Genomic DNA, 57,671 nt, shown 5'->3' on the forward strand with positions numbered 1-57,671 from the left:
TAAATTACTGTGGAAGATAGAGAATGATTTGTCCGTTTATTGCCGGGAGGTAGCTTAATGGTGGACCTTGAAGAAAAAATCAATCAAAGAATTTCTTTATTTGAAAATTCCGATAGGATGTTCCCCTTCACATGACCCCTTCACATTTATTTAATTGAGTAGATCTTTTGGAACTGGAGCCCAAGGTGCACATTTCGGATCCCTGACTTGCTCGCATCTTCGATGAGCTTCAGAGCCTTCTTCAGGCTCCACTTGAGGTTGCTCTGGGGCTGTAAAATAAGGGGGGTTTTTTGGGGAAAGGAATTCCTCATTTTCTTTATTACCTCCAAGCTGAGCTCTTTCGTTACAATAAGTTTAACTTCTTTGGTAAGCTTTGAAAATACTTTTTTAAATCTATATTCAGGAGGCTTTGGAGAAATTGTTATCCAATCTAAATAAGAAAAGACAGATAAATTTTTAGAAATTTTATCTTCGTTGACACTCATATTTTTACGGGATTCAGGTAATGATTTTAGATTTGGGCTACTTTGATTAACTAAAGTTCCATTCGTTTCAATTTGAATAAAATACTTCTTTTGTTTCAACTTTTTTAAAAGGGAAGAAATATGTTGAGAAAAAGGTTCACCTCCTGTTATAACCACCCAAGAGGTTTTGTATTTTTCTTTAAGCTTTCTTATTCTTTTAATAATATCCGCTTCGGGTAATAAAGTCCCATCTTCCCATGCATATTTTGTATCGCAAAAATAACACCTTAAATTGCATCCTGAAAGTCTTAAAAATATCGAAGGCTCACCTGAACGTAGCCCTTCACCCTGAACACTCCAGAAAATTTCATTTACTTTAAGCATTACTTATAATTATCTATTCATGAGATTGGCTCTCCCTATTCATAATATTCTGCAGAGGAAGTATCGGATTCCCATACGATAACTTTTTTCACAGGATAGAGCTTTTTCATCTCATGGTAAAAATATCTGGAAAGATTCTCAGCAGACGGATTGAAATCGAAAACTTCGTTCAAAAAAGAATGGTCAGGAAGGAGCTCGGAGAGAGAGTTCTTTATCTGGATAAAATCATAGCCGATACCAGTTTCGTTTAATCTATCCACTTCGATTTGAACCTCAACTTCAAATGTATGACCGTGGACTTTTTCACATTTTCCCTTATAATTTTTTAAATAATGAGCTGCTGAAAACTTATCTCTAACTTTTAATATCCAGGGCATTTCCTCTCCATCATTTGAAAATATAAATTTTTACTTAATAATCATTAATATCAAACATAAAAGAACCTGAATAAGGATATTCTTGATAATTTTTAACGATTCCTTTCCTCAACGGGTTGTTAAATATATAAAATGCAACTTCTTTGATGGTCTCTTCTTTTCTTAACACATGTTCGTAATAATTTATTTCCCATAATTGATTATTAAATTTCTTCTTATACAGGAAGCCAGTTTTTTGTTTGAAAGCAGCTATAAATTTTCTCATATCTGCTTCCTCATCATTCCCTTCAGTTAACAAATGTAAATGGTCAGGCATAAAACAATAAGCCCAAATGTTAAAATGATGTTTATTTGAAATTTCCTTTAATTCAGATATTAGCCAATCAATTAAATCCTTGTTAATAAATAGATTTTTATTATTATTTGTACATATGGTTACAAAATACCTATTGTAACCTTTATAATTGAAATCTTTAAGGCGAACGCGTTTTTTGTATTTTATATCCTTTCCAATCTCTTTCATTTTATTAACATACAATATTTTTTTTAAAATATGCAAGGCTGAAGCCTTGCCCTACAACAAATGTATGAGATGAAAATGTAGATCTAATTCAAATAATAAATGTAGGGCAAAGCTTTAGCTTTGCATTATTTAATGAAATTATGCAAGGCTGAAGCCTTGCCCTACAGATGAAAATGGGATAGGGGCATGGACAATAAAGATTTTGAAATTTTTGAATTAATATTGAGCCCCACAGTTGTCAACTATAATATTACACATATTTGGATATTAATACACACAAATGTTAAGGGAATACCTTGAATTTTCCTTCTTTTTTCAGCAGAACTAAATAAAATTGGGCTACCCTTTAATCAAGATTAAAGGGGGCTCTTTAATTTTCCTTCTTTTTTCAGTCTTGTGATCAGATGGTCTTCCTGTCCAATATCTTTCCAGGCGGTTTCCCTTAATATACATGAGGAGCAGGAAAAACAGGGGATTTCGCTTCCTCTGTAACAAGAAATTGAATAAGAATAATCAGCTCCAAGATCAAGGCCCAATTTTATAAGTTCGGATTTTTTGAGCTTTAAAAATGGAGCTACTAAAGAGAATTTCTTATTTTTAGCCGAGGAAGATGTTCCGATATTTAACACGGCTTCCATCGATTTCAAAAACTCTTCTCTCGTATCAGGGTAATTTGGAGAATCAATCACATTAAACCCGCACACTATTTCAAAAACATTTATCGATTCTCCGTAAGCTGCAGCAACCGAGAGAAAAATTCCGTTTCTGAAAGGAACATATGTGGCAGGAATTCCATCTCCGATTTCAGAAAGATTTTTTATCTCCGGAATCTGTATATTCTTATTAGTAAGAGCTGAGGCTCCAATCTGAGTTAAGTCAATTTTAAAAATTTTGTGAGTTAAATTAAGCCTCTCTACTATTTTTTTTGCCATTTCAATTTCAATCTGGTGGGTCTGGGAATAGTCAAAAGTAATAGGAAAAATTTCATTATATTTATTGGATGCCCAGTAAAGCGATGTTGTTGAATCAATTCCTCCTGAAAAAAGAACAATTGCTTTCATCATGTAATAAATTTTAGCACATCATTCCTTTCTTTTCATTCTTTTTTTGTTTTTATTATTGAAATCCATTACCTTGTATGATATTTTAGCTTGAGAGGTTATAATGATTTTAGAATACATTGAAAAAGCAATGGAAAGGGCTGTGTATGAAAAATTGGAAGATGGGACTTATTGTGGAGAAATCTTAGATTGCCCAGGCACAATAGCTTTCGGAAAAACTCTTTTCGAATGCCAAAAAGAATTAAAATCAGTGCTTGAGGGCTGGATAATTATCGGTCTTCGACATGGCCATGAAATACCTGTAATAGATAATATTGATTTAAATCCAAAAAGAGCAACAGTTAATGAGTAGATGGACTCCATGCAAAAGAAGGATATTCATTCAAAAATTAAAAAAATTAGGATTTAAAGATCCTGAAACTGGCGGAAGACATGAATTTATGCTTTATGGTTCATACAAACAAACAATTCCAAATAATGATGAATTTTCTGTCCATCAATTAAAAAAACTAATAAAACAAGTCCAACAAAAGATTGGAAGAGAAATTACTTTGGATGAAGGGGAAAATCTTTGAGATCTGAAAAATTTAATAATATTTAAAATAAGGAGTAATAATAATGGATTTTTCATTAACTGAAGAGCAAATGATGTTAAGGGATACAATCAGGAATTTTTCGGAAAAAGAAATCGGACCGAGAGTCCGAGAGATGGATGAAAAAGGAGAGCTTGATTCTGAAGTAGTAAAAAAACTTGGAGAGATGGGCCTTTTAGGAATACTCTTTCCTCCTGAATATAACGGTGCTGGATATTCTTACATCGATTATGTCATTATCCTTGAGGAGCTCTCAAAAGTTGATGCATCTGTAGGGTTAACTGTTGCAGCTCATAATTCCCTCTGCGCCAACCATATATACCAGTTTGGTAATGAAACTCAGAAGAAAAAATATCTTTCAAGATTAGCTGTAGGTGAAACTTTAGGCGCATGGGGATTGACAGAGCCAATGGCAGGCTCTGATGTGGCTTCGATTAGAACCTCTGCTGAGAAAAAGGGAGATTATTATATACTGAATGGAAACAAAGTTTTCTGCACAAATGGCTCTGTCTCAGACATATATGTTGTGATTGCTGTAACTGATAAAACAAAAGGGAGAAAGGGAATCTCTTCGTTCATTTTAGAGAAAGGAATGGAAGGGTTCAAAATAGGCAAAAAAGAGAATAAGCTTGGAGTAAGGGCTTCTGACACAGCTGAGCTGATTTTTGAGGATGTAAAAGTCCCAAAAGAAAATCTCCTTGGTGAAGAAGGAAGAGGATTTTACGATGTGATGAGTGTCCTGGATGGGGGAAGAATCTCAATCGCTGCCTTCTCCCTGGGAATTGCTGCAGCTTCATTAGAGGCAAGCATGAAATATGCAAAAGAAAGAATTCAATTCGGAGAGCCCATTTCGAATTTCCAGGCGATTCAGTGGATGATAGTTGATATGGCAACAGAACTCGATGCAGCAAGACTTTTAACTTATAAGTCTGCATACATCAAAGATCTGGGAAAAGAGCCGATAAAAGAATCCTCGATGGCAAAATATTTTGCAGGTGAATTAGCAGTGAAGGCTTCATCCCTTGCAGTTCAGATTTATGGTGGGTATGGTTTCACAAAAGAATTTCCAGTGGAGAAATATTACAGAGATTCCAAGCTATGCACAATCGGTGAAGGAACAACAGAGATTCAAAAACTGATCATAGCAAGACAATTGCTTTCAGAAAAATGAATTTGAAGGAAGAGATAATAAAAGGTAACCCCAGAGCTCTGGCAAAAGCCATCTCGATGGTTGAAAATAATGAGGATGGATACCTCAATCTTTTAAAAGAAATATTTCCAAACACAGGAAAGGCTTCTACAATTGGAATAACAGGAGCACCTGGCACAGGAAAAAGCACCCTCGTTGATTGTATACTGGCATATTTAAGAAAAATTAATAAAAGCGCTGCAGTAATTGCAATCGACCCCACTTCTCCTTTTACAGGAGGAGCTATCCTCGGCGATAGAATAAGAATGATGAGGCACAGCACAGATGATGGTGTATTCATAAGGAGCATGGCAACAAGAGGACATTTAGGAGGAATCGCAAAATCAACAGGAGAGGTGATAAGCATTTTTGATGCCTCAGGAAAAGACTTTATAATCGTTGAAACTGTTGGAGTCGGTCAGGATGAAGTTGAAATTGTAAAACTATCAGATCTTGTTATAGTTGTTCTCACACCTGGCGAAGGAGATGAAATTCAGACATTTAAAGCAGGGATTATGGAAATTGGAGATATATTTGTGCTGAACAAAGCTGACCATCCTGACTCAACAAGGATGGAATCACAACTTATAGCGACGCTCTCGATCGGAGGAAAAGGAGAGGTTCCAGAGGTTGTAAAGACAGTTGCAATAAAGGAAGAAGGTGTGAAAGAGCTTATGGAAAAAACGCTTTCCCTTCTTCAAAAAATAAAACAATCAAGAAAAGCTGAAGAGAAAAGAAAAAGATTCCTCAGATGGATGCTCGAGGATATAATAAAAGAGGAAAGTTTCAGGAAATTGACACAAAACCTTTCAGAAAAGGAATTTGATGAATATGTGGAAAAAATCTATAAGCGGGAATTAGATCCTTTTTCAATCGCTGAAAAAATTCTAAATAAAGGGTAAAGAATTATGATTAAAAGAATCGACCACATCTCTATAGCTGTAAAAAATTTAGGAAGTGAAATTCCGAAGTGGAGGGATGTGCTTGGCTTAAAATTGCTCAAAGTGGAGAAAGTTTTAAGTCAGAAAGTTGAGGTTGCATTCTTTGAAAATGGCCTTGAACTGACATCTCCTCTTGATGAGAATTCTCCTGTTCATAAATTTTTAGAAAAAAGAGGAGAAGGATTACATCATATCTGTTTTGAAGTCGATGACCTTGAAGGATCAGTGAAAAAAATCTGTGAGGCAGGGTTTGAAAAGATTGAAGCAAGCAGAAAAGGTGCGGATGATTCAGAAGTGGCATTCTTCCGGCCATCGAACTTCAGCGGAGTTCTGGTCGAGCTGAAACAGAAAAAAAGATGAAACTAATTTCAAATTTGTTACTTTTGTTTGGCTTTTTTATAATTATTCTTGGGTTATTTTTCAGGTATTTTGAAAAATTTAAGTTTATCGGCAAGCTTCCAGGAGATATACTGATTAAAAAAGGGAATTTCACCTTCTATTTTCCTTTAGCAACGAGTATATTGATAAGCATTCTCCTTACAATTCTCCTGAATCTATTATTCAAATTCTTCAAGAAATAAAAAAACAGGGAGACAGACTCTCTATCCGAATTTTTTTCAATAAAATGATTAAAGATGCCAAATGTAAAATCAAATATTAAAAATACCAGCTATGAATACACTTATGAACTTAGACATGAAAACTTTGAAACTTGTATGAAAATAAAAAATGAGCTCTCCCCTTTTTATGGAAGAAATAAAAATGCAAAAAATGAGACCTGACCCCAATTTTTTTGCATAAGAGACCTCTTAAAAAGCTCCAGATGCAAGGCGCAATGAAGCTTTGAGCGGAGGCGTACTTTCTGTACGTTGGAGCGATAAAGCTGAGGCTGCAACGCAGCAGATGGACTTTTTCAGAGGTCTCATTTAAATATAAATGGAGGGAGGAGCATCCAGGTTTTTACACGAACATTATCTTTTTCAGGGGGAGAGAATTTAAACTTCTTTACTGCTTCTACAACAGATTCCTCAAGCCCTAAGTTTTTCGGGTTCACATATAAAATTTTCCAGTTTATAACATCTCCATTTTCAGAAATAAGAACAATAATTCTCACCTCGCCTTTCATCCCAGATCTTTTCATAAACTCTGGATATTTAGGTAATGCATCTTTTATAATCTGAGGCTTTTTATCTAATAAATTATACCCCACTTCCTCTCCGACCTGTATCCCTTTTTCCTCAAGTTTTTTCTTTTCCTCCATCCCCTCTTCAACCTTTGGCTCTACCGCAGGTTCTTCTTTTTTTTCTGGAGGAATCTTTTCCTCTTTTTTCTGATCAAACTTAATAACCTCTGCTTTCCTCTCTTCTTTTTTTGGTTGTGTTGGAATCTTTTTGGGTGGCTCTTTTACTGGCGTCATTTCCTCTTTTTTTACCATGCTCTCTACTTTTTTCTTTGGTTCCTCTTTTTTTTCAGAGACTGGAGTTATAGCTTCTTTTTTCTCTATGATCAGGTCCTTCTCTTCTTTTTTAACGATTTCTTTTTCCTCGCCTGGCCTCTTCTCCATCTGTTTAAGCATTTCTTCTTCAGCAGGAATTTTTTGAGCCATTTCTAATTTTTTCTCTGGTAAGACTTGAGGAAGTTGAGTTACCTCCTTTTTAGAAGGAGGTCCTTTTATCAATAAAAATGTTCCTATCAGAAAAAATAATGCAACGCCACCAATTGCATAATATATGGGTTTTATTTTTTTGATAAATAAAGGAGGTTTCTTTACAGGAATCGAGATATACTGGGTTGGCATAAATTCTTCTCTTTTCTCAATTTCACTCAATATTTCATCAACACTCTGGAATCTTTTCTCTCTATCCTTTTCAAGACATTTTAAAATAACATTCGATATTTCAGGGGGGATTTTTCTATTTATCTTCTCCGGTGAAGGAGGCTTCTCATTAAGATGCATCAGAGCCACTGTTATTGGAGTTGTTCCAGGAAAAGGAAGGGTACCGGTAAATATCTCATACATAACTATTCCAAGGGAATATATATCAGTTCTTCTGTCTGCTACCTCTCCCCTGAGCTGTTCTGGAGCCATGTAATGCGGGGTCCCGATGACTCCACTTGTTGTAAGCGAAGGGTCACCAGTAATGGCTGCTGAGCGTGCAATTCCGAAATCCATGATGTAAACATTTTTATCTTTATCGATCATTATGTTTTTCGATGAGATATCCCTGTGGATCACTCCCATATCATGGGAGGCTTTTAAAGCCTCACACACTTGTTTTATTATTTCGATTCCTTCTTCTAATTTTAATGGACCTTTTCCCTTGATGATATTCTTCAGATTCTCTCCCTCAATGTATTCCATCGAAATGAACCTTTTCTCCTCATATTCCTGTAAATCAAAAATCCTTGTTACATTCTTATGCTTGATTTTTCTAGCTAGTTTAATTTCTCTTTTAAAGTAAGAAATGATCTTCTCATCTGTGCTGAACTCAGGATGAAGCACTTTTAACGCCACAATTTCATCAAGTTCAAGGTCTTTTGCCTTATAAACTTTTCCCATCCCACCAACACCTAAAAGACTTAAAATCTGGTATCTTTTTCCCAAAAAGAATTCATCAGTTATTGCTTTTTCTTTCTGGGCCTCTTCGAGTGCTTTTGTTTCAGGGATAACCTGAGTTGCCTCAAGATAACTTCCACAGCTTCTACAAAAATTTGAATCAGGAGGATTTAATGCTGAACATTGGGGACATTTTTTTATCATTGTCATTTAATTTTATTATAAATTACTTAAATCCCTAATTTCAAATTATTTTTTATAAGTACGCAAAGTTTTGTGGTAGAAGAAATTAACTTAATATTTCTCTGAGCGGGAAGGGTGGCGGAGAAAACCGTCACGAATGCGGAGTGGGCATGGTTTCTCCTGAGTGAATACTCAGGAGAAGAGCGGAGCATGAGTGCCGAGCTGTGATTTTCCTCGCTGGGGAAAATACAGCGTGTTTTCGGAGTTACCCTTCCTGATCACCCTTAAATTATAATTAGAGATAACCTCTGAGCGGAGGGGATAGTTGACCTCTTAAAGTAAAAAAATGCAAAAAAATTGGGGTCAGGTCTCATTTTTTGCATTTTTTGCTCAAATCCTAATCATCGATATTAATCATTACATTAAACCAAATTACGCAAGATTTCCTTTAATGTCATTCCTGCCCCCATTTTCATGAGGGTAAACTCCAGCAGGAATCCAGGGTTTATTATCACTTATTTCTGGATTCCCGCCTTCGCGGGAATGACGAATTAACGAAGGTTTACATAATATCCTTGCGTAATTCGGGATTAAATAATGAATAACGAAGATCTGAGCATTTTAAGATAATTGGTGTAGGTGAAGTGAAGAAGGGCATACTCCTTTGCCTTCTTACCTACAAGAGGACCAATTTCCGTGTTTAATGCTTTGAGTATCCCATCAGAGACACTATCTGGGTCAGGGTCTACGAGTATCGCTATATCATCATTTATCACCTGAGTATGAGTCCAGAGATTTGTGGCAACGACTGGCTTTCCACTTTTAAGATATGAATAAATTTTTAAGGGCGTGTTTGTGCCTGAAATTCTCGGAGATAAAAGGCAATCTGAAATTTTTATAAAAAATGGTATCTCATCAGGTTTTTTTTCACCTAAAAAAATAACTTTATCTTCAACTCCAGCTTTTCTTGCATAATTTTTAAGCTCTTTTATCTGGGAATCTTTTCCTCCGATCAGAACCAAAATCAGATCCCTATAAACTTTCTCATCCTTCTCTTCAATTTTTTTTAATGAGCCAATCAGAAGATGAAGACCCTGGTATGGCTCAAAAGTGCCAGCATAAAGTATTATTTTTTTATTTTTTAAGTTTAGCTCCCCTCTAATCTTCTCTGCTTTTTCTTCTGGCAAATCTTCAGGAGTAAAATCAAGAAAATTTTCAATCAAAAATATTTTTTCTTTTTCTACAATTTCTTTAACTCTGTTTTCCAGATCCTTGCAAATCACAATCACTGATTTCGAATTCTTTAAAACCCACCTCTCAAGGGCTACAAAAATTTTATAAATCAAAACCGAGTTTGTAAATTTAAAGTTTCTTAGCTGCTGGGGAAGGGATGAATGCATGTCATAGAGATGGGGAATTCGAAAAATTTTTGAAAAAAATACACCGATGAATGAACCCTCCTCATGGGAAAAAATTATGTCATATTTTTTCTTTAAAAGTAGAGAGAAAGTTTTCAAAAATATCAATAAATCTAACGGAATTTTTTGAAAGGATGGCCCAATTTTTATTTCTTTAATAAATGGTACTTTCGAGATGCGGATAATTTTTAAATTTTCAAAATCTACATCGTCACCTACAGGGTATGTAACAAGGTCTATGAGATGTCCTAAGTCGATTAAGGCTTTTATCCTGAAATATTCAGATAGAGGGGTCCCTCGCGGCTGAAAAAAAGGCTCTGGAGCTATCATTAAAATTTTCATTTTTCATCTTCATCGAGAATCTCTTTAATCACATATATTTTTTTCTCGACAGCCTCATGGTATGTTCTTGAAAGCATTTCAGCTAAAAGTCCCAGTGTTATAAACTGGGCTCCGAGAAACATCAAAAGTACTGCGAGTAAAAGGAGGGGCCTTCCTCCGATCGCCTCTCTCAATATTATTTTTTCATATGAAAGATATAAACCTAAAATAAACCCTACAAAAAAACTGATGAAGCCAAAGAGACCGAAAATCTGTAGAGGTCTTGTGGAATAACTTATTAAAAATTTTACTGTGATAAGATCTAAAATTACTCTTATCGTCCTTGAAATACCGTATTTTGATTTTCCATACTTTCTTTGCCTGTGATTAACCTTTACCTCTGCCACTTTTATTCCCATCCAGCTTGCCACAGCAGGTATGAATCGGTGCATCTCTCCGTAGAGTCTCACATTTTTTAAAACCTCTTTTCTGTATGCTTTTAGAGTGCACCCATAATCATGTAGTTTAATTCCAGTGATAAAGGAGATGAGCCAGTTTGCCACAGCAGATGGAATTTTCCTTGTCAGGAATCGATCTTTCCTTTTCCACCTCCAGCCATTGACAATGTCATATCCCTCCTCAAGCTTTGATATTAAAGATGGAATGTCAGAGGGAACATTTTGAAGGTCTGCATCAACAGAGATAATAATTTCGCCTTTCGAATGGTCAAAACCAGCGGAGAGTGCAGAGGTCTGTCCGAAATTTCTCCTCAGCTTTATTATTTTTACACTCTTATCGCTTTCCTTTATCTTCTTTAAGACCTGAAAGGAATTATCCACGCTTCCATCATCGACAAAAATTATTTCGTATTTTTTATCAAGGTTCTTTAAAGCCTCTGAAAGCTCTCTATGTAAAATCTCAAGGTTATTTTCCTCATTAAAAACCGGAACAACTACTGAAACATAAGTTGCTTCCAACTTACTTTCCACTTACAGTTATTTTATCTATCAGCAAAGAAGGCGAAGCATATGCTCCTCTAAATTCAAGATTATCTCCAAGACCCAATATGTTGTTCAACATTCCATTGATGTTCGATGCAATCGTTATTTCTGAAACAGGATATAAAATCTTTCCATTCTCAATCCACATTCCCAATGCTCCAACTGAAAAATCTCCTGTTACAGGATTAACTCCAGCCCCCATGGTCTCCATTAAATAAAGGCCATCTTTCACTTCTCCAATCAAATCTTTTTCAGATATATTTCCGTTTATAAGATAAAAGTTGGAAATTCCAACCCCAGGCCTTCCTGCGATTGACCTTGAGGCATTCCCAGTGGTTTTCAATCCAAGCTTTTTTGCTGAATAGGTATTAAGAAGATATGTTTTTAAAACACCATTTTCAAAAATTACATTTTTTCTTGATACAACACCTTCGCCATCAAAAGGCCTTGAATTAAATCCTCTGGACATCAATCCATCATCGACTACATTAAGAAATTCAGAGCCAACTTTCTTTCCCAGCTTATCTACAAAGATGCTCATTTTCCGATATATGCTCTCTCCAGAAACAAGGGAGGAAAGAAAAGATAAAAGATTCGAAGCTATAAACTGATCAAAAAGAACAGGAGCCTGCCTTGTTTTTACTTTTCTTGCACCTAAAAACATTATGGTTCTCTTTGCAGCTTTTTTACCCACATCCTGGGGCTTTTCAAGTTTATCGAAGAATGGATTTGATGTATACCACCATCCTCTCTGTTTTTTACCCTTAACTTCTGATTCTAAATCATCTGCAATCATCGAAACTGAAAGAGAACTTCCAGTCGATGAAAATGAGCCACTAAACCCTTGAGAATTAGAAAGAGCCATTCCTGATATAGCGGTAGAAAATGAAGACCCTCCTGAATTTGTGATTCTCTTATCAAAAGCAAAGCTTGCTTCCTCTGCTTCCTTTGCCATAGAGATTTTCTTTTCAGAAGAAATTTTTTCGACATTACTGTCGAAATTTTTCAAATCCCCTTTTGCAATTCCGAGCTCGCTCTTATCTGGAAGTGTAGAAAATTCATCTCTGTCAGAATACTTTACAAGTTCAATCCCATCCGAAACAAGCTTTTTCAAAGATTTCTCTTCAAGGTCAGAAGTGTAAACAATTGCAGTTCTTTTATCTTTAATAACCCTTAAGCCAAGGGATTTTGATACAGCCTCTTTCAAGGATTCAATTTTTCCCAGTCGGACTATAACATTGAATTCTTTAGATTCTCTTATAATTGAATCAGCTTCATCAGCACCCTTTTTTTTGGCGAGGTCTACAACATATTTAGTAATTTGTTCAAGTTTCTTTAAGTCCATTTTCTTCTCCTCTAAAATATGCAAAGCTAAAGCTTTGCCCTACACTCTTTATACTTTTGTTCTCCCTCACACTTTTGTTCCGCCCACTGTAATCTCTGAAATTTTTACAGTGGGTAAGCCAACTCCAACGGGAACTGATTGCCCATTTTTTCCACAGGTCCATACCCCATCTGAGAGCAGAAAATCATTCCCAACCATCTTCACTCTTGTTAACACATCAGGTCCATTTCCGATTAGCGTAACTCCCTTTAAGGGAGCTGTTATTTTTCCTTTTTCAATTAAATATGATTCAACAGCAGAAAAAACAAAATCTCCATTTGAAATGTTTACCTGACCTCCGCTGAAATTTCTTGTATAAATTCCATAATCAACAGATGATATTATCTCTTCCGAAGAGCTTTTTCCCGCAAGAAGATAAGTGTTTGTCATTCTTGGAATCGGAAATTGCTTATAACTCTCCCTTCTTCCATTTCCAGTGGGATTGACCTTAAAATATTTGGAAGAAATTCTGTCATGCATGTAACCTTTAAGGATTCCATTCTCTATCAGAACAGTTTTATTACTTTTATTTCCCTCATCATCACAATTTATAGACCCTCTCTGATTCATGATTGTTCCATCATCTATCACTGTGCATAGCTCACTCGCCACTTTATCTCCAATTCGATCAGAATAGTTTGATTCCTTTTTACGGTTAAAATCTGCCTCAAGGCCATGCCCTACTGCTTCATGGAGCAAAATCCCACTCCAGCCAGGTGCTAAAACCACAGGAAACTTTCCAGCTGGAGAATCCTTCGCATCTAAAAATTTAACAGCCTGCTCTGAAGCCTCTTTTGCTAATTTTTCAGGGGGATTTTCAATAAAATATTCCATCCCAATCCTTCCTCCTCCTGACCTTGAACCTCTTTGCTTCTTTCCATTTTTTTCCGCAACAGTTGAGATACCAAACCTTATTAAAGGCTGAGCATCAGTTACATACAGTCCTTCTGAATTGACAATGGTAATAAATTTTAAAGTTTGCATGAAAGAAGCTGAAACTTTATTGATGCAAGGGTCATATTTTCTTGCTCTATCATCAGCTCTTTTTAAAAGATCAATCTTTGAGGGAACTGGCTTTTTAGTGAAAAGCTCTTTAACGGGATAAAGGTTTTTAAATCTTTTAGGGGATAAATCAGCTGACTTTACCTTTGCTGAACCTGAGGCAATCTCTGCTGCTGTAAGAGCGCAATTTTTTAAGCTCTCAAAGCTTATATCATCAGAAAAAGCGTACCCAAAAGAATCTTCCTTGATTACCCTTATTCCAATTCCCCGTGAGATTCCTTTTGATGCATCTTTGAGAATCTGATCCTCCCAGAAAATATTTTCATTGATCGTGTATTCCATATAGAGTTCTGAGAAATCAGCTCCTTTTGAAAGTCCCAAATCAAGAAGTTTCCTTATTGTGTCTTTATCGATTTCGAAATGGTCTTCAAATCGAATATCTTGCATTTTTACCTCCTGACTGAATAACCTCTCTACAGGAAATTTAAGGAAAAAAATTCCAGTCGAGCTTATCCCTGCTAACTCAAGAAATCTTCGTCTCGATATTTCTCTTTCCTTCATGTATTCCTCCCGACTCCAAATATATATAAAAAAAAGAAAACAGTAAAGAGAAAGGAGATCAACTATTCCCCTTGCTTAGAAGTTTCAGAGTGATCAGAAAAGGTGGCTTCGAAAACACGCTGTATTTTCCCCAGTCCCGCACTAACTTATTTTTACCTAATACAAACGCATTGAATAAATTGTAGGGCAACCCTTTAAGGTTGCTTAATGCAAGGCTAAAGCCTTGCCCTACATGTAACAATATTTTATGCGTTTGCTATAAATTAAGGAATTCATAATATCTCTACTTCAATCACTTAATTTTTTTGGAATAAATACAGTTAGTGGGGGAGCACTCATGCTTCGCTCCCCCTCACTTATTAAAAAGGGAAAGAATATATAACTTATACATAATTCAAAAAACATTATCTTCTATTGGTTTTAATTTCACTCATAATTTAAAATAAGTGAGAGGACCATGCCCCCTCCGCATTCGTGACGGTTTTCAGGAACCTTCGGTTTCTCCGCCACCCTTCCTGCTTATCTTGTATGTCTAGAATACATTCTCTCTTAATATTTCAAGACCTGATCCCAATTTTGTTCATTAATAATAATGTGATATAATTTCTGACATGAATTACCGAAGAGCAGATCCTTTAAATTTCTTAGGAATCAGGGGAAAGGAATCCGAAAAAGATTTCTCCAGAATATTAATCCTTCCCGTTCCTTACGAGACATCAACTTCTTTCATAAGAGGAACAAAATTAGCTCCGATGAAAATCATAGAAGCATCGAACTTTCTTGAATATTATGAAGAGGAAATGGGGTGGGAACCATATAAGCTTGGTATTCACACTCTTGAGCCAGTGGAGCTTTCTCTTTCGATTGAAGCATCTTTAAAAATTATTGAAGAAGCTGCAGAAGAAATAATCTCCAGCGATAGATTCATTATTTTTTTGGGCGGTGAACATACAATTTCATATCCAATAGTTAAAGCATTGTTAAAAAAAAGAGAGAATAAGTTTTCTGTTCTTCAGCTGGATGCCCATCCTGACATAAGAGATATCTACGAAGGCACAAAGTTCAGTCATAGCTGCGTGATGAGAAGAATTTTAGAAATAGGTGTTGAAATAACTGGCTTGGGGATAAGGGCAATCTCTCTTGAGGAAAGAAAATTCATAAGGGAAAACACAAACTACAGGCTGTTTGAAATGTCTGATATATTAAAAGAAGGATGGGAAAATGATATGTTAGATTCTCTGAATGAAGATGTTTATCTTTCAATAGACATGGATGTCTTTGATCCTTCTATAGTTCCCGGTGTTGGAACTCCAGAGCCAGGCGGAATGACTTGGGAGAAGATGACCTCTTTGCTGAGGAAACTTTCAAAAAAGAAAAAAATCATTGGTGCAGACTTTGTTGAAATCTCCCCCATCCCTTTAAATCCTACCTCTGAATACACAACCGCCAAACTAATATATAAGCTTATCAGTTATATTTTCGGATAAAAATTGTTTCATTTTATTCAAGCAAAAAAGTAGCCTGCCCCCTTTTTCCCCTCCGAAAAATGCAAAAAATGAGACCTGACCCCAACTTTTTTGCAATTTTTGATTTACTGTTTACTTTTCAAATTTTATGGTATATATAAAAATAATGATTGAGGAGCATTTAAAATGAAAAGACAATTTAGTTTATTTAGTTTATTTAGTTTCTTATTTTTTGCAATTTCCTTTCTTTCTGCGGAAACTCTGATTGAAAAAATTGAAATAATCGGAAATAAGAAGGTAAGCAGGGACACAATTATGTTTTACATAAAATCAAAGGAAAAAGAAGTTTATGATGAGGAACTTCTCCGAGAAGATTTTAAATCTCTCTGGAACACTGGATTTTTCTCAAACATCAAAATGGAAGAGGAAGATGGATCCAATGGAAAAATAGTAAAAATCTACCTAGAAGAAAATCCTGTAATTAAATCTGTAGAATACAAAACTGGAAAAAATGTAAAAGAACAGGACATAAAAGATAAGCTAAAAGAGAAAAATATTTATATTCTACCTTACTCCTACTATGACCCTTATAAAATATTGAAAGTTAAAACTGTAATAAGCGATCTTCTCCAATCAAAAGGACTTCAACAGGGAAAAGTTGAGGTTAAAACAAAAAGGGATAAGGATGAAGTCTCAGTAACATTTGAGGTTAATGAGGGACCAAAGATTAAAGTGGGAAAGATAGTTTTTGAAGGAAATAAAAGAGTAGGTGACGGCACTTTAAGAAGAGCGATGAAAGATACGAAAATTCACTCAATCATTTCCTACGTTACATCAAAAGACGTCTTCTCTCAGGATAAATTAGAAGCAGACCTTGACAAAGTTAAAGAAAAATACCAGAGCAAGGGTTACATGGAGGTAAAACTTGGAAAGCCCGAAATAGAATATATAGATAAAAGAACAATTTTTCTAAAAAAACAAAAAATGGCAAAAATTGCAATTCCTGTGGAGGAAGGACCTCAATACAGATTGAATGAAATAAACATCTTTGGGAATAAAACACTTCCAGCTGATTTAATAAAAAGTCTAATTAAAATGAAAAAGGGAGATGTTTACAGCCTTGCTGACAGAAACAAATCAGTTGAGAACCTCCAGAAGTTATATGGTGAAAGAGGGTACTTCTATGCCCAGATAGCTCCTGTTGAAAACCTGAACCCTTCTAAAAGGACAGTCGATTTAGAATTGCACATCCAGGAAAATGACCTTGCATACCTTGGAAAACTCCAGTTTAAAGGAAACAATTTCACAAAAGATTTTGTGATAAGAAGAGAATGGCTTTTAAGAGAAGGTGATATTTTCAACACAAGAGCATTCGAAGAAAGTTTAAAAAGAGTAAAACAGCTTGGACTTGTTGACTTTGAGAAATTTCCAGAAGTGAACCCTGACCAGCAGAACCCCTCAAAAATCAATGTTACCTGCGAGGTAAAAGAGCTACAGAGAAATCAAATTCAATTCACAGGAGGTTACAGCGGTTATGAAGGTGCATTTATGGCATTATCGTACTCAACCGTAAACTTTTTAGGTTCAGGTGAGACGATGGATGTTACATTAACAACCGGCCAGAGGATAAAAGATTACAGGTTCGGGTTCACTGAACCATATCTTTTAGACCTTCCCATTACAATCGGATTTAACCTTTACGATAGAGGCCTGAAATTCCCTGATCTTTACACGAGATATGGAAAAGGTGGTGACTTTATCTTTGCAGCAAGAATCTATAAATTTTTCCGAACCAACATTACTTACAGCTATGAAGTAGTTGATGTAAAAGATGTAAATGAAAATCTCTTTCTTTATGACCCATACTCATATTTTTACTACACCGAGGGAAAAAGAATATTTTCGAGTATAATTCCCACTTTCTATTATTCAACAGTAGATAGCCCTATCGATCCAAGGGAAGGGGTTTTTTACCTTGGTTCATTAAGATATTCCTCATCATTCCTTGGAGGAGATGTTCTCCTCATAAGACCCCGATTTGAATGGAAATTATTCAAGCCGATATGGAAAAATCATGTGCTTGGATTTCATTTCGAAGCAGAAAGGGTGAAGCCATTGAAAGAACAACAGCTTCCTTTCTATGAAAGATTGTACATGGGAGGAGAGCTATCCCTCAGAGGTTTTGAATTTTACACAATAGGTCCGAAGAATGAAGCAGGTGTTATGATTGGAGGAGATAAGAGTCTTCTTTTCAATTTTGAATACCAGATACCAGTGGGAGGACCTCTTAAAGCAATAATATTCTACGATGTGGGAAATGTATGGGCAATTGGAGAAAAAATTGATTTATCAAATCTATACTCTTCAACAGGGTTAGAGGCAAGAATTTTTGTGCCTATGCTCAGGGTTCCTTTCAGGTTAATATTTGCCTATAACCCTCGAAAAATCAAAAAAGAGGATTCCCATTTCGCCTTTAGATTTGCCATAGGAACAACATTTTAATTTGGAAGGAGGAAATATGCAAATTAGATTTACTAAAATGGTCCTTTTTTTAGCAATATTCTTATTTGTCACTTTCTACACTTTTCCTCAGGAAATAAAGATCGCAGTCGTTAACTCTGGACGGATTCTCGAGGAGTCAATCCCTGGAAAAGAGGTAGTGGCTCAATTAAAAAATTTCAGCGAACAAAAGCAGAAAGAAATCAACACAAAATCTCAGGAACTGCAGAGATTAAGGGACAGGTTGGCCACTCAAAGATTCTCTCTATCTCCAGATGCTCAGGAAAAACTCGCGAATGAGATTGAGCAGAAAGACACGGCATTGAAAAGACTTATGGAAGATGCTCAAAGAGATTTTGATTCATTACAAGCAAAGCTTTTCACAAAAATTCAGAATGAAGTAACTCCAATAATCAGCAATTTAGGTAAAGAAAAGGGATATGCTATAGTTTTTGACCTTCGGGGACTTCCTATTATTTACTATGATGAAAAAATTGACATAACTGATGAGGTAATAAAAAGATACAACCAATCAAAAGCTCCAGCACCAAAGCAACAGTCCCAAGAGAAAAAATGAATGAGAAAATAGACATCAGAGACATCTTCAGATTCCTTCCCCATCGGTATCCCTTCCTTCTTGTCGATCGAATTCTGGACTTTGAAGAAGGGAAAAAAATAGTCGGCGTAAAAAACATCACTGTCAATGAGCCTTTTTTTCAGGGGCACTTTCCAGGAGCGCCAGTGATGCCAGGCGTTCTCATCTTAGAAGCCATGGCCCAGACAGGGGGCGTTCTCCTTCTCCGGAATGTGCCTGATAGAGAAAAAAAACTTATATATCTTGCAGGTATAAACAATGCCAAATTCAAAAAACCAGTTGTACCAGGAGATCAATTGAAAATGATTCTTGAGGTAACAAAAATAAAGTCAAAATTCTGCCAGATGAAAGGAGAAGCTTTCGTTAACGATGAAAAAGTAGCAGAAGCAGAATATCTATCAACAATAGTTGACATAGAAGAAATAGAAAGAAGAGATGACAAAAAATAAAATTAAAATACATCCCACCACGGTTATAGGTAAAAATGTAAAAATTGAAGATGGAGTTGAAATAGGGCCATATACAGTGATAGGAGAGAATGTCAGAATAGGAAAGAATACGAGGATTGAATCAAATGTTTTCATCGAAAAAAATTCTATAATCGGAGAGGATAATCACATTTTTCCATACGTTGCCTTGGGCAAAGACCCTCAGGATTTAAAGTATAAAGGAGAGGAGACATTTATAAAAATTGGAAATTCAAACAGGATAAGAGAGTTTGTCACAATACACAGAGGAACTTCAGAAGGAGGAACCACAACTATTGGAAATGGAAATTATATAATGGCTTATTCCCACATTGCTCACGACTGTAAGGTGGGAAATGAAACCATATTTGTCAATGGAGCAACTCTTGCGGGACATGTTGAGGTTTACGATTTTGCTACTATTGGAGCATTTACAGGAGTCCATCAATTTACAAGAATCGGAAAGTATTCTTACATCGGAGGATATTCGGTTATAACTCAGGATGTCGTTCCTTTCTCAAGGGTTGTAGGAGCAAGACCAACGTATATGTTAGGGCTGAATTCAATCGGAATGAGAAGAAGGGGATTCTCAAGAGATTCTCTGGAAGTTTTAAAAAATACATTCAAATTTTTATTCTTCTCTGACCTAAACACAACTCAGGCGATTCAAAAAATAGAAAATGAACTTGAAAAAACAGAGGAGGTCAGAGAATTAATCGATTTTATAAATTCCTCAAAAAGAGGGATAATAAAGAAAATAAGCTTAGAATGGGAAGAAGAATTGGTATAATAGCTGGAGGAAGTCAATTCCCGATGCTGGTTGCAAAAGAAGCAAGAAAAAGAGGAGATAAAATAATAACCGCTGCCATAAAAGGAATTACTTCTTCTGAGCTTCAAAAATATTCTGATGAGATTCGCTGGTTTGAAATTCATGAATTGGACAATCTCATATCTTATTTTAAAGAAAAAAATGTAATCGAAGCCTTGATGGCAGGAAAAGTTCAACATTCTTTAATTTATAGCGACTTTAAGCCCTATTCTGATGCGGAAAAATTCATTTCTACTCTTGAAAGAAAAAATACCACTTCAATCCTAAATGAGATTGGCAGAGTGTTAGAATCAAACGGAATAAAGATTATCGACTCAACAGCTTTCCTTCAAAATCTGCTTCCAGATGAGGGAATACTTACAGTTAAAAAAATAGACGAAGAAACTTTAAAGGATATAGAATATGGGTGGAAGATTGCAAAAAAAATTTCTGAAATGGATATAGGTCAATCTATAGCGGTAAAGAATGGAGCTGTGGTTGCAGTAGAAGCAATGGAAGGGACTGATATGATGATTAAAAGGGCTGGAAAAATAGCTGGAAATGGAATTGTCGCTATAAAAGTTTCGAGACCCCAGCAGGATATGAGATACGATGTTCCTGTGTTGGGTCTTTTAACGATAAAAAATCTTGTAAAAATAAATGCTTCAGCTCTTGTTTTTGAAGCAAAAAAAACTATTTTTTTCAGCCAAAAAAAGGCAATTTCATTTGCTGATCAACACGGACTTTCGATAATTTCAAAAAAATGAAAAACATAAAGATTGGAGTAATCGGTGTAGGATACCTGGGGTCTCAGCATGCAAGAATTCTTTCAAGTCTTGAGAAGGTCTCCCTTGCGGGAGTTTGCGATATAGACATCCAAAAGGGCATTGAGATTTCAAGAAAATACAACACTGAATTCTGCCCTGACAGGAAGGATTTAATAAAAAAAATAGATGCTGCAGTTGTAGCCACTCCGACCAATACTCATTTTGAAATAGCAAAGGAGCTTTTAGACACAGGAAAGCCAACTCTGGTCGAAAAACCCATCACAGAAAATGTAGAAAAAGGGGAAAAACTTATTGAAATTTCGAAAAAAAATAAAACTTTCCTTCAGGTAGGACATCTTGAAAGATTCAATCCAGCCCTTCAGAAGGCAAAGGAAATCATAAAGGACCCTAAATTTATCGAAGTCCACAGGCTCGGTGTATTCTCTCTCAGGTCTTTAGACATCGATGTCATCCTTGATCTTATGATTCATGACCTTGACATCCTCCTCGACATAGTAAAAAGCAAACCAGCAGAAATTAAAGCAATCGGGGTAAATGTTTTAACCGATAAAATCGATATTGCAAATGCAAGGATTGAATTCGAATCTGGAACAGTTGCCAACCTTACCGCAAGCAGGGTATATGGAAGGAAGGTAAGAAAACTCAGAGTTTTCCAGCCTTTTAACTATATTTCGATAGATTACAAAGATCAGGAAGTTAAAGTTTACGCATTAAAAGAATCGAAAATAATAGAAGAAAATTTAATCATAGAAAAAGATGAGCCCTTAAAAAAAGAACTTGAAAACTTTATAAATACGATTGAGGGAAGTGAAAAAAGCTTGGTTTCAGGAGAAGACGGCCTCAGGGCTCTTGAGCTGGCTCAAAAGATATTTAATTCCTGCAAAAAAGAATACATTAATTATTAATGAATAGACGTATCATCCCTGGAATTTTTTCTATCATTTTCCATTTTGTCTTTATCGTTCTAATCCTGACAATTCCTTCTCCAGAGATTAAGATCAAAACTCCTCAGACCATATTAGCTTATCTTCCAAAAAACTTTCCTCCAGATGTCCCATTAATTTATCCATCTCCAAAAAAAGATGAACAAAATAAAACAAAAGAAAAAATTGAGGGAAAAAAAGAAGAAGAAAAAGAAATCAAAAAAGACGATAGAATATTCGTTAGAAAAGGTGATGTAGAAGCTCCGATCGAAGATAAACAACAGGAGAAGCCAATTGCAACAGAGCCTCAAAAACCAGAGGGAGAACCTGAAGGAGAAGGAACTGGAAAAGGAAGCTTCGAAGGAAAAAAAGAAAAAAATGAAATTGATTCTGGATTAAAATTCAAAGATGGAGATAAAGACGAACAGAAAAAAAGTAACCTTCGGTTTCCATCCGGTTTTTCATTCGAGGGAGGATCCTCAAAAGGAAAAGGAGGAGGATATCCCTATCAAGGATTTGGTGCCTCCGCATACTTTGACTCAGGAGGATATGATATCACTCCATGGGCAAGAGAGGTTATAAAAATAGTAAAGAGAAACTGGTTCATACCCACAGCTGCAAGATATGGAATAAGAGGCATTTCAACGATATATTTAGTATTCGAAAGAGACGGTTCAATAAGTGAATTTACCATATACAAACCCTCGGGTATCATTTCTTTTGACCAATCCGCAATAAATGCCTTAATCTCTTCGGTTCCATTCCCTCCCCTTCCTTATGACCTTCCAAAAAAAAATTTGCCAGCCTACTTCGTTTTTTATTATAATTTATACCCTGAAGAAAAATAGAATTTTAACTAAATCCGAATGAAAAAATTAATAATTTTATACATTTTATTTTTTTTGCCTTTTTGTGCCCCTCTTAAAAAAGTAAAAAAAGAGGAAGAGGTTCTCAGAGCGTTTCCGATTAGAAAACCGGTTATAAGAGTTGGTCTTATTGATGGAACTGAAAAAATTGAAATCCAGGCAGATTCGATGAGGATCTGGCGCAACAATGGCCATTTTAATCTTTTAGCCTTAAACGCAAAGAATCTCATAATAGCAACTGAAGTTGAAAAGGAAAAAGAAAGATATTCGATTCAACTGGCAGCATTCACAACCAGGAGCAAAGCTGAGGAATTCATCTCAAAACTTAAGGGAATTTTTATTAAGGAAATTTTTATTGAAGAGGACAGAGTTTCAAAATTATTCAAGATTAAAGCAGGATATTATTCCGATAGATCCGAGGCAGAGCAGGATATAAAAAAAGCATGGAATTTAAAAATTAACGATGCATGGATACTTCATGAAAAGTTCAGTAAAGAAAAAACCGATGTTGCGTTTCTCTACTGGGAAGGAAAGAGTGAAAAGCTTTTCAAAGGAAATTCATTGATGATGATTCCTTCCTCAAGGAATACCAGCCTGAAGTTCAATGGTAATTTGTACAGTGGAATTTTCTCAATAATTCATAATAAAAATGGTTTAACTCTTGTAAATACATTGAATATCGATGATTATCTCAAAGGCGTTGTTCCCAATGAACTATCCCCCTTCAATTATCCTGAGATTGAAGCATTGAAAGCTCAGGCAGTTGCTGCAAGAACGTATGCCCTGAAGAACATGGGGTCATTCGAAATGAACGGATATGATATTTGCGCTTCTTCTTCATGCCAGGTGTATAATGGAAAAAGCTCTGAAAACCCGCTAAGTTCAAAAGCAGTGGATGAGACAATTGGAGAAGTTGCTATTTATAAGAACGATTTAATAAATGCACTATACACATCCACATGTGGAGGAGCAACAGAGGACGGAGAGAATGTCTTTGGGGGCGAAGAAATATCATACCTGAAAAACGTTGAATGCTCGATAGAAAATCTGAATGAATATATTTTGAGAACCTCTGTTCCTCCGCTTTCAATTAGGCTTGATGAGAGAGTAATAACCAAGGAAATTGCCAGACTTATCAGTCTGGAAATAATTCCGATGTTTTCAATTTTCTCATCATTTGAGGATGAGGCAAAAAAAGATGAAATACAGGAATGGATTTCAAGGCTGATTTTGTTTTTAGGGAAAAAACAAAAAAAGATTTCGATAGAGGGAGATTTAAACTGGGTTAATTTTGGAGTGTATCTCATAAAATGCCTTGACTGGGAAAAAAGGCCGGATCTCCTCTTAAGAAAAAAAGAAGTTGAATTCCTGTTCAAGAATACAAAAGTTTTATCCGATGAAGAAAAAAGCGTAATTACATATCTTGTTCATGAAAAAATATTACCTGCCCTTAATGAATCAAATTACATAAACACACGGATTAGAAGAGGAGATGCAGCTCTTGTAGTTTTAAATGTTATAAATAAATTAAAGCCAGACCTGATGGAAAAAGGAGAAATTGCGAAAGCTCTCTCTGATTCTGAGCTTGAAATTGAAAAAGAAAGTAAAAAAATGAAACTCAAGATAAACCCTAATGTCTTCCTGTTCAGAGATATAAACAATGAGTTATCCCCTGCTACTTCCATCAACTTAATCGGAGATGAGAGGGCTACATGGATAGAAAAAAACGGGGAATTAAAATACATTGAAATAATTCCTTCAATTTCATCCCTTCTGGACAGAACATCTCTTTACAGCAGATGGATAGTAAGGAAATCAAAAAACGAACTTGAGAGAGGCATCAAAAAATTTTACCCGATTAAAGAGCTTATCGATGTTGCAGTGAAAAAAAGAGGTTCATCAAACAGAGTGATAGAGCTTGTAGTTATCAGTAGCAATGAGGAAATCTTAATAAAGGGTTATCAGATAAAAGCTGCGCTTGGTTTAAGAGATACACTATTTGAAATCGACAGAGAATGGAATAGAGATGGGAAAATTACCCATTTTACTTTTTCCGGCAGGGGCTGGGGACATGGAGTAGGAATGTGTCAGATTGGAGCTTTTGGGATGGCAAGAAACGGCGCAAATTACAAACAGATTTTGAAAAAATATTATAAGAATATTGAAGTAAAAAAAATATATTAAAAAATAAAGGAAGTATAATTGATCAGAAAAGGTAACTTCGAAAACACGCTTCATATATCAAAAGCTCCAGATGCTAGTGTCGTGTCACTTAAATATCTTTTATTATTCTTTTGTGCCACAACACTTTCCCTATGGGAGAAAGATCTCCTTAGACGCTTCGCTGAGCACCCCCCAGAAATGGGGAAGATACCTTCCCCATACCCCTTCAGTGTGCTTTAGGAGAAATTGTTTGTTTGAGAAGATATTTATTGGACAGCACACTAGGCGCAGTGAAGCTTTGAGCGGAGGTGTACTTCCTGTACGTTGGAGCGATAAAGCTGAGACTGCAACGAAGCAGATGGACTTTTTCAGAGGTCTCAAAAAAATAAGGAAATGGAGATTACAATGAGAGAAAGACTTCTGGAGATTTTAAAGGAAAAATCTTTTAAAAAAGATGTAAAAAGGATTTTAGCATCCGGGAGGGAAAGCACTTATTATATCGATGGAAAAATAACCACAATGGATCCTGAGGGAGCATATCTTATAGCAAATATTGTGCTCGAAATTTTAAAAGCATTTGATGTAGATGCAATAGGAGGCTATACTCTTGGAGCAGACCCGATTGTGGGTGCAGTTGTTGGATTGAGTTATCAACTGAGAAAGCCAATTTATGGGTTCATAGTGAGAAAAGAACCAAAAACTCATGGAGAGATGAAATTGATTGAAGGACCATTTAAAAGAGGATGGAAAGTTGCCCTTATCGATGATGTTGTTACTACCGGTTCTTCAATATTGAAAGCTGCAAAAGCTGTGGAGGAAGAAGGAGCTGAGGTGGCGTTGACAATGGCAATAGTTGATAGGTTGGAAGGTGGAAGAAAAAACCTGGAATCAAAGGGTTATAAATTCATTTCTATATTCACAAGAAAAGATTTCGGAATCCTTTAAAAAATGGGATGTGTCCCTATTTTTTGCTATTTTGTTTTAAATAATTGATTATAAATTCCTTCTCCAGCTGATTCAATTCCTTTCCATATTTTTCAATGTATTCATTCCATTTTTCAAATGAAAACTTAGATGGAGGAACCAAGTTATGACAAACAGTGCATTTTGACCTGTAAAGCTTTTCTCCTTCTGACATTCTGGTTTTTGGAACTACAGATGCACATGAAAATAATAAAATCATTAAAATTAAAAATAGGGCTGTATTTTTTGTTAACACCTTCATTCTTATTTACCCTTTCAAACTTTTCTCTGTGATGCTTTATATTTTATTTCTTTTCTGAAAAATTTCAAATCTTATATACCTTTTCTCAATTATTTATTTCTTCTTACTCTCCAGTGTGCTGTCCCTTATATATCTTTACAGGCAAAAAAATCTCTCCGACAGCACACTGAAGGGGTATGGGGCAGAATTGCGGCGAGCCTTCCGTTCAATTCGCTAAAGAGGTATCCCAAGAAGAAGCCTGAAATCTATGTCCCTGCTCTCCTTATTCAACCCTGAAGCTACTCCGAGGCTTATCCAGAATTTTGAAGTTGCAAAGGAAATTGTTGGGCCTAAATAATATCTCTTATCAGTGAAATTGCCCTTTGATTCTATCCCTAACTTTATTCTGGGGTTAAATTCATAACTCAGCCCTGTTGCATATTCATGCTTAGCATCTACTCCCTTTACAAGTTCTCTTTCAAGAATCTGATTGTATGAAAAATTTAGATTTCCAATTGTTTTTGCAAGTATCAATTTTCCTTCAAACTCCCCTGGCTCGGACAAGTTTCCATTATTTTTATATTCAAGATAAATTAATGGGTCTAACGGGAATTGATCCCTTTCCCCTATTCTTATTCTTGTTCGAATTTTAAACCCATCATAATAAAATGAAGAAGAATGTTCTGAATTTTTATGGGTGAACTGCTGATAAATACTTATATCCCAGTGATCAGTAATTCCATATTCAAGCTCCATCCAGTGTTTCCAGTTATTTACATTTCCTTTATCTTTATCAGGAAGCTCCAATGTTAAATAATACTCAATCTCAGCTCCTCCTCTATGCATCGTTAAATATTCATATGTCCAGACATAACTTCTTCGGTCTGCATATAAGGAAAAAGAAGAAGCAACAATTAGAACTACGATTAACATTTTGAAGAACCCCGCGATAAATGGCGGGGATTTTTCGACGGAAAGGTATTTTATCATTAATATTGCTCGCCTTACTTGCCCCTGAAGGGGCAGAATTGCGGCGAGCCTTCCGTTCAATAATTTTTTCATTTGACTCTCCTTTTTTAACAACTTTTTCATTTAAATATCATTAATTGAGAATGAATCTCAATATTAATATGAAAATATTTTTTTGTCAACTAAAAATTTTTTTTCTAGTGTAAGGCTTGAATTTTTTTCAGTTTACATGTAACGACTTCGAATTATCCATTAAAAAATTATATAAAATTTTATCCCTGCTTTATGAAAAAATACATATGAAATATTTTTATTGTTTGTTACAGAGTTCTATGGTTCTTATCTTTTAAGGGATTGTGGAGGCAAGGGAGTAATTTTGTATTTCTTCATTTTAATTCTCTTCCTATCCATACAACCTCACCTAAAATAATTTTTAATAAATCCCTGAATTTCCGTCGTTCAAGGATAATTTCTTCGTGCCCTCTTCTATTTTCAGGAATTAAAAAGATAAACCTTTCTGATATTTTCACTCTCCGAACCATAATCCCTCTCTCCTCTGAACTTTCAGGGATGTTTATTAAATAGAGTTTCTTAAATACTGGTTTCATCCTTTTATAACGATTTCTATCAATTAAAATTAAATCACCATCCTGAATGATAGGATACATGGAGTCCCCAAGAATCTGACATGCCAGAGGACTTACCAGATCTTTTATAAACTGGGATTCGAAGGCTTTCCAGTCTATTATCTGATTGGGAAGAATTACAGTCTGCCCCGCGTTGACAGGTTCTACCACTGGGATGGACACGAATTGCTTTGTGAAGTATTGTCTGGAAGATTCTTTAACTTTAGATGGCGTTATTTCAAAATACATTTCTTTAAGTTCCTTATCTTCTTTAAAGAACTCCTCTAATGTCATTCCTAACCCATCATGAATTAATTTGTATAAAGTAAACCATCTTATATCTCCTTTATTATTTTCGATATTACTAAGGCGAGTCCTTTCTATTCCTGCTTTCTCAGCCACTTCCTCTTGAGATTTGCCCAAAGCTCGTCTTTTTTCTCTTAAGTAATTTCCGATTAACATTTCACTACAAAAATATAAGTGTTTTTTTTAATAATCAAGAATAATAAGATATACTTGACAAAGATAATATTATGTCTTATATAATATACGAAACTGAAAATAAGCAGAGGAAGGGGGATTTTAATAAAGAATGAGAAGAAATACAGAATATATAGGTAAAGCAAAAGGAAAAACCAAAGAAATTAATAAAAAATCATTCTTTTTTGTATTAACTATCATAATATTCTTTTTATTAAATGGGAGAAATGAATTATATGGTGGGACGTGGATGGGCGAGGAGTTAGAGCGGTTGATAAAAGAGGCAAGGCTAAAAATCGGGCCATTCAGGATAAAAACTATTTTATTTTTAAATAACGCTGGCTATGACTCGAATGTGTACGGAACTCCTTATGACCCAATCAAGGACTACACCTTTACCACAGGACCTGCTTTTTATATCTATTTGCCTTTAAAGAAAAGGATTTTATTTTCGGTATATGAGTCTCCTCAGTATGTATATTTCCTGGAAACAAAGAGAGAGAGGACATGGAATAATTACTTTAATGGAGAGGTTTATTTTGTCTTCAACAGATTTCTTTTTTCCTTTGGAAGAGGATTCTCTGATGCAAGGGAGAGATGGAATACAGAGATTGATATAAGGCCGCGGAGAAAAGAGGATAGTGTTCAAGGTTCTGTATTATGGCAGACTGCGAGGAGGACTTCATTCTCTATAAGGTACACAAAAGCAAATTATGATTATGAGAATCTTTACTATGAAAGATTTAACATAAGAGATCAATTGAACAGGGAGGAAAACTATGTAAATTTTACAGGTTATTATCAACTTTTTCCAAGGACAAAATTTTTTTTAGATTTTGAGTATGGATTTTTCAATTTTGAAAATCCTTTGAGTTTCAGGAATTCTAAAAGCTATGCAATTTATGGAGGGTTTGAGTTTTCACCCTTTGGAGCAATAAGAGGAAGGATAAATCTTGGTTATAAATTCTTTGATTCTTTGATTCCTGAAAGAAAAGATTATAGGGGAATTGTTGGAAACACCAGTATGGATCTGCGGTTATTGAGGTTTTTTGCTTTGAGAGCATTATACAGAAGGGATATTCAGTTTTCATTATGGTATGACAATATTTATTTTCTTGAGAATAGGTATGGAAGTGGAGCATCGGTGTATTTATTTAGAAATATCAGAATAGATTATGACTACAGCTTAGGGAGAAATACTTATCCCCAGATAGAAAGAGAGCTCATAGCTCATAGCCTGTGGCAAAAAAGAGAGGATGATTATAAAATTCATTCGGTGGGAATTTATTTCAGGATAAAGAGGGAGCTGGGGATTGGAGTCACTTTAAGTAAATGGATAAGAGATTCAAATCTGGACTGGGAGGATGATGAAAAGCTTTTTGTAGGAGCAAACCTTACATATAATTTTTGAATGGCTGTGAATTAAGACAGATAAAGAACTATATTGAGATGAGATACATAAACATTTTACGCTTTAGCCTATCTGCTATTTTTGTTTTTGTGTTTATATTTATATTTTTTAATGTTCTAACCCTGCTTTCTCAAGAAGAACAGGATATTTTTGTAAAGGAGTATACGATTGGACCGAAAGATTTACTTGAAATTAAAGTATTCGAGCTCCCTGAATTAAATCAAATTGTTAGAGTATCAGAGGATGGTTCAATTACAATTCCTTTACTTGGAAGAGTGATGGTTGGAGGTTTGACAAAGGATAGTATGGAGAAAAAACTTGCTGATCTTTTAGAGGAAAAATATCTAAAAAATGCACAGGTCTCTGTTTTTATAAAAGAATATCAGAGCAAGCGTGTTGCTGTGATTGGAGCAGTTGAGAAACCAGGGATGTATGAGTTAATAGGAAGGCAGACTCTTCTTCAAATAATTTCTCAGGCAGGAGGATTTACTGAAAAAGCAGCAAACGAATTGTTTGTGTTACGGGAAGAAAAGAATGGAATTACCACAAAAATTTCAATTGATTTAGAGGATTTATTAATCAATGGAAATCAAAAACTCAATATTCCCCTTCAACCAAATGATGTAATAAATGTGCCTATGGATAAAATTATTCATGTTTATGTCTTTGGAGAAGTTAATAAGCCAGGTGCATTGGAAGTAAAGATGTCGAAAAAGATTACTTTACTTCAAGCGATTGCCCAGGCAGGAGGAACAACTGACAGAGCCTCGAAATCCGGTATTGTGATAAAAAGAAAAGGAAAGCATGGAAAAGAGATAAAAATTAAAGTGGATCTCAAGGATATAATTAAGGGAAAAAAGCCAGATATACAACTACAAGAGGGAGATGTTGTATATGTCCCAGAATCAATATTCTAACATGAATTGCAAAGCATGATGATAAATAAAAGGAAGGAGGGAAGGAGATATGGATAATTATGATAGATTTGACGAGACAGAAATAAATCTTCGGGATTACTGGAATGTGGTGTGGAAGAGGAAATGGACTATTATAACTTTTACTCTGGTTTTAGTTGCAACTGTTATGATTATGACTTTTACTGCAAATCCCACTTACATTGCAAGGGGAAGTCTTTTGATTGAGAAAGAACCAAATATCTTCACATTTGAAGAGATATTCCAGATTGAAACTTACAGGGATGATTACTATCAAACTCAATATAAATTATTACAGAGCAGGACTCTTGCAGACAAAGTTGTTGAGAGATTGAAGCTTTATGAAAATGAGGAGTTTATAGGAAAACCAGGGAAGAGAAAAAAACCTGTTGATAAGTCTGACCCGGTTTTCAGAAGTTCTCTAATTGATTCATTCTTAGGAAGACTTGATGTAAAGCCAATGAGACAAACAAGACTGATTGAAATAAATTATAAATCTCATGACCCAAAACTTGCGGCAAATGCAGTAAATGCTCTTTTTGATTCATTCATAGAAATGAATATTGAAACCAAATATGAAGCAACTGAACAGGCAACAGAATTTCTGACGTCTCAAATTGCAAGCCAAAGAGCTGAAATTGAACAGAAACAGAGAGAACTCCAAGAGTATGGAGCAAAGAAAAACATCATCCCATTGAGTGAAAAAGAGACAACGATAATTGAGAAACTTGGTGAATTAAACAGTGCTTTAACAGAAGCCCAGATCGATAGAGTAAGAAAGGAAGCTTATTATAATGAGATAAAAATCGCATCTTCTGATTATATTCCAGAAGCCTTGACAAATCCGCTTATCCAGAGGTTAAGGGAAGACTATGTGAAGCTGAGCAGGGAGTACATGAAAAAGCAGGAGACATTCAAACCTGATTATCCTGAGATGCAGAGGTTAAAGGCAGAGTTAGAGAGCGCTAAGAAATCCCTTGAGAGCGAAACCCAGAATTTGATTAAAGGAGCTTACTCAGATTATCAGGCTGCGCTGAAGAAGGAGAAATCTTTAGAGGAGGTTTTTAACAAGCAGAAGCAGGAGGCTATCCAGTTAAACAGCAATGCTATCTTGTACAATAGTTTGAAGATTGAGATAGAAAATAAGAAGAATTTACTTGAATCTTTGCTGAGGAGACAGAGTGAGACTGGAGTCTCTGCAAGATTAAGAGGATTGAGAACATCGAACATAAAGATTGTGGATAGAGCAGAGATTCCTCTTTATCCATCGAGCCCAAAGAAAAGGCTTAACATGATGCTGGCTCTAATAATTGGGTTGTTTATAGGAATAGGGTTAGCGTTTTTCTTCGAGTATTTAGATAATTCAGTGAAGAGCTCTGAGGATATTGAAAGATATGCAGGTCTTCCTTCTTTAGGAGTTGTTATGACATTTAGTCCTGATGGATTTAAGAAAAGTTATGGATATGGATACGGGCACAAGAAAAGAAGGTCAAAATCAAAGCTCGAAGCTCAAAAGTCAGAGGAAGAGAAAGATGAGGGGGGAGGAATAAGGATAAAGATTGGAGGGAAAGAATCAGTTGAAGACTCGAAGGATAAAAGTTACCCGGTTTCACAATTGGACAGTCACTCGGTTGGAAAGCAAGAGAGAATGGACTCTCCATTGTTTAAAGAAGTCGGCATGTTTGAACGTTTACATGTTGAGACGGAGAAAACAGTAAGGAGTGAAGAGTTAGGAGGGAAAGGAGTAAAAGAGATTCCGGAGATTAGGTCGATTGAGCTTATAACTTATTTTTCGCCAAAATCAAATTTCTCAGAAAGTTATCGCTCAATAAGAACAGCGCTGCTTTTATCTACAACTGATAAAAATTTGAAGTCATTAGTAATTTCAAGTCCTCTACCACAAGAAGGAAAAACTGCTACCATTTGTAATTTAGCGATTACTCTTGCTCAAACAGAGAAGAAAGTTTTGATAGTGGATTCAGATTTAAGAAAGCCAAGGCAGCACAAGATATTCAAAATAAAGAATATCGATGGATTAACAAATTACCTGACTATGAATGTTGAGATGAAGGACTTAATCAAACATACTGAAATTCCAAATCTATTTCTTATTAACTCAGGTCCAGTTCCACCAAACCCCGCAGAACTTCTCGGCTCTGAAAAAATGGCAAACCTGATTGAGAGTTTGAAGCAATCATTCAATTACATATTATTTGATACACCGCCGATTCTTGCAGTCTCTGATGCAATGGTGATAGGATCCCATGTTGATGGAGTAATCCTCATTGTATGGGGAGGAAAAACCTCCCGTGATGCCCTGAAGCAAGCAAAAGAAAAGCTCGATTTGCTTAAATTAAAGACTTTAGGCGTTATCATTAACAATATCAAAATTCGCGAACATGAATATTACTACAAGCATTATTATTACCAGTATTATGGAGAACAGTAAAGATAGACTGTAAATTTAAGACTAATGATCGACCTTCATGCTCATTTATTGCCTGATTGGGATGACGGGGCAGCAAACTGGGATGAAACTTTAAAGATGTGTGAAATAGCTTATGAGGATGGAATAAGAAAAATTGTATTTACTCCCCATCTGTATCGTTTGAATAAATACGATGATAATTTAAAGATACTTGAGGATAGGATGACAGAATTTAAAGAAATTACAAAAAAAATTCCTGTTGAATTTTTTAAAGGAGCTGAGGTTTTTGTGCATCATGAGATGGTTGAAAACATAAGAAAGAATGATTTTACGATAAATTTATCAAATTATATTTTCGTAGAATTTCCCTCGGATTACATTCTTCCAGGGGTAAAGGATTTATTTTTTAACATTATGCTTGGAGGATTTACTCCGATAATAAGTCATCCGGAGAGAAATAGCGTTTTCATGGAGAGGCCAGATTTACTATTTGAGTTGATTGAGATGGGGAGTCTGGCTCAGGTTACAGCAAAAAGCATAATCGGAGGTTTCGGTTCGGAAATAAAAAAATTCGCAAAACTACTTATGGTGAGCAATCTTGTTCATATTATAGCTTCAGATGCTCATGATTCAGAGAGAAGGCCGCCAAGGCTGAGCAAAGGAGTGGAAGAGGCTGCGAAAGTTGTAGGAGAGGAGAAGGCATTGGCTATGGTCACATCAATTCCACAAGCAATACTTGATAATAAAGAAATTCCTGATTATGGAGATCCTGTAAATCCAGTCAAAGGAAAGAGTTGGCGAATTACAGTGCCTAAATTCTTGAGGAAAAATGTTCTAATTTTTTAACATTCATGTTAGGAAGAAAAATTAGGTTTTAAAATAAATGATAAATTAGGAGGTAAAAAAAATGTTAAGGGAAAAGATTTTTAGGTCTAAGGCATTAGCCTTAGGGGTGATTAGTACTTTTCTATTTATGTTCATCCCTGTTGAAGCATTAGCACAGGTACCAGCTGCCACAGGTTCGATGATTGGGTTTGTTTATGGAGATGACATGAAAACACCAGTTGAAAATGCTATTGTAAAGATAAGAAATATCAAGGACGGAAAAGAGTTCGAGAGCGCTCCCACTGATCAGAATGGGCTGTATAAAATCACAAACATCGAAGAAGGAAGGTATATACTCGGGATTACAACGAAAGAGGGTGATTTCAACTTTGAATATTTTATATTAATGAAAGCAAATGAAATTGCAAAATTATCCTTTGCATTGAAACCAGGGGTTGCTTCATCTATTGGGGGGAAAGCAGGAGATCCAGAAAAGAAGCCTTTCTTCAAAACTCCATTGGGAATTGTAATTTTAATTGCTGCAAGTGCTGCTGTGATTTACGGTACTTATAAACTTTTAGTAGAATTAGAAGTAATCTCTCCATCAAAGAAATAGTAAAATAAAGGTAGAATAATACAAACGCACAAAATATTTTTACATGTAGGGCAAGGCTTTAGCCTTGCATCAAGCAACCCTAAAGGGTTGCCCTACAAATTATATATTGCGTTTGTATTAGTTAGTAAGTTATAGGGTTGAACAGTTTTAAAAAATAAATCTACATTCTAATTTTATTAAAAAAATTTAACTATTCTAATATATAAACAACTTAATGGTTCAAATAAAAAATGCCGCTGAGCATAAATAAGATAATTTTTTGGGGGTTATGTGCAACCTTGATATTTTTGCCACTTCCCTTTGGTTCGGTTGACGAGTGGGCAATATTTGCTTTTGAAATAACCACAGGAATTCTCTTTATTTTATATTTGTCAACTTTATGGAGGAGTCCAATAAAAAAGCAGGAGAAAAGGGGACAGGCTACTTTTTTAATTAGTTTTAGCAGAAAGGAAGCAAACGATTCCCTTTCCTCACAAAAAAAATGGGATGTGTCCCTAATTTTTAAAATCTTTTTGATTATTTTTATTGTTGTTAGTGTGATTCAGGTAATCCCGTTACCTCAATTTATATTAAAAATATTATCGAAAAATTCTTTTAGAATTTATGAAGGAGTCTTTTCTGGTGGGTTAGTAGGATCTGAAAAAATGGGCTGGAAAACTATTTCCCTTTCGCCAGCTTTTTCTTTTTATGAATTGATTAAATACCTCTCTTATTTTCTTTTTGCTTTTTTAGTTTCAAGATGCATAAGAACAAAAAAGCAGATTGAGATTTTTGTATTAGTGATGATAATTGCTGCCATATTCCAGTCGTTTTATGGGTTGACAGAGTTTTTTGGGGGGACAGAAAGGATTTTTGGCTATAAAAGAAAATGGCATGTTGGCTCTGCTACTGGCACCTTTATTAATAGAAACCATTTCTCCGGTTTCCTTGAGATGATTTTTCCGATAAGTGTTGGATATTTGCTTGCCAAGGCAGATTTTTTTGTGATGGAAAAAGGCTTATCATTAAGAGAAAAGATATTGTGGTTCAGCCAGGATCGTTTGCAAAAATCTATTATTCTTGGATTGATATCAGTATTAATTGGAATTGCAATATTTTTTTCCAGATCCAGGACAGGAATATTTATATTTTTCATCACAATTTTTTTGATGATTATTGCGATTTCTATAGGGGGAAGAAATAGCTCGGAAAAATTATCAAGAGAAAAAAGATTCAGAAAGATTGTAAGAGTTATATTTCTAACAGTTTTATTTTCAGTGATTTTAATAGGGATAAAGCCGATAATCGAGAGATTTTCATGGGAATCAGTTGCAGGAGAAGGAAGGCCGATTATTTTTAAAAATACGATAGACATGATAAAGGATTTTCCATTATTCGGGGCAGGACCAGGAACTTACATGTATGCATACACGATGTATGAAAAAATTTATGTCAATGGGATTACAGACCATGCCCATAATGATTATTTAGAATTACTGGCAGAAAGTGGATTAATCGGAGGTGGAAGTTTAATCCTCTTTGCCTTTGGAGCTGTTGGATATTTTTTTATGAAATGGGTTAAGAGAAGAGATTATTTTATTAAGGGAGTTATTCTCGGCTGCATTCTGGGTATAGTAGCCATTCTTATCCACAGCATAACCGATTTTAATTTGCGTATCCCAGCGAATGCTGTTTATTTTATAACGCTTTATGCTCTATCAATAAGAATGGTAAATATAGCTTATGGCAAAAATAAGATAAGAACCAGAAATGTAAAATGGGAAATGTAAAAGAATGAATGAAAATTATTAAAAAAGTTGTTGTCTCTGGGATAGTGTTAATACTTTTCCTACTCGGCTCGAAGGAATATATGGGGTATGACTATTTTTATAAGTATAAGGATATAAGGGAGCATGCAAAGAGTATTGAAAAAAATTTCTCAGAGCTCGAAGGAAATTTAAAAAAAGCCCTCTGGTTTTCAAAGAATCCCTTGTTTTATAAAGAGACGGCTCGATTGTATCTTGAGATGGCGCTTGTCGTGAATGAATCTGGAATAGAGGAGAAGAGAGATTTGTATGTTGATATGGCAAGAGATTTTTATCTTGATATGGCAAAGGGTAGCCTTATTCAGGTGATAAAGAGAAACCCTGCTGATGCATTTTCATATTATGAGATGGGAAAAGTTTATATGCTTTATAATTTTCCTTTACTAACATATATGGATAAAGCAAAACTCTATTTTATAAAAGCTCTTGAATTAAAACCAGCCGATGAGTTTTTGAATTTGAATATAATTTATATTTATTTAACCCAATGGGATTTCCTGAATGATGGAGAGAAAAGATTTGTATTTAAAAGACTGTGGAAAATATGGAAGAATAATCAAAATTTTATTCCTCAGATTAAAAATCGATGGACAGAGAATTTTGGAGAGGCTGAGAAGTTGAAAGAAATACTTTCAACAAATGAAGTTTTATGGTTGCAAATAAACCACTATTTCAAAAATAGTAACGCAGAACATGGCTAAAAACTCATTAACTATATGTCTTTGATATATAGCAAACGCATAAAATATTGTTATATGTAGGGCAAGGCTTTAGCCTTGCATTAAGCAACCCTAAAGGGTTGCCCTACAATTTATTTAATGCGTTTGTATTAGTTTCCATATTTTGTATAAAATAATACAGAATTTATAAACTATAAAATTTCCACAAAGAATTGCATTTCTCTTTACCCAAAAATTATCGAACTTTTGTTAAAGAATTAAAAAATAGTCTTCTTATGAAATTAAATAAATAATCATAGTAAAGATGAGATATTGAGGAGGAGGAGTTATTATGTCCTAAAAGAGAATGGCAGCGCTACGGGGATTCGAACCCCGGTTTGATGGCTGAGAACCACCCGTCCTAGGCCTCTAGACGATAGCGCCGTGGCTGGGAAGCAGGGATTCGAACCCCGATTCCATGATCCAGAGTCATGTGTCCTACCGTTGGACGACTTCCCAATAATAATTTTTTTTAATATTTCTGAGCCTAAAAGTCAACTTCATGCCCCTACGTGAGCTGAATCAATTTCTATGATATCAAATCAGTTGGGTAGCTTGAAAGTCTGCCAGCCTGAGGCAAATTTTTTTGTGATGTAAAATTCCATTTTCAGATCAATCCCTTGATCCCTTTTGACTGAAAGAGTGAATAAAACGCAAATTCCTTCATCACTATATTATTTTATCATTCAGGGGCTTTAATTGAGTTAGATGGGCAGCTTTATTTGACAGCCCAGTTGATGAGAAACAAAGCTGCTGGAAGGTTTTCCCAGAATACTGGAAATATTTCAGATTCTGGAGTGATAAAGCCTCCGGAGATAAAATCCTTCGGGTTTAATTCAATCGTAAATGAAGGAATGTTAAAAACACCATAAACCCAGTCTATGTAATCTCCATTTGTAAGATACATAATTAGTGAACCCTGACCGTATCCATAAGTATTCTCCCTCACATTCGTAATCAGTTTCGCCATCTCGCCTGAAAGATAATGAAACAGATCTCTATCCTTTGATATGATTTTTGTATATCCCCAGGGATACAGAATTACCTGGCTGTAATTATGGTAGCTCACAGCTGCAGCAAACTTTCTCTGACTCATAAAATCCCTCAAAAAAGCTGTTTCTGGTTCTGAGAAAGGATATTTTCCCCGATAAACCTGACTGTATGTAGAAGGAGAGGAGCCTTTATCATCGATTCCCCACATGTATCCATAATTTCTGTTTAAATCAACTCCAAAGGTACCATTTCCGTTATCACGTCTATTTTTCCTCCAGTATCTATACACATTTATCGAATACTCAAGTCCATCCGGGTTAAGGAGAGGAACAAACCACACTTCAGAACTATCAACAATTTTTTTTATCTCAGGGTTCGATGAATATTCCTGGCTGAGGTAATGAGCCAACAAATATGGAACCTCAACAGATATCCATTCTCTGGCATGATGAGCGCCGACGAATAAAATTTCAGACTCCTTTTCATCCTGACTCACATTATCGCTTATCTTTATAGCATATATATTCCTTCCTTCAATGCTCGTTCCTATTGATGTCACTTTAAAAATCTCAGGATATTTTTTCTCCAGTTCATGAATGTCTTTCTCAAGTTCTCGATACGAATGGAACATTCCATTCTGACCTTTTTTTGGAAGAGCGATCTCTTTATCGAAAGCTCTTATCGATTCATAGTTAAAAGAAAATTTTGATTTTACTACTGCTCTGAATTCAGCCTGATTAACAATCGCATAGATTTTTTCCTGACCCACTGCAATCACATCAAGCTGGGAAAGCAAAGAAATCTGCCCTGGTTTAATCTTATCCAGATAAAAGCTTATAATTCTTACCTTTTCTTCTGAATAAACACTTATTACTGAAACCAGAATTAGTAAAAAAGTTGATAAAAATATCTTAATCTTTTTCATCGTTAACTCCACTAAAATAGACTATAGAAATTAAAAATTTTTTGCTGGAAATTTTCTCCACATCTGTTGCAGAACCTGTACTGTAAGCTCCATCAATCCTGAACTTTCCCAAACTAACCCCTGCTCCAAAAGTGAAATTATTGTAGTTAATCTCAGTTTTTCTCAAAGGTTGTGGGTCATAGAAATATCCAATTCTTAAATGCAGGGACTCCTTTGGAAATAATAAGCTGTATTCTCCTCCAATACATATTTCAATTACACTCTTAAAATTTCTCTCAACTTTTTCTCCAAAATAAAAGTATTCATATTTCTTCCAAGGAAAATAAATAAAATCAGATGAAATCAGAATATTTTTTCTCAAAAAGTATGAAAACCCTAAACCTGCTAGAAAAGGCTTTTTAGTCTCATCCTTAGAAGTGTCCTTCTGGAAGATTTCTATTACAGGAGATTTAAACTCTCTCAGTATTTCTGAATCGGTTTTAATTCTCAGAGGAGATTTTATCGATGCTCCCACATTGAGATTGAAAGGAGTTCTGTAGAAAAATCCAATCCCTAAATTCCAACCGTATAAGTCATGAGATTTTTCATCAAAGTAGCTCGTTCCACTGCCAAATTCTTCAGAGATCTTCAGGTATCTTTTACCAGCGATGTAATTGAATGAGATTCCAAGGCTCAAATCAGATATAATTTCTCTGCTAACCGAAAGATTTATTCCCCTTGCATTACCAGAAAATTCTCCGTTTAATGGCTGTCCTGGATATGGGACTACAAAATCCGGCCTTTCATAACTTTCAAAAAAGAAATAGTTTACTCCATAAGTGAAGCCTTTGTATGGAAATATAAATCCAGCTGATCCCACATCAAAAATTGAAATGCCAAGCTTACTGGATCTTATTGATGAAGTATTTATCAAAGAATACCTGAACATTTCCGAAGTCTGGGCAAATAAAGTTATGGAAGCTTTAAAAGATTTTAAATTTGCAAGGAGAGCTGGGTTAAAAAGTGATGCTGAAGACTCAGAAGAATTTGCTATAGCTGTGTTTCCCATTCCTAAATTTCTTGCACTTAAGAAACCAAATATATTCCATGTTCCTAAAGGTGCTTCATCTTCATACTGCAAAGGCGGCGATTGAGCATGTAAAGTAAAATGCAATGGAAAAGTCAGAATAAAAATTATTAATGCATATTTTTTCATTTAGAGAATTATAGATTATCAAGCGATTTTTTTCAAAAATTTTATTTTGCTTTATAAGCATCAAAAAATGTCTTACCGATTACTTATAACTTGTGTTATAATACGAATCTCGGAGGAAAAATGCGAACTATGATCATAATTTCAGCGATTGCAGTTTTAATGTTTTCTTTATCTTCATGCATCATTATAACAGGAGATTTAAGCAGAGATTACAGAGAACAGAAACCGAGAAATTTCTATTTCAGGGTTGGCCCCGAACATAATGAAAGAGAAGTCTTTTCCTTCATTGTAAGATATCCCAACAGAATAGAGATAGAGGCCACATGGTCAGGAAGCGCAGATGAATTAGCCCTCATTCTCGATGGTCCTGGAAGAGAAGCTTTCTATGCAAAAAAGGAGGGCCGCTCTCCCCTTCATATATCATTAAATGTAGACGACTATATCTTAAGACAGGGAAAGATCTGGAAAGTCTCAGTCGTAAATTTCAAAAAAAGTGGCTGGGCTGAAGGTAGAATCAGAGTTAAATTTTTATAAGCCTCAATTACTTTAATTAGGAACTCATCAGAATTTTTCATAATTACATAATTAACTGTATCAATGTTAAGAGGTCAACCATCTTCTGAGCGAAGGGGATGGTTGACCTCTTTCTTTATTAAAAAATTCGGACATGTCCCTAATTTTCTATTTGCAAAAATTTTTTACATTACATAATATAAACCAGTGAAAAATTTCACGAAAGAAAAAGTTAAATTCTTATTAATTTTCTTTATTATCTTAATTTTTTTCCTTTCTTTTTCTCTATTCACCGATATCCCAAGAATTCAAAGAGGAGGTTTTTTTGATGACGAATCAATCTATTACTCAATGGCTCTAAGTATTGCAGAGGATTATGATTTAAAATATACAAGAGCAGACCTTGCAAGAATCTACGAAAGATTTATGACAGGTCCTCAGGGATTTTTTCTAAAAAGGGGAAGAAATGGAGATATCTTCTACGCTAAGTCGTTCGCCTACCCATTATTCGTGGCTCCTTTTGTAAAACTCTTTAAATTTCATGGATTCTTCGTGTTCCATTCAATCCTTATTTTTTTAATCCTTCTTGCGGGATACCATTTCTTTAAATATTCAAGCAAATTGAACATCTTCATTCCTGTAACTTTTCTTTTTGCATCAATCACCTGGATATTCTTTTTCTGGATAACTCCGGAATTTTTCAACTTTGCGATAGTTTTTTTTGCAGTTTTTTTCTGGCTTTATAAGATCAAAAAGAAAGAGGAAGAAGGTTTTTCTGAAAAAAATTTGAATTTTTTTCAGAATCTAACCTATGGAAAATACTCTGATTTAATTTCAGCAATATTGATCGGAGTGGCTACATTTTCAAAACTTCCGAATGCTATCATTCTTTTGCCAATCGGACTTTATTATTTATTTAATAAAAAATTTTTAAAGATTTTACTAATTGGTGTTTTCTTCCTGATTACAATAGGAATCTTTTTTGGGACAAACTTTATTCTCACAGGTGACCCTAATTACATGGGAGGAGAAAGAAAAACTTTTTACTTCAGGTTTCCTTTTGAAGACCCGGAAACGACATTTGATAACATAGGAATCTTACACACATCTGAAGATTACTGGCAGAGATTTCATATTTCTCCAAAAACTGTAATCTGGAATTTTTTTTATTTCTTTTTTGGGAGATTCTCAGGGATTGCTCTTTACTATTTTCCAGCCTTCCTTTCTCTAATTCTTTTCATCACACATAAAAAAAGAATTTGGGAAACATGTCTTGTGATTACAATTTTTGTAGAAATTTTTTTATACATCGTGCTAATCCCTGATAATTATTATGGAGGAGGGGGAACTCTTGGCAATAGATATTTTATGAACTTATATCCTCTTTTCTTTTTCCTAAGCGAAACAAAAAAAATAAAATCAATCGCATCAGAATGGCTGATTTCCTTGTTTTTTCTTGGCCAGATTTTCCTGAACCCGATTTTCTCAAGCTCTTATCCAGGAACCCATGCAAAAAACTATCCGTTTAAGCTTTTCCCTCCAGAGAAAACTCTCGTCGAGAATTTTTCCACAAACACTAACCCAAGAGCATTTAGAGTTCCTTTTGGAGACCCGATTCAATACTGGCTTTATTATCTGGATGACAATTTCCATGCAAAAGAGGGGATGTCATTCTGGACTGTGGGAAGTTCAGAGCTCGAAATGATTTTAGAGTCGCCAAAAAAACTAAAGGGAATAAAAATTTATTTAACAAACAACAGAGTAAACAACAACAGGGTAAAAATTAAAGTGGATGGAATCTCAAAAAAATACATACTCAGGTCTTCCCAGGTAATCGAAGAACATTTCCCTGCGATAGATGGGTTTCCGTTCAAAAAACATTTTCTATACCATATAAAAATATATTCTCAAAAAGGCGAGATCCCCTATTTCATCGATCACAGAAATGTTGATAAAAGATTTATGGGCGTGTATGTGAGAATCGAAGTCTATTGATATGTGTGGAATAGCGGGAATCTGCAACATAAATCGTAAAGAACCTTTTTCTCAAGAAACTATCAAAAAAATGACAGACACGATCATACATAGAGGTCCGGATGATGAAGGGTTCTATTCAGGATATGGAGTTGCGTTAGGAACAAGAAGGCTAAAAATAATTGACCTTGTCACAGGTCATCAGCCATTATCGAATGAGAATAAAAAAATATGGGTTTCATTTAACGGTGAAATTTATAATTTCTTGGAACTCAGGGATGAACTTATAAAGAAAGGACATGTTTTCTCAACAAAATCTGACACAGAGACAATCGTTCATTCCTATGAAGAGTATGGAGAAGAATTTTTAGAAAAATTAAGGGGGATGTTTGCAATCTCTCTCTGGGATTCTGAAAAAAGAAAGTTGATTCTTGCAAGGGATAGAGTAGGGAAAAAACCTCTTTATTACACGCTGCTGAATAATGGCACACTTCTTTTTGGGTCTGAAATAAAAACGATTCTCACATCAGAGGAGGTAAAAAAGGATTTGGATTTAAATGCTCTTGACCTTTTTCTGACCCTCGAATATATACCATCACCCCTTTCGATATTTAAATATATAAAAAAACTTGAGCCAGGACATATGTTAACTTTTTCGAAAGAAGGATTAAAAATTAAAAAATACTGGAAATTGAATTCCCTCCCAGAGAATGAATTTGAAAATTTAGAGGATGTAAAAACTAAGTTGGTTGAGATACTTAAAGAATCAGTAAGATTGAGGTTGATTTCTGATGTTCCGCTTGGAGCTTTTTTGAGTGGTGGAATTGACTCATCCTCTGTTGTTGCGATGATGTATCAGCTTGGAGCATATCCGATTAAGACTTTTTCAATCGGTTTCAAGGAATCCTCCTACAGCGAAATTGAATATGCAAGAAAAATATCTTCTCTATTCCACACAGACCATGAAGAGTTTATCCTTGAGCCAAAAGCTGTAGAACTCATAGAGAAGCTTATAAATTTTTTAGACGAACCTTTAGGAGATTTCTCCATATTTCCCACATATTTAGTTTCCAAAATGGCAAGGAAATATGTAACAGTAATCCTTTCAGGAGATGGAGGGGATGAACTCTTTGGTGGCTATGAACATTACGTTGCTCAGAAAATAGAATCGATTACAAGAAAGATTCCATTTAAACCTTTTCATAAATTATTTCCATTCTTATCAGGCTTTTTACCTCCCACTGAGTTAAAAAAAGGACTTACCAACAAGTTCAAAAGATTTTCAGAGGGAATGAATTCTGATGATGAACTCAGGCATTTTCGATGGATGATATTTTTAGATTCGAAATTAAAAGAAAATCTTTACACGGAGAGGTTCAAAAAAGAGCTTGTAAAAATTTCAAAAATTTATGAGACATTCCCATTTTCAAATGTATATAAAGAAATGAATAACTGGGATTCTGTAAATGGAGAGCTTTTCCTCGATTTTAAAACTTATCTTCCGGATGACATCATGGTAAAAGTTGATAGAATGTCTATGGCAGAATCCCTTGAGGCAAGAGCTCCCCTTTTAGACCATAAACTTGTAGAGTTTGTTTTTTCTTTGAAAGGAAATCTAAAGGTTAAAGGATTAGAAACAAAATGGATTTTTAAAAAAGCCATGGAAAAATATCTTCCAAAGGAGATAATTTACAGACAGAAAGAAGGCTTCAGCATTCCGATAAAAAACTGGCTGAAGAATGAGCTGAGGGATTTAATGGAAGAGTATCTTTCCGAGAGAAGAATAACTCAGGAAGGTTTCTTTAACTACAATGAAATCAAAAGAATGAAAGATGAACATATAAACGGAATAGAAAACCACAGCCACAGACTCTGGGCTCTTCTCTTCTACCAGTACTGGAAAGAAAAATACCTAATTTTATAAATAAATAAAATTTTTTGTAGAATAAAATTTAGTATATTTTTTAAGGCCACCCTTCCATCTCACTTATATATTTTCTTTAATGTTTAGAGGAGGATTTTAGAAGATAAAGGAAGATAGGAGCTCCTATAAGGGAGGTAATAACACCAACTGGAATTTCTGAAGGAGGATAAATGGTTCTTGCGATCAAATCCGCATAGATTAGATAAACTCCTCCTAAAAAGCACGAGTATGGAAGAACTTTGCGATGGTCAGAGCCTAATATAACCCTAACTGCATGGGGAATTATCAATCCCACAAAGCCGATGATCCCGGCTATAGAAACTGAGAAAGAAGTGAGAAAAGTTGCTATGATTAAACTAATTCTTCTTAGAAACTTTACATTCAATCCTGTTGATTTTGCCATCTCATCTCCCATAACAAGCAAGTTTAAATCTTTTGAGAAAAAAACACTAAGAGAAAAAAAGAAAACAAAATACGGGAAGAAATTAAAAACTTTTTTCCAGTCAGAACCCGAAAAACTTCCAAGCATCCAGAATATAAAGCTTTGCAGATTTTCCTGTTTGAAAATTAAAATTATGCTCGTGAGGGACGATGTGATTGAGCCAATTATTATTCCGATCAAAAGTAAAGTTACGGGCTTTGGTTCACCTCGAAAGTATGAAATGGAATATACAGCTAAAACAGTTACAAGGCCGAAAAAAAATGAGAAAAATGCCTGAGAGCTCATTCCAAGAAGAGATAAATTTATGCCTATAAAAGTACTGAGAACAGCCCCAAACGAAGATCCAGAGGAAACGCCAATTATGTATGGCTCTGCTAAAGGATTTCCGAAAAAAGCCTGGAGAATTGCCCCTGAAATGGAAAGAGATGCTCCTACAAGAAAAGCAATTATTATCCGTGGAATTCTTAATTCAAAAAGTATGGTTTTTTTGACTTCATCGTCAAATATTTTTCCTGAAAGGATTTCTTTCGGAGAAATTTCTACTGTTCCTGAAAATGTTGAGATAAACAGGGAAAATAACAACATCAAAAATATTGTAAAAGAAAATATCAATTCTCTATTTTTTTTCAGCATCAGTCATCCCTTTTATAATTTCTTCAAAAGCCTCTACAATCCTCGGCCCTGGTCTTGAGACTAGATCCTCATTGAGATAAAAAACCTTTCTATCCTTTATCGCGCTGATGAGTTCAATTCCTGGAATTTGTTTAAGCTCTATAAGTTGTCTGTGATAATCATTTTCATCTTTACTCATCATGAAAATTATATCCGGATTTTTTGATAGAAATTCTTCTTTACTCATTTTAAACCAGAATGAATTTACTGAGGAGATGTTTATACCTCCGGCTTTTTGTATAAGTTCATTTATGATTGTGTTTTTCCCAGCTGTCCAGAGTTCCTTTCCATCGAGACAAACAAAGGCCTTTGGGGATGATTTTATTTTAAATTCATTTTTAAGCTTTTTTATATCATTTTTAATTCTTTTGACAAACTCGATTCCATCTTCCTTTTTTCCTGTTATTTCAGAAATTTTTATTATCATTCTGAATAAATCCTCCAGGCTTTCTTTGAAGTTTATGGCAAAGATATTTACTTTAAGCTTTTTCAACCTGTGTATTGCCTGAAGGGAATTCCCTCTGGTTCCAATTACTAAATCAGGGTTTAACGAAAGAATTTTTTCAAAATTCAAATCAAGAATTCCCCCAACAATTTCTTTTTGTTTAGCTTTCTCAGGAAAATTACAGAACCTTGTGACGCCAGCTACCCTGTTTTCCAGACCAAGAGAAAAAAGTATCTCGGTGATGTTAGGAGCGAGAGAAACTATTCTTTGAGGAGGATATTTTATTGAAATTCTGTTATTCAGGTCATCAGTAAATTCTTTTATCTCATTTTTTCCTGAAGAAGATAAATTTAATTTGACTTGTTTTATAGGTTGTTTGTTTATAAATATATTTATTGGACAGCGCCCACCCCGATAGAGAACTATTAAAGATATAAAAGATACAATAAGTAAGGAAAAGAGAATAGCTAATATTTTTTGGTTCTTTCTCATTTAAATTCTTTCAAAGCCACTCAGTTATTCATCTCACCTTTTTTCAGGAAAAATGAGTGGAGGAGAATCAGGAGATTCTTTTAGAATTTTAACTTCTGCATCGTATACTTTTTTTATGTTTTCCCTTTCGAGCATTTCAGAAACTTTGCCATTCTTGAATATCTTTCCCTCCACAAGGAATAATATTTTTTTTGAATAAAGAGAAGCCAGATTCAGATTGTGTTCTGTTACAAGAAGAGTTTTTTTCTTTTTTTTAACTAATTCTTCTAAAATCTCATAAACCTCAATCTGAAAGTTAATATCAAGATGAGAACTCGGCTCATCCAGAAAAATTATCGGCGTGTCCTGGGCAAGGGCTTTTGCAATGAAAACTCTCTGAATTTCTCCAGAACTTAATTCAAGGATTTTTCGGTCTTTAAAATCTAAAACTTTTGTGATTTCCATTGCTTCAAAAACAGTCTCATCCGAGTTTTTCTCAAATCTTCCCTTGTATGGATATCTTCCCATCTCAACTATTTCTTTCACTGTGAAAGGAAATGGCGTGAAATTCATCTGGGGAACATAGGAGATAATTTTTGCAATTTTTTTTTGTGAGAGTGAAGATACACTCTTTCCCTCAACAATAACCTCTCCAGCAACTTTTGGAACAAAGCCCAATATTGCCTTTAAAAGCGTTGTTTTTCCTGAGCCATTTTTTCCGAGAATAGCGAGAAAATCTCCTTCATATAGAGAAAACGAAATATTTTTTATTTTAAAAATAGCATCATATCCCGCAGAAAGATTATGGACTCTTAAAATTTCTCCTATTTTTTCCATTGCAGACCCACAAGGATTCCCCTATCAGGAGATGGGTATCCATAGATTTCTTCATAGGACCTGTTCAACAAATTACTTATCCTGATTGTAAAGAAAAATCCATCCTTTAAATCTATTCTGATGTTTGCATTTATCCGATTGAATGGAGGATTGTCCACTATTGAGAAATATCTTTCATCGAGATCTTTTCTATTTCCCACATAGATGAAATTTAAATTAAGGTTTATTTTTTCTCGAATAAGAAAATTCAAGGAAGAACTCCATGTATCTTTCGTTCTTCTTAGCAAGGGTTGTCCCTTCCCTTCGGAAAGTATGAGTCCGGTGTAGTTAAAATTTAAATTTATTTCTCTTACCGGATAAAGGAGGAGTGAAAATTCATATCCTTTTGAACCAAATTTAGCTAAATTTTCCATCCTGTATTTAAAGAAATCAAAAACTATGAGATTTTTATAATCGGATTTGAAATATGTTACTCCTGAAATTATTCTTCCTTCCAAGAAGTTTTTTTCAACTCCGATCTCCCAGCTTGTTGCCGTCTCTGGCTTTAATTCTGAATTTCCAAAAGGTCCTGCATATTCGATTGGAATCGGAGCTCTGAAGCCTTTTCCCCATGACGATTTGATCTTTACATTTCCATAAGGAATAAAATAGCAACCCGTAATTCTTGGAGATATGTATTCTCCAAATTGATTGTTGCTGTCATATCTTACTCCTGCTGTCAATACGAAGTTCTTCATTGATTTAAATTGATTCTGTATAAAAAGAGATTTATTTGAGATACGGAGGCTCTTAAAGTTTTCTCCAAAAGAATTTTCATCAGAGACTCGAGATTCTTCAATTTCTCCTCCAAAGCTCAATATATTACTTTTGTTGTAAATTAAATCCTGTTGAAGGTTTAATCTTAAAAGAGAAGAATCAGTTTTTGAATAAGTGTAGCCAAAGAAATCCTGGGGATCATTGAACTGATAGTTTCTATCGAAATAGGAAAGGTTTATAGAGAAGTGTGATTTTTCAGATTTCCTTGTGAAAGGAATCGATACAAAATTTTCTTTTACTCTGTTATTCCTCATGGGAGAAGGAAAGCCCATTGAAAAAGGAATTTCTGTCATCGAATTATATGACCTTAAAAATATAGCCAGATTCGTTTTTTCGCTGAAGAAAATTTCACCTTTTCCGGATAAATCAAATGCTCTGAATCCATCATTTTCTATTTCTCCGTTGCTTTTCCAGTAATAAGAAAAAATTGAAAAATCTGTATGTTTGAATTTTCTTGATACAGATGCTATTCCGTTAATTGTGCCATCAGACCCGCTGTTTAATTCCAGGCTCAGAAATTTATCAGGTTTTTTTGTTATTAAATTTATAACTCCTCCCATCGCCCTTGACCCCCATAGAGTGCTCTGAGGACCTTTTATTATTTCTATCCTTTCAACATTGTGGAGGGGAATCTGGGAGAAGTCATAGGAATAGGAAGACCAGTCAATAATCGGAATTCCATCGAGCATCACAAGATTGTGATTTGAGCTGGAACCTCTTAAGAATAGCGACGAAAAATGACCTGTGGATCCATTTTGAAAAACATTTGCTCCTGGCATAAAGTTTAAAATTTCGTTCAGGGTTTTAAACCCCATTTTTTCAATATCTTCTTTTGTAATAAGAGTGTATGAAGTCGATACTTCTTTGAGTTTTTCCTCGTACCTGTTTGCAGTTACGATTACTTTTTCATAAATTTTGAATTCCTCCTCTTTCTTTTTTTCATCTGAAAAGCTAAATAAAACCGCTGTAAAACACAAAACAAACATTAAGATAATCTTTTGCATTTATTCCTCCTGCGATAAATTTTTAATTTTTTCCTCAATTTTTTTGAACCCTCTTCCCTCCGAAGAGAGAATTCTTTCTCAGGGCTAAGTAGGTCTCCTGACTCTTGGATCACCCCCAGCCCTGCCTTCCCATTCTCTTCATCAGAGAACAGTGGCTTTTAGGGCTGAGTCCCCAATCACAGTAGCGGGGGCTGTGGTGGATTTAAAACCACCTTCCCTTGACACTTATGCCCCAGGAATTCCAGCTAACAATTAACTGGAAATGAAATATTATTTCAAAAAAATTTTTATGTCAAATTAAATTTTTTTTAAATAAATTAAAAGAGTTCAATTTCACAGAGTCATTCGCAGGGAGAAAGTACATTTTTGAACTCTTTCCTTTAAGTTTTCAAGAATTTCTTCTTTTTAAAGGAAGTTCTTTAAAAATACCCGAAAATGCTCAAGATATCACCCGGAATATCTTTAACGCTATTTCTCCTTTATATGAAGTGATTCGTGATCTGATGTTATGTGACACTGGCTTTGCAAATCATTTTACTAAATTGGACACGGGTAGAATTTTCGAAAACAGTATTTTTCAGGATCTCAGAATGAAGGGCGAACTCAATTACTATCAGAGAAAAAGCGGGACTGAGATTGACTTCATCCTGGATAAGAAAAAGGCATATGAAGTTAAACTATAGCAAACGCATAAAATATTGTTACATGTAGGGCAAGGCTTTAGCCTTGCATTAAGCAACCCCCGAATCAAGTTCGGGGCAGGCTCTAAAGGGTTGCCCTACAATTTATTTAATGCGTTTGTATTAAATCTGAATGAATTTGATATAAAGAGACTAAAAGAGATGGCTAATGAATTAAATTTAGAAGAATTTAAAATCGTCTCAAAAAATTACAGAGAGTTATAAAACATCGAGTATGGTTTTATGCAGTAGATTTTTAAATATTGGCCAGAGAAGCTATGAGTTTTTTGGCATTTTCCGTTAAGGTATTCCAATCATTTGTTTCAATTGCTTTTTTGTCAAGTAGAGCAGTTCCGATTCCCACACAGCAGGCTCCGTTCATAATAAAATCCTTTGCATTATCGAGGTTTACTCCTCCAGTGGGCATTATTTTTATGTGAGGTAAAGGTCCTTTTATATCCTTAAAATATGTGGGTCCGATCGAGGTTGCTGGAAAGACTTTCACAATGTCAGCACCTATTTGCCAGGCTGAAACAATCTCTGTTGGAGTGAAAGCTCCAGGAAAAACTGGAATAGTATAACGATTGCAAACTTTAATCATTTCGTAATTTGTAACAGGCGAAACAACAAATTCGGCACCTGAGAGAATGGCTATTCGTGCAGTTTCAGAATCGAGAACACTTCCAGCACCTATGACAACATCCTGAGGTTTATTTTTTGCCATGGCTTTAATCACGTCAATAGCATCAGGAGTGGTCATGGTAATTTCAATTGCTCTAACACCCCCAGCTTGAACAGCTTCGATCACTTTCAACAATTTTTCAGAATCGGACATTCGAATAACAGCTATAACTTTTGTTTGAAATATTGTATTTAAAACTTTTTCTTTTGACATGGACACCTCCTCTTTTACCTTTGCACTCTGCCTGAAGTTTCGCCTTCCATCAAAGCGAGGACTTCTTTTTCGGAAGCCAAATTAAAATCGCCGGGAATCGAATGCTTGAGGCAGGATGCTGCGATGGCGAATTCCAGTGCTTCTTTATCGTTACCGAATTTGATTAACCCATGAATTAGGCCGGCTGAAAAAGCATCTCCTCCGCCGATCCGGTCAACGATATCAGTGATGTCGTATTTGGTTCCAATCAAGCATTCCTTTTCATTTCGTAAAACAGCTGACCATCCGTTATGGTCAGCGCTGTGGCTTTCCCTCAAGGTAATAGCTATTTTTTCGAGGTTTGGATACATATCTATAACTTTTTTGCTCAACCTCTCATAAAAAGATAAGTCCAATTTGCTTCCGGATACATCCATTTCTTCTTCGATTCCCAGGGATTTCTGGCAATCTTCTTCATTGGCAATCCCTATATCCGCATATTTGACGATATTTTTCATTACCTCTGGAGCTGATTTCCCATATCTCCAGAGTTTTGCTCTGTAGTTTAAATCAATCGATACTGTAATATCTTTTGATTTTGCTGCATTAACAGCTTCAAGGGTCAAATCAGCTGCTGACTGGCTGATGGCAGGTGTTATCCCAGTTGTATGAAACCATTTCGCATCCTTAAAAACGAGTTCCCAATCAATATCCCCTCTTTTAGCCTCAGCCATTGAAGAATGTTCCCGGTCATAAATAACCTTTGAAGGTCTCTGGTTGGCACCGGTTTCTGTAAAATAGATGCCCAACCGATTACCTTTTTTAACGATAAACCTGGTATCAATGCCAAATTTTTTAAGCTCTGATGCCACTGATTCTCCAATCTCGTTATCGGGAAGAACTGTGACATATCGAACACTATGCCCGAAGTTTGAGAGCGAGACTGCCACGTTCGCCTCTGCTCCTCCGAAGAAAATATGAAAAACTGGAGATTGAAAAAGCTTTTCTTTTCCTGGAGGCGATAGTCTAAGCAATATTTCTCCAAAAGTTACAATTGCTTCCATGATTTATTCTCCTAAAAACTTCATATTCATCATATTCATAATATCATGTTTTTTTAATTTTTTTTTCTGTTTTTTTGAAAAATGGATTATCTAATACAAACGCATTAAATAAATTGTAGGGCAACCCTTTAAGGTTGCTTAATGCAAGGCTAAAGCCTTGCCCTACATGTAATGACATTTAATGCGTTTGAATTAATATGGAAAAATGATAAGAAGGAGGTTGGCATGAAAAAATATTTATATTTGGTAACAATAATCAGTATAATGATTGGATTAGGCGGGTTTTCAGCCAATATAGACCAGAAGAAACTAACTGAGGAACCAGAGCCTTCATATCGGGAGGATGCTCCATCAAATGTCCGTCATCCAGAAGTTGACACTAATGTCTATCTTTACATCAATCACTGGAGAAACTCACTCCCCCATGAGGGACATGGTGGTCTGATTGAAAGGGATATCCTTACCCCTGGTGATCCTTTAAATCCTCCTAAAAAAGGTGCAGTTTTGAAGTATCTTAAAGCTTATAAACGAGCGGTTCTCCAGCCCAGATGCAACACTCAGCCCACAAAACACGATAAAGAACAGGTCTTTTTCTATGTGATGAGTGGAACTGGGCAAGTGGAAGGTGGTAATAAGAAAGCTGAACTCGAGGAGGGTACTGCTTTAGTGATTCCTGCTGGACTAGAGTACAGGTTTTTCAATCCAAATGAAGTTCCCCTTGAGATGATTATAGTTGTTGAGGAGATGCCTAACGGGTTCAAGCCAAACATAGAAATGTCTGTTGGAAGTTATCACAACTCAAAGCCAGGAGTTGGATACCACTGGGCTCATATAGGTAGAGGATTTTTATATGATGTAAATCCTAAATTTGCAAACCCTATGGGCATGGCAGTAGTATCAATCGATAAATTCGACATAGCGCAGCCTCATGTTCATGGTCCAGGATGCGAGGAGATCTGGTTGCAGCTTAAGGGAAAGAGCCTTTTATTTTTCGGAAACCGCCTATTGTGGCAGGAGCCAGGAGAAGCATTCCTTATCCCACCAAACAATAGAGTTCCCCACTGCTCAATTAATCATACTGATGAGCACATGCTTTGGCTCTACCTCGGTAACCGCCATGATCACTTGAAAAAATCTCAAAGGACAGCATGGGAAGTTAAAAATGATAAGATTATCAAAGAGCGAAACATCAAAGGTAGAATTCGCAATGACATTCCTGAATCGAAAGTTGTTTCGAACCTTGAGCCAGGTGTTGTGATAAGCATTAATGAACTGCCTGTTACTGAGATCGCACCTGGTGTAAAAACTCGAATATACTGGGGAAAGGGTATTCTTATAAGCTGGATGACATTAGAGCCATACTCAGAGATTCCTGTGGAAAGACTTCCAAGCGAGCGTATCATGGTAGTTATGAAAGGTTCAGTTGACCAGCTTATCAGTGGAACCTTTGTTACAATGCAGGCTCTTGAACGAGAGGAGCCAACTGGCATAAATGGAGGCACTCCTAAAAATGAGTTTGTTTTTCTTGAAAAAGGTTCTAAAAATGCTATGAAAGCAGGAAAAGATGGTGCAGAAATTGTTGAAGTATACTCCCCTGTACGTCTTGATTACATGAAAAAAGCTGGGGCTTCCAGATTACCCAAAAAAGTTCAAACTGGAAATTTTCCATTAAAGCCATCTGTGAAACCGAACAAGATTTATGATTTGCATGATTTGCAATTTACAGAGCTTGCTCCTGGAGCTTACTCCAGGCTTATCTCAGGTAATGGTGCCCAGCTGAGTTTCATCAAGATGAACCCCGATTCAACCTTTGACCTTCATATCCATCCTGAAGAGCAGTTAATGATAGTCCTTCGTGGCTGGATCGATGAGATTATAATGGATAAAGTCACCAGAATGGAAAAAGGAGACATTCTTCTTCTGCCAGGAAATATGGTCCATGGTGGAAGGATTGGGCCTTTTGGTTGTGATGTGCTCGATGTTTTCTGGCCGCCTCGTCCTGATTATAAAGAAAAAATGGAAAGGAGGCTTTCAGCTTATCATGCCATAATTCCTGAAGATTCAAAGGTTGAACTCGTCGTTGATGGTGGAAAAGAAGGTCCTGGGCTTAATTTTACTGAAGGGCCCTCATGGTTAAACGGTAGACTCTATTTTTCAAGCATGTACTTCGATAAGGACTGGAACGGTGATCCCAAAAGGAGTTCCTTGGTTGAGATGGACCCAGGTGGTACCTATCATTATATATCGCACGGCAAGATGCAGACAAATGGAACTAAACCTCTGGACAACGGAAATTTAGCTGTCTGTGATATGTTTGGTCACCACGTGATTGAAATGACAAAAGAAGGGAAGGTCGTGAGAACTTTGGCGAGCATGTATAACGGAAGACCCTTTGATGGACCAAATGACCTTGTAATCAATCGAAAAGGTGGCATTTACTTTACTGATCCTCAGTTCACACCTCAAAAGGAAAAATACCAACCTGGTAGGAGTGTTTATTATCTTACACCGAAAGGTGAAGTTATAAGGGTTATAGAACCTGATGAATTTGCCATGCCGAATGGTATTGCTCTGAGTCCTGATGGAAAGACTCTTTATGTCAACAACACTTTTGATGATGAAAAATGGTGGAATGTTGACAGCAATAAAGATAACTTTGTCTGGGCATATGATATTAGTGATGATGGTACTCTGTCCAATGCTCGAAAATTTGCAGAACTTTTCCTTACACCAGAAGTACTCGATAGAAAAGGAAAAAGCTCAGGCGCCGACGGTATGACTGTGGATGAGCTTGGTAATTTATATGTAGCCACCTATATGGGTCTCCAGATTTTTAGTTCTAAAGGTGAATTTATAGGCATCATTAACTTCCCCGTATACCCTGTCAACATCTGTTTTGGAGATGACGTCATGAACACAATTTATGCAACATGTTATGATAAGATTTACAAGATCCGCACAAAGGTGAAGGGTTTAATACATTCATCTAAGAATTGATCATCCTTCTATATACAAAAAGGAGTCAACTATAAAGAATTGAGGCATGGGTTGAAATGAATCTGATTAATCATAGTGAACGGCATAAATAAGTTGACATTTTTCTTTGTAGGGCAACCCTTTAGAGCCTGCCCCGAACCTTGCCCTGAACTTGTTTCATGGGTTGATTCGGGGGTTGCTTTTCGCAAGGCTAAAGCCTTGCCCTACGTCTATTTATTTTTAGCGTTTACCCCGTTAGAAAGTGAAAACTTTCTAACGAGGTTTACTATATTTTAGGAGATGATTATGTTAAAAAGTAAAGACATTTTAAAACGCCGAGATTTTCTTAAAAGAATTGGTCTGAGCGTAATGGGAATGATTGCTCTTGGAAGAGAATCTTTTTACCATGACAAAAAATATGCTGACACAGATGATCGGCAAAGCAAAGTCAGCCAATTATACAAAGAAGTAACTAAGCCTGCTCGGGTGACTTTGGTTAAAGGTAATGACAGGCGGGAGATCGTGTACCGGTCACTAAAGTTGATTGAAGATGAAATTTTAAAATCAATCGGCAACAAAAGAATTTTGATAAAGCCAAATCTTGTCCTTGCAGATAATCCCCTTGCTGTTACTCATGTAGATGCTATAAGAGCTACTTTAGATTTTCTTAAGCCTCATTATAAAAAACAGATATTAATCGGCGAATCAAGCGTTCATAACACCTCAGATTGTTTTAAGAATTATGGGTATCTTCCTTTGGAAAAAGAATATAATGTGAAGATTGTCGACCTTAATCGGAGTTCCTATAAATATCGATACGTTTTAGGAAAAGAAAATCAACCAGTGTCAATAAGAATTATCTCCTCTTTTTTAGATCCAAATCTTTACATTATTTCAGCTGCTCAAATGAAAACTCACAATATTGTACTCGTTACATTGTCATTAAAAAACATTCTCCTTGGCTGTCCTCTTAATGATTACAAGAAAAATGACAAGGGTTTGATGCATACTGGTCCTCGAGCTGTGAATGATATCTGTCATTTTAACATGTTTCATATGGCTCAGGAAGTGTATCCTGATCTGGCAGTAATAGATGGATTTGAGGCTATGGAGGGTAATGGTCCTGCCTGGGGAACTCCTTTTGACTCCCGCGTTTCAATTGCCAGTTGTGATGCTCTGGCAGCAGACACCATAGCCACAAAAATAATGGGCTTTGATCCCAATAGGATTCTTTATCTTTCAGCAATGTCAGAAGCAGGGATGGGCCAGGGAGATATCGAAAAGATAAAGGTGATTGGCACACCGCTGGAACAGTGCCTTTATCATTTTAAGCCTCATGAAGAAATGGCGAAACTCTATAAATTATAAACACTATAAAAAAGCTAAGAAATTTACATGAGGTTATTCTTGTATTTATTTTTTTTGTGCGCTTTGGTCACTCTAATGATGTTTCTCATCGGTTGCCAATCTGAGCTGGGATTCCCCTTAGTTGCACTTTTTGTATCTTTAGCTTTTTATTTTATGGGACACAAGCTTCTTAAAAGTTTTGCTTTTACAATCTGGGTGTTAGCATTTGTTGCCTCTTCTATGTTTTATCCTTCTGCATTCGAAAGATGGTTTGGAATCGAGTTAAAAATTCTTATTGTCCCTCTTATTCAGATTATCATGTTCGGTATGGGTACTACTCTGACCGTGAAAGATTTTGAAAGGGTTCTTATAATGCCTTGGCCTGTTTTCATTGGGATATTTCTTCAATTTTCAGTGATGCCGATTGTGGGTTACAGCATTGCTTCGCTTTTGAGTTTTGAGCCTGAAATAGCCGCTGGTATTGTTTTAGTCGGTTCAGTTTCAGGGGGAGTTGCGTCTAATGTTATGACATATCTTGCAAGTGGCAATGTTGCACTTTCCGTTACAATGACCTCATGTTCGACACTTATGTCTCCAGTTATGACCCCCTTCTTAATGAAGACTCTCGGAGGAAAGCTCATACCAGTGGATTTTATAGCAATGATGCTTTCGATATTCAACATGATTATAGTCCCAATTGTTGCAGGATTGATTGCTAACAAGATACTACAAAGCAGCAATAAATGGGCAAATAAAGTAGAATCGTTAGGCCTTATTTCATCCGGCATCATATTTTTTGTTATAGTGCTAATTTTTTTTCGAGAGAATTTTCTTGGGCCTCTGGCCACCCTCAAGAATGGAATAATCCTTGGATTTTCTCTGATTGGAATAATTGCTTTAGTTAAACTTATTATTAACCTTTTATTAAAAGTTCCGCAAAATTGGTTCTATGAGGCCTTGCCAATAGTTTCGATGTTTTGTATCTGTTTTATCATAGCTATTATCACTGCACAATCCAGAGATACCCTTTTAACCGTGGGAATGAAGCTACTTCTCGCTGTTTTTATTCACAACTCCGTCGGTTATTTCCTCGGATACTGGGGCGCTAAGGCGGCAAAGTTAGATGAAAGGTCATGCCGTACTGTGGCTTTCGAAGTGGGAATGCAGAATGGAGGAATGGCGACAGGTATTGCAATGGATGTGTTGAAGAGCGCAAAGGCAGCGTTAGCTCCTGCGATATTTGGTCCATGGATGAACATTTCTGGATCTGTGCTGGCTAACTGGTGGCGTCGAAAACCTATATAATTCCAACAAAAATTTTAGAAGTAAGTAAAGTTTTGTGCTCCCCCCATTCCCGCTCAGCATTCGTGACGGTTTTCAGGAACCTTCGGTTTCTCCGCCACCCTTCCTGCTCACCCTATATATTTAGAATTTATTCTTTATCAAGTATTAAGATGGTCGTTGATATATCGTTCAGAAGATGGTTGACCTCTTCTTTTAAAAAATAAATTTGACAAAGTTGTTTTACTTTGATTAATATATAGCTTATTTTTTGAAAGGAGATTTTTTAAGTGAAATTAAGAGGTAAAGTAAAGTGGTTCAACAACACAAAAGGCTATGGGTTTATTTTCACAGATGATGGAAAAGAAGTTTTTGTGCATTATTCAGCAATTCAGGGAGATGGATTTAAATCCCTGGATAAGGGCCAGAATGTAGAATTTGAATTGGTAGAAGGGCCCAAAGGATTAACAGCAAAGAATGTAACAAAGGCTTAAAATAGATAAGTAATTTATTTAATCCGATAAAACCACATTAAAAAAAGCCAGAGTTCAACGGCATAAGGAATTCTTTTATTTGCTATCAAGACTTCTAACGTTTTAAAATCCTTTATCAAATTAAACAATTCAAACAAATCCTCAACTTCTCTTGGGGTATACGAAACATAATACTTCTTAAGATTACCATCA

General features: G+C 35.5%; 52 protein-coding genes, 2 tRNA genes and 1 riboswitch (1 of these 55 running past the window's edge). Of the genes, 31 read left to right on the top strand and 23 right to left on the bottom strand.

Annotated features, from left to right (window positions below):
• Positions 1-146: 146 nt before the first annotated feature.
• The 4 genes from AB1410_05210 to queC all read right to left on the bottom strand — a co-directional run bounded on the left by AB1410_05210 (position 147) and on the right by queC (position 2,812).
• Complete coding sequence (locus AB1410_05210) at positions 147-848, bottom strand: 7-carboxy-7-deazaguanine synthase QueE (GenBank protein ID MEW6456099.1); 702 nt, start codon at positions 846-848, stop codon at positions 147-149.
• Between the two features lie 35 nt (positions 849-883).
• Positions 884-1,225: a 6-carboxytetrahydropterin synthase gene (locus AB1410_05215; protein MEW6456100.1), complete on the bottom strand. Its 342-nt coding sequence runs from the start codon at positions 1,223-1,225 to the stop codon at positions 884-886.
• A gap of 34 nt (positions 1,226-1,259) precedes the next feature.
• Positions 1,260-1,748, bottom strand: coding sequence for a transposase (locus tag AB1410_05220; protein ID MEW6456101.1), 489 nt, complete (start codon positions 1,746-1,748; stop codon positions 1,260-1,262).
• A 356-nt stretch (positions 1,749-2,104) separates the two neighbouring features.
• Complete coding sequence (queC, locus tag AB1410_05225; protein MEW6456102.1) at positions 2,105-2,812, bottom strand: 7-cyano-7-deazaguanine synthase QueC; 708 nt, start codon at positions 2,810-2,812, stop codon at positions 2,105-2,107.
• Between the two features lie 100 nt (positions 2,813-2,912).
• Between queC and AB1410_05230 the strand changes: the two genes are divergently transcribed.
• The 6 genes from AB1410_05230 to AB1410_05255 are packed head-to-tail and all read left to right on the top strand — an operon-like array spanning position 2,913 to position 6,113.
• Positions 2,913-3,161, top strand: a complete 249-nt coding sequence (locus tag AB1410_05230) for a type II toxin-antitoxin system HicB family antitoxin (protein MEW6456103.1) — start codon at positions 2,913-2,915, stop codon at positions 3,159-3,161.
• Entirely contained in the window at positions 3,154-3,384 is a 231-nt protein-coding gene (locus tag AB1410_05235) for a type II toxin-antitoxin system HicA family toxin (GenBank protein MEW6456104.1), read from the top strand. Before AB1410_05230 ends, AB1410_05235 begins: the two co-directional genes overlap by 8 nt.
• A gap of 43 nt (positions 3,385-3,427) precedes the next feature.
• Positions 3,428-4,573, top strand: a complete 1,146-nt coding sequence (locus tag AB1410_05240) for an acyl-CoA dehydrogenase (GenBank protein ID MEW6456105.1) — start codon at positions 3,428-3,430, stop codon at positions 4,571-4,573.
• Complete coding sequence (gene meaB / locus AB1410_05245; GenBank protein MEW6456106.1) at positions 4,570-5,493, top strand: methylmalonyl Co-A mutase-associated GTPase MeaB; 924 nt, start codon at positions 4,570-4,572, stop codon at positions 5,491-5,493. Before AB1410_05240 ends, meaB begins: the two co-directional genes overlap by 4 nt.
• A 6-nt stretch (positions 5,494-5,499) precedes the next feature.
• Positions 5,500-5,892: a VOC family protein gene (locus tag AB1410_05250; GenBank protein MEW6456107.1), complete on the top strand. Its 393-nt coding sequence runs from the start codon at positions 5,500-5,502 to the stop codon at positions 5,890-5,892.
• Positions 5,889-6,113 carry a DUF2905 domain-containing protein gene (locus AB1410_05255; protein MEW6456108.1) on the top strand — a complete coding sequence of 75 codons (225 nt, stop codon included), beginning with the start codon at positions 5,889-5,891 and terminating at the stop codon, positions 6,111-6,113. The genes AB1410_05250 and AB1410_05255 overlap by 4 nt, the downstream gene beginning before the upstream one ends.
• Before the next feature lie 341 nt (positions 6,114-6,454).
• Here AB1410_05255 and AB1410_05260 read toward each other — a convergent pair whose 3' ends face one another.
• The 5 genes from AB1410_05260 to AB1410_05280 all read right to left on the bottom strand — a co-directional run bounded on the left by AB1410_05260 (position 6,455) and on the right by AB1410_05280 (position 13,959).
• Positions 6,455-8,299 (bottom strand): TonB family protein, encoded by a 1,845-nt coding sequence (locus AB1410_05260; protein MEW6456109.1) that lies wholly within the window; start codon positions 8,297-8,299, stop codon positions 6,455-6,457.
• A 563-nt stretch (positions 8,300-8,862) separates the two neighbouring features.
• Positions 8,863-10,032: a glycosyltransferase gene (locus AB1410_05265; GenBank protein MEW6456110.1), complete on the bottom strand. Its 1,170-nt coding sequence runs from the start codon at positions 10,030-10,032 to the stop codon at positions 8,863-8,865.
• Positions 10,029-10,988: a glycosyltransferase family 2 protein gene (locus AB1410_05270; GenBank protein ID MEW6456111.1), complete on the bottom strand. Its 960-nt coding sequence runs from the start codon at positions 10,986-10,988 to the stop codon at positions 10,029-10,031. Before AB1410_05270 ends, AB1410_05265 begins: the two co-directional genes overlap by 4 nt.
• A gap of 1 nt (position 10,989) precedes the next feature.
• Positions 10,990-12,357, bottom strand: coding sequence for a TldD/PmbA family protein (locus tag AB1410_05275; GenBank protein ID MEW6456112.1), 1,368 nt, complete (start codon positions 12,355-12,357; stop codon positions 10,990-10,992).
• 66 nt (positions 12,358-12,423) lie between these two features.
• Positions 12,424-13,959: a metallopeptidase TldD-related protein gene (locus tag AB1410_05280; GenBank protein ID MEW6456113.1), complete on the bottom strand. Its 1,536-nt coding sequence runs from the start codon at positions 13,957-13,959 to the stop codon at positions 12,424-12,426.
• A gap of 611 nt (positions 13,960-14,570) precedes the next feature.
• On the opposite strand from AB1410_05280, the gene speB reads away from it, so the two are divergent.
• The 10 genes from speB (at position 14,571) to pyrE (ending at position 25,479) form a co-directional block, all read left to right on the top strand.
• On the top strand, positions 14,571-15,446 hold the full coding sequence (gene speB / locus AB1410_05285) for an agmatinase (protein MEW6456114.1): 876 nt from the start codon (positions 14,571-14,573) through the stop codon (positions 15,444-15,446).
• Positions 15,447-15,611: 165 nt separating this feature from the next.
• On the top strand, positions 15,612-17,927 hold the full coding sequence (gene bamA, locus AB1410_05290) for an outer membrane protein assembly factor BamA (GenBank protein ID MEW6456115.1): 2,316 nt from the start codon (positions 15,612-15,614) through the stop codon (positions 17,925-17,927).
• A gap of 16 nt (positions 17,928-17,943) precedes the next feature.
• Positions 17,944-18,501: an OmpH family outer membrane protein gene (locus AB1410_05295; GenBank protein ID MEW6456116.1), complete on the top strand. Its 558-nt coding sequence runs from the start codon at positions 17,944-17,946 to the stop codon at positions 18,499-18,501.
• Positions 18,498-18,968: a 3-hydroxyacyl-ACP dehydratase FabZ gene (gene fabZ, locus AB1410_05300; GenBank protein ID MEW6456117.1), complete on the top strand. Its 471-nt coding sequence runs from the start codon at positions 18,498-18,500 to the stop codon at positions 18,966-18,968. The genes AB1410_05295 and fabZ overlap by 4 nt, the downstream gene beginning before the upstream one ends.
• A complete protein-coding gene (gene lpxA / locus AB1410_05305) occupies positions 18,955-19,776 on the top strand; it encodes an acyl-ACP--UDP-N-acetylglucosamine O-acyltransferase (protein MEW6456118.1) in 822 nt (273 codons plus the stop codon). Before fabZ ends, lpxA begins: the two co-directional genes overlap by 14 nt.
• Positions 19,755-20,561 (top strand): UDP-2,3-diacylglucosamine diphosphatase LpxI, encoded by an 807-nt coding sequence (lpxI, locus tag AB1410_05310; GenBank protein MEW6456119.1) that lies wholly within the window; start codon positions 19,755-19,757, stop codon positions 20,559-20,561. Before lpxA ends, lpxI begins: the two co-directional genes overlap by 22 nt.
• A complete protein-coding gene (locus tag AB1410_05315) occupies positions 20,558-21,487 on the top strand; it encodes a Gfo/Idh/MocA family oxidoreductase (protein ID MEW6456120.1) in 930 nt (309 codons plus the stop codon). The genes lpxI and AB1410_05315 overlap by 4 nt, the downstream gene beginning before the upstream one ends.
• Positions 21,487-22,353, top strand: coding sequence for a TonB C-terminal domain-containing protein (locus tag AB1410_05320; GenBank protein ID MEW6456121.1), 867 nt, complete (start codon positions 21,487-21,489; stop codon positions 22,351-22,353). Before AB1410_05315 ends, AB1410_05320 begins: the two co-directional genes overlap by 1 nt.
• A gap of 18 nt (positions 22,354-22,371) precedes the next feature.
• On the top strand, positions 22,372-24,555 hold the full coding sequence (locus tag AB1410_05325; GenBank protein ID MEW6456122.1) for a SpoIID/LytB domain-containing protein: 2,184 nt from the start codon (positions 22,372-22,374) through the stop codon (positions 24,553-24,555).
• A gap of 384 nt (positions 24,556-24,939) precedes the next feature.
• Positions 24,940-25,479 carry an orotate phosphoribosyltransferase gene (gene pyrE, locus AB1410_05330; GenBank protein ID MEW6456123.1) on the top strand — a complete coding sequence of 180 codons (540 nt, stop codon included), beginning with the start codon at positions 24,940-24,942 and terminating at the stop codon, positions 25,477-25,479.
• A gap of 16 nt (positions 25,480-25,495) precedes the next feature.
• Here pyrE and AB1410_05335 read toward each other — a convergent pair whose 3' ends face one another.
• The 3 genes from AB1410_05335 to AB1410_05345 form a co-directional block, all read right to left on the bottom strand.
• Complete coding sequence (locus AB1410_05335; GenBank protein MEW6456124.1) at positions 25,496-25,759, bottom strand: hypothetical protein; 264 nt, start codon at positions 25,757-25,759, stop codon at positions 25,496-25,498.
• 213 nt (positions 25,760-25,972) lie between these two features.
• Positions 25,973-26,800 (bottom strand): hypothetical protein, encoded by an 828-nt coding sequence (locus tag AB1410_05340; GenBank protein MEW6456125.1) that lies wholly within the window; start codon positions 26,798-26,800, stop codon positions 25,973-25,975.
• Between the two features lie 293 nt (positions 26,801-27,093).
• Positions 27,094-27,795 carry an XRE family transcriptional regulator gene (locus AB1410_05345; GenBank protein ID MEW6456126.1) on the bottom strand — a complete coding sequence of 234 codons (702 nt, stop codon included), beginning with the start codon at positions 27,793-27,795 and terminating at the stop codon, positions 27,094-27,096.
• A gap of 130 nt (positions 27,796-27,925) precedes the next feature.
• On the opposite strand from AB1410_05345, the gene AB1410_05350 reads away from it, so the two are divergent.
• From AB1410_05350 to AB1410_05380, 7 genes are all read left to right on the top strand, one after another.
• The gene (locus AB1410_05350; GenBank protein ID MEW6456127.1) at positions 27,926-29,224 is read left to right on the top strand and encodes an outer membrane beta-barrel protein; all 1,299 of its coding nucleotides are present in this window, start codon (positions 27,926-27,928) and stop codon (positions 29,222-29,224) included.
• A 38-nt stretch (positions 29,225-29,262) separates the two neighbouring features.
• The gene (locus AB1410_05355; protein ID MEW6456128.1) at positions 29,263-30,141 is read left to right on the top strand and encodes a polysaccharide biosynthesis/export family protein; all 879 of its coding nucleotides are present in this window, start codon (positions 29,263-29,265) and stop codon (positions 30,139-30,141) included.
• A gap of 49 nt (positions 30,142-30,190) precedes the next feature.
• Positions 30,191-32,608: a polysaccharide biosynthesis tyrosine autokinase gene (locus AB1410_05360; GenBank protein MEW6456129.1), complete on the top strand. Its 2,418-nt coding sequence runs from the start codon at positions 30,191-30,193 to the stop codon at positions 32,606-32,608.
• 24 nt (positions 32,609-32,632) lie between these two features.
• Positions 32,633-33,433: a CpsB/CapC family capsule biosynthesis tyrosine phosphatase gene (locus AB1410_05365; protein MEW6456130.1), complete on the top strand. Its 801-nt coding sequence runs from the start codon at positions 32,633-32,635 to the stop codon at positions 33,431-33,433.
• Between the two features lie 61 nt (positions 33,434-33,494).
• Entirely contained in the window at positions 33,495-34,028 is a 534-nt protein-coding gene (locus tag AB1410_05370) for a hypothetical protein (protein ID MEW6456131.1), read from the top strand.
• 278 nt (positions 34,029-34,306) lie between these two features.
• Positions 34,307-35,797: an O-antigen ligase family protein gene (locus tag AB1410_05375; protein ID MEW6456132.1), complete on the top strand. Its 1,491-nt coding sequence runs from the start codon at positions 34,307-34,309 to the stop codon at positions 35,795-35,797.
• A gap of 8 nt (positions 35,798-35,805) precedes the next feature.
• A complete protein-coding gene (locus AB1410_05380) occupies positions 35,806-36,534 on the top strand; it encodes a hypothetical protein (protein ID MEW6456133.1) in 729 nt (242 codons plus the stop codon).
• 326 nt (positions 36,535-36,860) lie between these two features.
• On the opposite strand, the gene AB1410_05385 is transcribed toward AB1410_05380, so the two are convergent.
• From AB1410_05385 to AB1410_05400, 4 genes are all read right to left on the bottom strand, one after another.
• Positions 36,861-36,936: transfer RNA gene (locus tag AB1410_05385), tRNA-Glu, on the bottom strand.
• Position 36,937: 1 nt separating this feature from the next.
• Positions 36,938-37,011, bottom strand: a tRNA-Gln gene (locus tag AB1410_05390).
• A gap of 259 nt (positions 37,012-37,270) precedes the next feature.
• Complete coding sequence (locus AB1410_05395; protein MEW6456134.1) at positions 37,271-38,470, bottom strand: M14 family metallopeptidase; 1,200 nt, start codon at positions 38,468-38,470, stop codon at positions 37,271-37,273.
• Positions 38,457-39,665, bottom strand: coding sequence for a hypothetical protein (locus tag AB1410_05400; GenBank protein ID MEW6456135.1), 1,209 nt, complete (start codon positions 39,663-39,665; stop codon positions 38,457-38,459). The genes AB1410_05395 and AB1410_05400 overlap by 14 nt, the downstream gene beginning before the upstream one ends.
• A 120-nt stretch (positions 39,666-39,785) precedes the next feature.
• Here AB1410_05400 and AB1410_05405 point away from each other — a divergent pair, with 120 nt between their 5' ends.
• The 3 genes from AB1410_05405 (at position 39,786) to asnB (ending at position 44,076) form a co-directional block, all read left to right on the top strand.
• On the top strand, positions 39,786-40,199 hold the full coding sequence (locus AB1410_05405) for a hypothetical protein (protein MEW6456136.1): 414 nt from the start codon (positions 39,786-39,788) through the stop codon (positions 40,197-40,199).
• A 186-nt stretch (positions 40,200-40,385) separates the two neighbouring features.
• The gene (locus AB1410_05410) at positions 40,386-42,173 is read left to right on the top strand and encodes a hypothetical protein (protein ID MEW6456137.1); all 1,788 of its coding nucleotides are present in this window, start codon (positions 40,386-40,388) and stop codon (positions 42,171-42,173) included.
• A 1-nt stretch (position 42,174) separates the two neighbouring features.
• Positions 42,175-44,076 (top strand): asparagine synthase (glutamine-hydrolyzing), encoded by a 1,902-nt coding sequence (asnB, locus tag AB1410_05415; protein MEW6456138.1) that lies wholly within the window; start codon positions 42,175-42,177, stop codon positions 44,074-44,076.
• 76 nt (positions 44,077-44,152) lie between these two features.
• On the opposite strand, the gene AB1410_05420 is transcribed toward asnB, so the two are convergent.
• Genes AB1410_05420 through AB1410_05435 form a run of 4 tightly spaced genes read right to left on the bottom strand, consistent with a single transcriptional unit; the run spans position 44,153 to position 48,763 of the window.
• Entirely contained in the window at positions 44,153-45,151 is a 999-nt protein-coding gene (locus AB1410_05420; protein MEW6456139.1) for an iron ABC transporter permease, read from the bottom strand.
• A complete protein-coding gene (locus AB1410_05425; protein MEW6456140.1) occupies positions 45,135-46,127 on the bottom strand; it encodes an ABC transporter substrate-binding protein in 993 nt (330 codons plus the stop codon). Before AB1410_05425 ends, AB1410_05420 begins: the two co-directional genes overlap by 17 nt.
• Positions 46,128-46,160: 33 nt before the next feature.
• A complete protein-coding gene (locus AB1410_05430) occupies positions 46,161-46,943 on the bottom strand; it encodes an ABC transporter ATP-binding protein (GenBank protein MEW6456141.1) in 783 nt (260 codons plus the stop codon).
• Positions 46,931-48,763, bottom strand: coding sequence for a TonB-dependent receptor (locus AB1410_05435; GenBank protein ID MEW6456142.1), 1,833 nt, complete (start codon positions 48,761-48,763; stop codon positions 46,931-46,933). The genes AB1410_05430 and AB1410_05435 overlap by 13 nt, the downstream gene beginning before the upstream one ends.
• 69 nt (positions 48,764-48,832) lie before the next feature.
• Positions 48,833-49,034, bottom strand: a riboswitch (cobalamin riboswitch).
• Positions 49,035-49,266: 232 nt separating this feature from the next.
• Here AB1410_05435 and AB1410_05440 point away from each other — a divergent pair.
• Entirely contained in the window at positions 49,267-49,446 is a 180-nt protein-coding gene (locus tag AB1410_05440) for a DUF4143 domain-containing protein (GenBank protein MEW6456143.1), read from the top strand.
• Between the two features lie 253 nt (positions 49,447-49,699).
• Here AB1410_05440 and AB1410_05445 read toward each other — a convergent pair whose 3' ends face one another.
• Complete coding sequence (locus AB1410_05445; protein ID MEW6456144.1) at positions 49,700-50,338, bottom strand: bifunctional 2-keto-4-hydroxyglutarate aldolase/2-keto-3-deoxy-6-phosphogluconate aldolase; 639 nt, start codon at positions 50,336-50,338, stop codon at positions 49,700-49,702.
• 14 nt (positions 50,339-50,352) lie between these two features.
• Positions 50,353-51,381 (bottom strand): sugar kinase, encoded by a 1,029-nt coding sequence (locus AB1410_05450; GenBank protein ID MEW6456145.1) that lies wholly within the window; start codon positions 51,379-51,381, stop codon positions 50,353-50,355.
• A gap of 225 nt (positions 51,382-51,606) precedes the next feature.
• Here AB1410_05450 and AB1410_05455 point away from each other — a divergent pair, with 225 nt between their 5' ends.
• The 4 genes from AB1410_05455 (at position 51,607) to AB1410_05470 (ending at position 57,479) form a co-directional block, all read left to right on the top strand.
• A complete protein-coding gene (locus AB1410_05455; GenBank protein ID MEW6456146.1) occupies positions 51,607-54,378 on the top strand; it encodes an SMP-30/gluconolactonase/LRE family protein in 2,772 nt (923 codons plus the stop codon).
• A gap of 285 nt (positions 54,379-54,663) precedes the next feature.
• On the top strand, positions 54,664-55,725 hold the full coding sequence (locus tag AB1410_05460; GenBank protein ID MEW6456147.1) for a DUF362 domain-containing protein: 1,062 nt from the start codon (positions 54,664-54,666) through the stop codon (positions 55,723-55,725).
• Positions 55,726-55,764: 39 nt separating this feature from the next.
• Positions 55,765-57,009 carry a bile acid:sodium symporter family protein gene (locus AB1410_05465; protein MEW6456148.1) on the top strand — a complete coding sequence of 415 codons (1,245 nt, stop codon included), beginning with the start codon at positions 55,765-55,767 and terminating at the stop codon, positions 57,007-57,009.
• Positions 57,010-57,275: 266 nt separating this feature from the next.
• A complete protein-coding gene (locus AB1410_05470) occupies positions 57,276-57,479 on the top strand; it encodes a cold-shock protein (protein MEW6456149.1) in 204 nt (67 codons plus the stop codon).
• A 14-nt stretch (positions 57,480-57,493) separates the two neighbouring features.
• Here AB1410_05470 and AB1410_05475 read toward each other — a convergent pair whose 3' ends face one another.
• Positions 57,494-57,671, bottom strand: partial view of a hypothetical protein gene (locus tag AB1410_05475; protein MEW6456150.1) — the 3' portion only. It continues 179 nt past the right edge of the window; the window shows 178 of its 357 coding nt (coding positions 180-357); the start codon falls outside the window, past its right edge; it ends in the stop codon at positions 57,494-57,496.

The organism is Acidobacteriota bacterium (assembly GCA_040756905.1).
Lineage (GTDB): Bacteria > Acidobacteriota > Aminicenantia > JBFLYD01 > JBFLYD01 > JBFLYD01.

What these genes read in the sequence shown, in the direction of transcription:
- AB1410_05210 (MEW6456099.1), bottom strand. Translation starts at nt 848, where the DNA reads ATGCTTAAAGTAAATGAAATTTTCTGGAGTGTTCAGGGTGAAGGGCTA.
- AB1410_05215 (MEW6456100.1), bottom strand. Translation starts at nt 1,225, where the DNA reads ATGCCCTGGATATTAAAAGTTAGAGATAAGTTTTCAGCAGCTCATTAT.
- AB1410_05220 (MEW6456101.1), bottom strand. Translation starts at nt 1,748, where the DNA reads ATGAAAGAGATTGGAAAGGATATAAAATACAAAAAACGCGTTCGCCTT.
- queC (MEW6456102.1), bottom strand. Translation starts at nt 2,812, where the DNA reads ATGATGAAAGCAATTGTTCTTTTTTCAGGAGGAATTGATTCAACAACA.
- AB1410_05230 (MEW6456103.1), top strand. Translation starts at nt 2,913, where the DNA reads ATGATTTTAGAATACATTGAAAAAGCAATGGAAAGGGCTGTGTATGAA.
- AB1410_05235 (MEW6456104.1), top strand. Translation starts at nt 3,154, where the DNA reads ATGAGTAGATGGACTCCATGCAAAAGAAGGATATTCATTCAAAAATTA.
- AB1410_05240 (MEW6456105.1), top strand. Translation starts at nt 3,428, where the DNA reads ATGGATTTTTCATTAACTGAAGAGCAAATGATGTTAAGGGATACAATC.
- meaB (MEW6456106.1), top strand. Translation starts at nt 4,570, where the DNA reads ATGAATTTGAAGGAAGAGATAATAAAAGGTAACCCCAGAGCTCTGGCA.
- AB1410_05250 (MEW6456107.1), top strand. Translation starts at nt 5,500, where the DNA reads ATGATTAAAAGAATCGACCACATCTCTATAGCTGTAAAAAATTTAGGA.
- AB1410_05255 (MEW6456108.1), top strand. Translation starts at nt 5,889, where the DNA reads ATGAAACTAATTTCAAATTTGTTACTTTTGTTTGGCTTTTTTATAATT.
- AB1410_05260 (MEW6456109.1), bottom strand. Translation starts at nt 8,299, where the DNA reads ATGACAATGATAAAAAAATGTCCCCAATGTTCAGCATTAAATCCTCCT.
- AB1410_05265 (MEW6456110.1), bottom strand. Translation starts at nt 10,032, where the DNA reads ATGAAAATTTTAATGATAGCTCCAGAGCCTTTTTTTCAGCCGCGAGGG.
- AB1410_05275 (MEW6456112.1), bottom strand. Translation starts at nt 12,357, where the DNA reads ATGGACTTAAAGAAACTTGAACAAATTACTAAATATGTTGTAGACCTC.
- AB1410_05280 (MEW6456113.1), bottom strand. Translation starts at nt 13,959, where the DNA reads ATGAAGGAAAGAGAAATATCGAGACGAAGATTTCTTGAGTTAGCAGGG.
- speB (MEW6456114.1), top strand. Translation starts at nt 14,571, where the DNA reads ATGAATTACCGAAGAGCAGATCCTTTAAATTTCTTAGGAATCAGGGGA.
- bamA (MEW6456115.1), top strand. Translation starts at nt 15,612, where the DNA reads ATGAAAAGACAATTTAGTTTATTTAGTTTATTTAGTTTCTTATTTTTT.
- AB1410_05295 (MEW6456116.1), top strand. Translation starts at nt 17,944, where the DNA reads ATGCAAATTAGATTTACTAAAATGGTCCTTTTTTTAGCAATATTCTTA.
- fabZ (MEW6456117.1), top strand. Translation starts at nt 18,498, where the DNA reads ATGAATGAGAAAATAGACATCAGAGACATCTTCAGATTCCTTCCCCAT.
- lpxA (MEW6456118.1), top strand. Translation starts at nt 18,955, where the DNA reads ATGACAAAAAATAAAATTAAAATACATCCCACCACGGTTATAGGTAAA.
- lpxI (MEW6456119.1), top strand. Translation starts at nt 19,755, where the DNA reads ATGGGAAGAAGAATTGGTATAATAGCTGGAGGAAGTCAATTCCCGATG.
- AB1410_05315 (MEW6456120.1), top strand. Translation starts at nt 20,558, where the DNA reads ATGAAAAACATAAAGATTGGAGTAATCGGTGTAGGATACCTGGGGTCT.
- AB1410_05320 (MEW6456121.1), top strand. Translation starts at nt 21,487, where the DNA reads ATGAATAGACGTATCATCCCTGGAATTTTTTCTATCATTTTCCATTTT.
- AB1410_05325 (MEW6456122.1), top strand. Translation starts at nt 22,372, where the DNA reads ATGAAAAAATTAATAATTTTATACATTTTATTTTTTTTGCCTTTTTGT.
- pyrE (MEW6456123.1), top strand. Translation starts at nt 24,940, where the DNA reads ATGAGAGAAAGACTTCTGGAGATTTTAAAGGAAAAATCTTTTAAAAAA.
- AB1410_05335 (MEW6456124.1), bottom strand. Translation starts at nt 25,759, where the DNA reads ATGAAGGTGTTAACAAAAAATACAGCCCTATTTTTAATTTTAATGATT.
- AB1410_05340 (MEW6456125.1), bottom strand. Translation starts at nt 26,800, where the DNA reads ATGAAAAAATTATTGAACGGAAGGCTCGCCGCAATTCTGCCCCTTCAG.
- AB1410_05345 (MEW6456126.1), bottom strand. Translation starts at nt 27,795, where the DNA reads ATGTTAATCGGAAATTACTTAAGAGAAAAAAGACGAGCTTTGGGCAAA.
- AB1410_05350 (MEW6456127.1), top strand. Translation starts at nt 27,926, where the DNA reads ATGAGAAGAAATACAGAATATATAGGTAAAGCAAAAGGAAAAACCAAA.
- AB1410_05355 (MEW6456128.1), top strand. Translation starts at nt 29,263, where the DNA reads ATGAGATACATAAACATTTTACGCTTTAGCCTATCTGCTATTTTTGTT.
- AB1410_05360 (MEW6456129.1), top strand. Translation starts at nt 30,191, where the DNA reads ATGGATAATTATGATAGATTTGACGAGACAGAAATAAATCTTCGGGAT.
- AB1410_05365 (MEW6456130.1), top strand. Translation starts at nt 32,633, where the DNA reads ATGATCGACCTTCATGCTCATTTATTGCCTGATTGGGATGACGGGGCA.
- AB1410_05370 (MEW6456131.1), top strand. Translation starts at nt 33,495, where the DNA reads ATGTTAAGGGAAAAGATTTTTAGGTCTAAGGCATTAGCCTTAGGGGTG.
- AB1410_05380 (MEW6456133.1), top strand. Translation starts at nt 35,806, where the DNA reads ATGAAAATTATTAAAAAAGTTGTTGTCTCTGGGATAGTGTTAATACTT.
- AB1410_05395 (MEW6456134.1), bottom strand. Translation starts at nt 38,470, where the DNA reads ATGAAAAAGATTAAGATATTTTTATCAACTTTTTTACTAATTCTGGTT.
- AB1410_05400 (MEW6456135.1), bottom strand. Translation starts at nt 39,665, where the DNA reads ATGAAAAAATATGCATTAATAATTTTTATTCTGACTTTTCCATTGCAT.
- AB1410_05405 (MEW6456136.1), top strand. Translation starts at nt 39,786, where the DNA reads ATGCGAACTATGATCATAATTTCAGCGATTGCAGTTTTAATGTTTTCT.
- asnB (MEW6456138.1), top strand. Translation starts at nt 42,175, where the DNA reads ATGTGTGGAATAGCGGGAATCTGCAACATAAATCGTAAAGAACCTTTT.
- AB1410_05420 (MEW6456139.1), bottom strand. Translation starts at nt 45,151, where the DNA reads ATGCTGAAAAAAAATAGAGAATTGATATTTTCTTTTACAATATTTTTG.
- AB1410_05425 (MEW6456140.1), bottom strand. Translation starts at nt 46,127, where the DNA reads ATGAGAAAGAACCAAAAAATATTAGCTATTCTCTTTTCCTTACTTATT.
- AB1410_05430 (MEW6456141.1), bottom strand. Translation starts at nt 46,943, where the DNA reads ATGGAAAAAATAGGAGAAATTTTAAGAGTCCATAATCTTTCTGCGGGA.
- AB1410_05435 (MEW6456142.1), bottom strand. Translation starts at nt 48,763, where the DNA reads ATGCAAAAGATTATCTTAATGTTTGTTTTGTGTTTTACAGCGGTTTTA.
- AB1410_05440 (MEW6456143.1), top strand. Translation starts at nt 49,267, where the DNA reads ATGTTATGTGACACTGGCTTTGCAAATCATTTTACTAAATTGGACACG.
- AB1410_05445 (MEW6456144.1), bottom strand. Translation starts at nt 50,338, where the DNA reads ATGTCAAAAGAAAAAGTTTTAAATACAATATTTCAAACAAAAGTTATA.
- AB1410_05450 (MEW6456145.1), bottom strand. Translation starts at nt 51,381, where the DNA reads ATGGAAGCAATTGTAACTTTTGGAGAAATATTGCTTAGACTATCGCCT.
- AB1410_05455 (MEW6456146.1), top strand. Translation starts at nt 51,607, where the DNA reads ATGAAAAAATATTTATATTTGGTAACAATAATCAGTATAATGATTGGA.
- AB1410_05460 (MEW6456147.1), top strand. Translation starts at nt 54,664, where the DNA reads ATGTTAAAAAGTAAAGACATTTTAAAACGCCGAGATTTTCTTAAAAGA.